55 protein-coding genes and 1 pseudogene (2 of these 56 cut by a window edge) are annotated in these 55,931 nt (G+C 61.9%); 23 read left to right on the top strand and 33 right to left on the bottom strand.

The window, feature by feature from the left end; genetic code table 11:
* From ACNO8S_RS18095 to ACNO8S_RS18110, 4 genes are all read right to left on the bottom strand, one after another.
* On the bottom strand, window positions 1-885 hold the 5' portion of the coding sequence (locus ACNO8S_RS18095; protein WP_191907495.1) for an alcohol dehydrogenase. Its footprint begins 120 nt before the window's first position; 885 of the gene's 1,005 nt are visible here — the first part of the coding sequence; it begins with the start codon at window positions 883-885; its stop codon lies beyond the left edge, outside the window.
* A 199-nt stretch (window positions 886-1,084) separates the two neighbouring features.
* Window positions 1,085-1,909 carry a M48 family metallopeptidase gene (locus tag ACNO8S_RS18100; RefSeq protein ID WP_008312162.1) on the bottom strand — a complete coding sequence of 275 codons (825 nt, stop codon included), beginning with the start codon at window positions 1,907-1,909 and terminating at the stop codon, window positions 1,085-1,087.
* A gap of 130 nt (window positions 1,910-2,039) precedes the next feature.
* Complete coding sequence (locus ACNO8S_RS18105) at window positions 2,040-2,294, bottom strand: hypothetical protein (RefSeq protein ID WP_014031250.1); 255 nt, start codon at window positions 2,292-2,294, stop codon at window positions 2,040-2,042.
* Window positions 2,284-2,622 carry a hypothetical protein gene (locus ACNO8S_RS18110; protein ID WP_252718743.1) on the bottom strand — a complete coding sequence of 113 codons (339 nt, stop codon included), beginning with the start codon at window positions 2,620-2,622 and terminating at the stop codon, window positions 2,284-2,286. The genes ACNO8S_RS18105 and ACNO8S_RS18110 overlap by 11 nt, the downstream gene beginning before the upstream one ends.
* A gap of 185 nt (window positions 2,623-2,807) precedes the next feature.
* Between ACNO8S_RS18110 and ACNO8S_RS18115 the strand changes: the two genes are divergently transcribed.
* From ACNO8S_RS18115 to ACNO8S_RS18135, 5 genes are all read left to right on the top strand, one after another.
* Complete coding sequence (locus ACNO8S_RS18115) at window positions 2,808-3,428, top strand: hypothetical protein (protein ID WP_420182916.1); 621 nt, start codon at window positions 2,808-2,810, stop codon at window positions 3,426-3,428.
* A gap of 156 nt (window positions 3,429-3,584) precedes the next feature.
* Window positions 3,585-4,376: an aldo/keto reductase gene (locus ACNO8S_RS18120; protein WP_080510111.1), complete on the top strand. Its 792-nt coding sequence runs from the start codon at window positions 3,585-3,587 to the stop codon at window positions 4,374-4,376.
* A gap of 146 nt (window positions 4,377-4,522) precedes the next feature.
* Complete coding sequence (locus tag ACNO8S_RS18125) at window positions 4,523-5,521, top strand: DMT family transporter (RefSeq protein WP_064289122.1); 999 nt, start codon at window positions 4,523-4,525, stop codon at window positions 5,519-5,521.
* An 86-nt stretch (window positions 5,522-5,607) separates the two neighbouring features.
* Window positions 5,608-6,354, top strand: a complete 747-nt coding sequence (locus ACNO8S_RS18130; protein ID WP_420182917.1) for an NAD(P)-binding oxidoreductase — start codon at window positions 5,608-5,610, stop codon at window positions 6,352-6,354.
* Between the two features lie 49 nt (window positions 6,355-6,403).
* The gene (locus ACNO8S_RS18135) at window positions 6,404-7,327 is read left to right on the top strand and encodes an LLM class oxidoreductase (RefSeq protein ID WP_064289012.1); all 924 of its coding nucleotides are present in this window, start codon (window positions 6,404-6,406) and stop codon (window positions 7,325-7,327) included.
* Window positions 7,328-7,444: 117 nt separating this feature from the next.
* Here the strand turns inward: ACNO8S_RS18135 and ACNO8S_RS18140 are convergent, their stop codons facing one another.
* On the bottom strand, window positions 7,445-7,816 hold the full coding sequence (locus ACNO8S_RS18140; RefSeq protein WP_014031243.1) for a cupin domain-containing protein: 372 nt from the start codon (window positions 7,814-7,816) through the stop codon (window positions 7,445-7,447).
* 315 nt (window positions 7,817-8,131) lie between these two features.
* On the opposite strand from ACNO8S_RS18140, the gene ACNO8S_RS18145 reads away from it, so the two are divergent.
* From ACNO8S_RS18145 to ACNO8S_RS18155, 3 genes are all read left to right on the top strand, one after another.
* Entirely contained in the window at window positions 8,132-9,838 is a 1,707-nt protein-coding gene (locus ACNO8S_RS18145) for a cbb3-type cytochrome c oxidase subunit I (protein ID WP_420182918.1), read from the top strand.
* Between the two features lie 227 nt (window positions 9,839-10,065).
* On the top strand, window positions 10,066-10,332 hold the full coding sequence (locus tag ACNO8S_RS18150) for an AbrB/MazE/SpoVT family DNA-binding domain-containing protein (protein WP_420182919.1): 267 nt from the start codon (window positions 10,066-10,068) through the stop codon (window positions 10,330-10,332).
* Between the two features lie 3 nt (window positions 10,333-10,335).
* Complete coding sequence (locus tag ACNO8S_RS18155) at window positions 10,336-10,737, top strand: PIN domain-containing protein (protein ID WP_420182920.1); 402 nt, start codon at window positions 10,336-10,338, stop codon at window positions 10,735-10,737.
* A gap of 103 nt (window positions 10,738-10,840) precedes the next feature.
* On the opposite strand, the gene ACNO8S_RS18160 is transcribed toward ACNO8S_RS18155, so the two are convergent.
* Window positions 10,841-11,443 (bottom strand): class I SAM-dependent methyltransferase, encoded by a 603-nt coding sequence (locus ACNO8S_RS18160; RefSeq protein ID WP_420182921.1) that lies wholly within the window; start codon window positions 11,441-11,443, stop codon window positions 10,841-10,843.
* Window positions 11,444-11,577: 134 nt separating this feature from the next.
* Between ACNO8S_RS18160 and ACNO8S_RS18165 the strand changes: the two genes are divergently transcribed.
* The 5 genes from ACNO8S_RS18165 to ACNO8S_RS18185 all read left to right on the top strand — a co-directional run bounded on the left by ACNO8S_RS18165 (window position 11,578) and on the right by ACNO8S_RS18185 (window position 17,484).
* Window positions 11,578-12,423: a DUF726 domain-containing protein gene (locus ACNO8S_RS18165; RefSeq protein WP_420182922.1), complete on the top strand. Its 846-nt coding sequence runs from the start codon at window positions 11,578-11,580 to the stop codon at window positions 12,421-12,423.
* Between the two features lie 106 nt (window positions 12,424-12,529).
* Complete coding sequence (locus tag ACNO8S_RS18170; RefSeq protein ID WP_050038431.1) at window positions 12,530-12,775, top strand: hypothetical protein; 246 nt, start codon at window positions 12,530-12,532, stop codon at window positions 12,773-12,775.
* Window positions 12,776-13,443: 668 nt separating this feature from the next.
* Window positions 13,444-14,154, top strand: coding sequence for a metallophosphoesterase family protein (locus ACNO8S_RS18175; RefSeq protein ID WP_014031236.1), 711 nt, complete (start codon window positions 13,444-13,446; stop codon window positions 14,152-14,154).
* Between the two features lie 4 nt (window positions 14,155-14,158).
* Window positions 14,159-16,672 (top strand): polyphosphate kinase 1, encoded by a 2,514-nt coding sequence (ppk1, locus tag ACNO8S_RS18180; RefSeq protein ID WP_050038433.1) that lies wholly within the window; start codon window positions 14,159-14,161, stop codon window positions 16,670-16,672.
* Between the two features lie 140 nt (window positions 16,673-16,812).
* The gene (locus tag ACNO8S_RS18185) at window positions 16,813-17,484 is read left to right on the top strand and encodes an AIM24 family protein (RefSeq protein WP_014031234.1); all 672 of its coding nucleotides are present in this window, start codon (window positions 16,813-16,815) and stop codon (window positions 17,482-17,484) included.
* An 11-nt stretch (window positions 17,485-17,495) separates the two neighbouring features.
* Here the strand turns inward: ACNO8S_RS18185 and ACNO8S_RS18190 are convergent, their stop codons facing one another.
* The 3 genes from ACNO8S_RS18190 to ACNO8S_RS18200 all read right to left on the bottom strand — a co-directional run bounded on the left by ACNO8S_RS18190 (window position 17,496) and on the right by ACNO8S_RS18200 (window position 20,306).
* Window positions 17,496-18,164 carry a class I SAM-dependent methyltransferase gene (locus ACNO8S_RS18190; RefSeq protein ID WP_191906077.1) on the bottom strand — a complete coding sequence of 223 codons (669 nt, stop codon included), beginning with the start codon at window positions 18,162-18,164 and terminating at the stop codon, window positions 17,496-17,498.
* 73 nt (window positions 18,165-18,237) lie between these two features.
* On the bottom strand, window positions 18,238-19,707 hold the full coding sequence (locus ACNO8S_RS18195; protein WP_014031232.1) for an MATE family efflux transporter: 1,470 nt from the start codon (window positions 19,705-19,707) through the stop codon (window positions 18,238-18,240).
* The gene (locus tag ACNO8S_RS18200) at window positions 19,707-20,306 is read right to left on the bottom strand and encodes a TetR/AcrR family transcriptional regulator (protein WP_064289004.1); all 600 of its coding nucleotides are present in this window, start codon (window positions 20,304-20,306) and stop codon (window positions 19,707-19,709) included. The genes ACNO8S_RS18195 and ACNO8S_RS18200 overlap by 1 nt, the downstream gene beginning before the upstream one ends.
* Before the next feature lie 178 nt (window positions 20,307-20,484).
* On the opposite strand from ACNO8S_RS18200, the gene ACNO8S_RS18205 reads away from it, so the two are divergent.
* The gene (locus ACNO8S_RS18205) at window positions 20,485-21,075 is read left to right on the top strand and encodes a TetR/AcrR family transcriptional regulator (protein ID WP_008312200.1); all 591 of its coding nucleotides are present in this window, start codon (window positions 20,485-20,487) and stop codon (window positions 21,073-21,075) included.
* Between the two features lie 541 nt (window positions 21,076-21,616).
* Here the strand turns inward: ACNO8S_RS18205 and ric are convergent.
* The 3 genes from ric to ACNO8S_RS18220 form a co-directional block, all read right to left on the bottom strand.
* Window positions 21,617-22,327 (bottom strand): iron-sulfur cluster repair di-iron protein, encoded by a 711-nt coding sequence (gene ric, locus ACNO8S_RS18210; RefSeq protein ID WP_014031229.1) that lies wholly within the window; start codon window positions 22,325-22,327, stop codon window positions 21,617-21,619.
* A gap of 76 nt (window positions 22,328-22,403) precedes the next feature.
* Window positions 22,404-23,468: a DUF2249 domain-containing protein gene (locus ACNO8S_RS18215; RefSeq protein WP_420182923.1), complete on the bottom strand. Its 1,065-nt coding sequence runs from the start codon at window positions 23,466-23,468 to the stop codon at window positions 22,404-22,406.
* A 263-nt stretch (window positions 23,469-23,731) separates the two neighbouring features.
* Window positions 23,732-24,199 (bottom strand): metal-dependent transcriptional regulator, encoded by a 468-nt coding sequence (locus ACNO8S_RS18220; RefSeq protein ID WP_420182924.1) that lies wholly within the window; start codon window positions 24,197-24,199, stop codon window positions 23,732-23,734.
* Between the two features lie 128 nt (window positions 24,200-24,327).
* On the opposite strand from ACNO8S_RS18220, the gene ACNO8S_RS18225 reads away from it, so the two are divergent.
* Window positions 24,328-24,822, top strand: coding sequence for a hypothetical protein (locus ACNO8S_RS18225; RefSeq protein ID WP_079980861.1), 495 nt, complete (start codon window positions 24,328-24,330; stop codon window positions 24,820-24,822).
* Window positions 24,823-24,880: 58 nt separating this feature from the next.
* Here the strand turns inward: ACNO8S_RS18225 and ACNO8S_RS18230 are convergent, their stop codons facing one another.
* On the bottom strand, window positions 24,881-25,060 hold the full coding sequence (locus tag ACNO8S_RS18230) for a hypothetical protein (RefSeq protein WP_050038436.1): 180 nt from the start codon (window positions 25,058-25,060) through the stop codon (window positions 24,881-24,883).
* Between the two features lie 355 nt (window positions 25,061-25,415).
* Window positions 25,416-25,694, bottom strand: a complete 279-nt coding sequence (locus tag ACNO8S_RS18235; RefSeq protein ID WP_050006946.1) for a PRC-barrel domain-containing protein — start codon at window positions 25,692-25,694, stop codon at window positions 25,416-25,418.
* Between the two features lie 348 nt (window positions 25,695-26,042).
* Here ACNO8S_RS18235 and ACNO8S_RS18240 point away from each other — a divergent pair, with 348 nt between their 5' ends.
* Window positions 26,043-27,398 (top strand): BGTF surface domain-containing protein, encoded by a 1,356-nt coding sequence (locus tag ACNO8S_RS18240; RefSeq protein ID WP_420182925.1) that lies wholly within the window; start codon window positions 26,043-26,045, stop codon window positions 27,396-27,398.
* Between the two features lie 187 nt (window positions 27,399-27,585).
* On the opposite strand, the gene ACNO8S_RS18245 is transcribed toward ACNO8S_RS18240, so the two are convergent.
* Entirely contained in the window at window positions 27,586-28,203 is a 618-nt protein-coding gene (locus tag ACNO8S_RS18245) for an ArsR/SmtB family transcription factor (RefSeq protein ID WP_014031224.1), read from the bottom strand.
* Window positions 28,204-28,266: 63 nt separating this feature from the next.
* Window positions 28,267-29,568 carry a S8 family serine peptidase gene (locus tag ACNO8S_RS18250; RefSeq protein ID WP_064289001.1) on the bottom strand — a complete coding sequence of 434 codons (1,302 nt, stop codon included), beginning with the start codon at window positions 29,566-29,568 and terminating at the stop codon, window positions 28,267-28,269.
* Window positions 29,569-30,126: 558 nt separating this feature from the next.
* Here ACNO8S_RS18250 and ACNO8S_RS18255 point away from each other — a divergent pair.
* A complete protein-coding gene (locus tag ACNO8S_RS18255; RefSeq protein ID WP_129756307.1) occupies window positions 30,127-30,978 on the top strand; it encodes a type II CAAX prenyl endopeptidase Rce1 family protein in 852 nt (283 codons plus the stop codon).
* Window positions 30,979-31,182: 204 nt separating this feature from the next.
* Window positions 31,183-31,914 carry a creatininase family protein gene (locus ACNO8S_RS18260; RefSeq protein ID WP_146417890.1) on the top strand — a complete coding sequence of 244 codons (732 nt, stop codon included), beginning with the start codon at window positions 31,183-31,185 and terminating at the stop codon, window positions 31,912-31,914.
* Window positions 31,915-32,147: 233 nt separating this feature from the next.
* On the opposite strand, the gene fdhF is transcribed toward ACNO8S_RS18260, so the two are convergent.
* Both fdhF and ACNO8S_RS18270 read right to left on the bottom strand, forming a co-directional pair.
* The gene (gene fdhF, locus ACNO8S_RS18265; protein ID WP_420182926.1) at window positions 32,148-35,459 is read right to left on the bottom strand and encodes a formate dehydrogenase subunit alpha; all 3,312 of its coding nucleotides are present in this window, start codon (window positions 35,457-35,459) and stop codon (window positions 32,148-32,150) included.
* Window positions 35,456-36,979 (bottom strand): NADH-ubiquinone oxidoreductase-F iron-sulfur binding region domain-containing protein, encoded by a 1,524-nt coding sequence (locus ACNO8S_RS18270; protein WP_420182927.1) that lies wholly within the window; start codon window positions 36,977-36,979, stop codon window positions 35,456-35,458. Before ACNO8S_RS18270 ends, fdhF begins: the two co-directional genes overlap by 4 nt.
* 178 nt (window positions 36,980-37,157) lie before the next feature.
* On the opposite strand from ACNO8S_RS18270, the gene ACNO8S_RS18275 reads away from it, so the two are divergent.
* Entirely contained in the window at window positions 37,158-37,427 is a 270-nt protein-coding gene (locus tag ACNO8S_RS18275) for a hypothetical protein (protein WP_011222717.1), read from the top strand.
* Between the two features lie 21 nt (window positions 37,428-37,448).
* Here the strand turns inward: ACNO8S_RS18275 and ACNO8S_RS18280 are convergent, their stop codons facing one another.
* Both ACNO8S_RS18280 and ACNO8S_RS18285 read right to left on the bottom strand, forming a co-directional pair.
* On the bottom strand, window positions 37,449-37,829 hold the full coding sequence (locus ACNO8S_RS18280; RefSeq protein WP_151104123.1) for a Rid family detoxifying hydrolase: 381 nt from the start codon (window positions 37,827-37,829) through the stop codon (window positions 37,449-37,451).
* A gap of 90 nt (window positions 37,830-37,919) precedes the next feature.
* Window positions 37,920-38,330 carry an EamA family transporter gene (locus ACNO8S_RS18285; RefSeq protein WP_004966000.1) on the bottom strand — a complete coding sequence of 137 codons (411 nt, stop codon included), beginning with the start codon at window positions 38,328-38,330 and terminating at the stop codon, window positions 37,920-37,922.
* Window positions 38,331-38,502: 172 nt separating this feature from the next.
* Between ACNO8S_RS18285 and ACNO8S_RS18290 the strand changes: the two genes are divergently transcribed.
* Both ACNO8S_RS18290 and ACNO8S_RS18295 read left to right on the top strand, forming a co-directional pair.
* Entirely contained in the window at window positions 38,503-39,753 is a 1,251-nt protein-coding gene (locus tag ACNO8S_RS18290) for an NAD-binding protein (protein WP_014031216.1), read from the top strand.
* Window positions 39,754-39,855: 102 nt separating this feature from the next.
* On the top strand, window positions 39,856-41,712 hold the full coding sequence (locus ACNO8S_RS18295) for a BCCT family transporter (RefSeq protein WP_420182928.1): 1,857 nt from the start codon (window positions 39,856-39,858) through the stop codon (window positions 41,710-41,712).
* Window positions 41,713-41,730: 18 nt separating this feature from the next.
* On the opposite strand, the gene ACNO8S_RS18300 is transcribed toward ACNO8S_RS18295, so the two are convergent.
* A complete protein-coding gene (locus ACNO8S_RS18300; protein WP_420182929.1) occupies window positions 41,731-42,303 on the bottom strand; it encodes an anthranilate synthase component II in 573 nt (190 codons plus the stop codon).
* On the bottom strand, window positions 42,300-43,811 hold the full coding sequence (pabB, locus tag ACNO8S_RS18305; protein ID WP_420182930.1) for an aminodeoxychorismate synthase, component I: 1,512 nt from the start codon (window positions 43,809-43,811) through the stop codon (window positions 42,300-42,302). The genes ACNO8S_RS18300 and pabB overlap by 4 nt, the downstream gene beginning before the upstream one ends.
* A gap of 317 nt (window positions 43,812-44,128) precedes the next feature.
* Between pabB and ACNO8S_RS18310 the strand changes: the two genes are divergently transcribed.
* Complete coding sequence (locus ACNO8S_RS18310; protein WP_064288995.1) at window positions 44,129-45,022, top strand: bifunctional methylenetetrahydrofolate dehydrogenase/methenyltetrahydrofolate cyclohydrolase; 894 nt, start codon at window positions 44,129-44,131, stop codon at window positions 45,020-45,022.
* Between the two features lie 42 nt (window positions 45,023-45,064).
* Here ACNO8S_RS18310 and ACNO8S_RS18315 read toward each other — a convergent pair whose 3' ends face one another.
* Window positions 45,065-45,265, bottom strand: coding sequence for a hypothetical protein (locus ACNO8S_RS18315; RefSeq protein ID WP_050006944.1), 201 nt, complete (start codon window positions 45,263-45,265; stop codon window positions 45,065-45,067).
* Window positions 45,266-45,416: 151 nt separating this feature from the next.
* Here ACNO8S_RS18315 and epsC point away from each other — a divergent pair.
* Window positions 45,417-46,279, top strand: a pseudogene (epsC, locus tag ACNO8S_RS18320) (serine O-acetyltransferase EpsC).
* A 202-nt stretch (window positions 46,280-46,481) separates the two neighbouring features.
* Here epsC and ACNO8S_RS18325 read toward each other — a convergent pair.
* The 10 genes from ACNO8S_RS18325 to ACNO8S_RS18370 form a co-directional block, all read right to left on the bottom strand.
* Window positions 46,482-47,786, bottom strand: coding sequence for a dicarboxylate/amino acid:cation symporter (locus ACNO8S_RS18325; RefSeq protein WP_146417895.1), 1,305 nt, complete (start codon window positions 47,784-47,786; stop codon window positions 46,482-46,484).
* 332 nt (window positions 47,787-48,118) lie between these two features.
* Window positions 48,119-49,051: a DMT family transporter gene (locus ACNO8S_RS18330; protein WP_014031209.1), complete on the bottom strand. Its 933-nt coding sequence runs from the start codon at window positions 49,049-49,051 to the stop codon at window positions 48,119-48,121.
* 323 nt (window positions 49,052-49,374) lie between these two features.
* Entirely contained in the window at window positions 49,375-50,013 is a 639-nt protein-coding gene (locus ACNO8S_RS18335) for an HAD family hydrolase (RefSeq protein ID WP_146417896.1), read from the bottom strand.
* Between the two features lies 1 nt (window position 50,014).
* Window positions 50,015-50,389, bottom strand: a complete 375-nt coding sequence (locus ACNO8S_RS18340) for a Rid family detoxifying hydrolase (RefSeq protein ID WP_014031207.1) — start codon at window positions 50,387-50,389, stop codon at window positions 50,015-50,017.
* Window positions 50,390-50,399: 10 nt separating this feature from the next.
* Window positions 50,400-51,242, bottom strand: a complete 843-nt coding sequence (locus ACNO8S_RS18345; RefSeq protein ID WP_050038446.1) for an SDR family NAD(P)-dependent oxidoreductase — start codon at window positions 51,240-51,242, stop codon at window positions 50,400-50,402.
* A 49-nt stretch (window positions 51,243-51,291) separates the two neighbouring features.
* On the bottom strand, window positions 51,292-52,461 hold the full coding sequence (locus ACNO8S_RS18350) for a mandelate racemase/muconate lactonizing enzyme family protein (RefSeq protein WP_014031205.1): 1,170 nt from the start codon (window positions 52,459-52,461) through the stop codon (window positions 51,292-51,294).
* Between the two features lie 44 nt (window positions 52,462-52,505).
* On the bottom strand, window positions 52,506-53,657 hold the full coding sequence (locus ACNO8S_RS18355; protein ID WP_420182931.1) for a hypothetical protein: 1,152 nt from the start codon (window positions 53,655-53,657) through the stop codon (window positions 52,506-52,508).
* A gap of 40 nt (window positions 53,658-53,697) precedes the next feature.
* Window positions 53,698-54,543, bottom strand: a complete 846-nt coding sequence (locus ACNO8S_RS18360; RefSeq protein WP_008312256.1) for a carbohydrate ABC transporter permease — start codon at window positions 54,541-54,543, stop codon at window positions 53,698-53,700.
* A complete protein-coding gene (locus ACNO8S_RS18365; RefSeq protein WP_014031202.1) occupies window positions 54,540-55,478 on the bottom strand; it encodes a carbohydrate ABC transporter permease in 939 nt (312 codons plus the stop codon). Before ACNO8S_RS18365 ends, ACNO8S_RS18360 begins: the two co-directional genes overlap by 4 nt.
* Window positions 55,479-55,487: 9 nt before the next feature.
* On the bottom strand, window positions 55,488-55,931 hold the final stretch of the coding sequence (locus ACNO8S_RS18370; protein ID WP_064289118.1) for an ABC transporter substrate-binding protein. It continues 915 nt past the right edge of the window; 444 of the gene's 1,359 nt are visible here — the last part of the coding sequence; its start codon lies off the right edge, out of view; it ends in the stop codon at window positions 55,488-55,490.

Genomic DNA, 55,931 nt, shown 5'->3' on the forward strand with positions numbered 1-55,931 from the left:
CTCCAGCGTGTCCTGTGAGTCGCGTGCGTGTCCGGAGGCCCAGCCTTCGACACCGCCCCGGCTCTGGACGAGCTGCTGTGCGCTCACTTCCACTGGCTCGCCGGGAACGCCGACGACTACGACTGAGCCATCGACGCCGATTCCGCTGACGATAGAACTGATGGCGTCACTCGACGGTGCCGTCGCCAGCACGACGTCGGCCCCACCGAGTTCCTGTAGCCGCTGGCCGGCATCCACGTCCGCCGCGTTGATGAAGTGGTCGGCTCCCAGCTCTTTCGCCAGCGATTCCTTCTCCGGCGTTCGGGAAATGGCGGCCGTCTCGAAGCCGGCCGCGTGAGCATACTGGACCCCGAGGTGACCGAGTCCGCCGACGCCCTGCACCGCGACCAGATCTCCGACGTTCGCATCGCTGTTCCGCAGCGCGTTGAACGTCGTCACGCCCGCACAGAGCAACGGCGCTGCGGCCGCCGCGTCCAGCGCCTCCGGAATCTTGGCGAGCGCTTCCGACGGTGCAGTCATGTACTCGGCGTAGCCGCCGTCGTAGCTCAGCCCAGTGATCTCGCCGTTCTCACACTGGAGGAAGTTCCCCTGTCGACACTGCTCACACGTCGAACAGTGGCCGCCGTGCCAGCCGACGCCGACCCTGTCGCCCACGTCCCAGGCGTCGACAGCGTCGCCGACGGCATCGACGTGTCCAGCCACCTCGTGGCCGGGAACCCGCGGATAGGAGACGACCGGGTTGGTCCCCTCTTTCGTGAACACGTCGCTGTGACAGATGCCACAGGCGTCGACCGAGACCCGTACCTCGCCCGGGTCGGGTTCGGGCACGTCCCGTTCGACGACCTCGAAGTCTGCCCCTGCCTCAGGCACGACCGCCGCTCGCATTGTGTCTGACATAGCGATACTTCCGGCTCGACGCGGATAAGCGGCCAGTTACCAGAGAGTTGTACGAGAGCGTCGGCTGCGATACAGCCGTGCCAATCGGTTCAGTCCGCCTCCCGATTCATACTGCCAGCTGTACGTCTGTGAAGAATCTCGCCACCTCGGGGTGGCAAATACCTTGAAATAGTTACAGCCGGCAGTATCAGGACCGGAGCCGCTGAATGCGCTTCTCAGTCGGGGGATGGGTCGAGAACAGTTTCTCGAACAGCCCCTTGTCGGCGTTGAAGATACAGAGGGCGTTCATGCTGTCCTCGACTTTCGATTCGCGTCCTTCAGCACCGCGAGAGATTTTTTCGAGCGCACGGGCCAGCGGCTCGCCGGTGCCGATGGCGCGGCGCGCGTCCGCGTCGGCGACGTACTCCCGATACCGTGAGATAGCCAGCACGAACACCATGACCAGCGCGTTCGCGAGCGAGGAGGCGATCATCGCCATGATCCAGGAGCCAACGTTTCGCTCGCCGCCGAACAGTACCGCGAAGTAGGCGACGTAGCCGACGAGCATCCCGATAGACTGGCCGACGACCATCGTGATGACGTCCCGGTTCTTGATGTGGGCCAGTTCGTGTGCGATCACGCCCTCCAGTTCGTCGTCGTCGAGGAGTTGCATCAGTTCGCTCGACACGACGACGACACCCGCACCTTTCCGTCCGACCGCGAAGGCGTTGGGCACGCCCATGTCCATCACCATCAGCCGGGGCTCCTCGATATTCATATCTCTGCAGAGCCGCCGGACCATCTGGTGGACGTAGCCGAACCGCTGGTCGTCCGGCATATCCTCCGCGCCACGGAGTGCCAGCCACTTCCCGAGTTTGTACTGGATCGCCGGCACCACGAGGATTCCGACGAGGAGCACCGGGACGAGCGGCAGGCCCAACAGCACCGACAGTGCCGTGCCGGCGAAAACGTAGAACGCGAACAGAATCGCACCGACGACGAGCATCCGCACCTGTAATCCGAAGTCTGCCATACAGGGTCAAGTCCGTCCGGCCGTATAAACCGTCTGGCCGACGATGCCGCTCGTGTCACTGGGTTTTAGCCACAGGTACGGTGACGATTCCGGGGAAATTCGTCGATTCAGTCCACACAGCGGTCGGTCATTATGCTTTGCGGAGTGCGTAACTCCGACGGCCGTGCGTTTCGAGCGTGAGAGACGCCAGCCGCCAGTCGGTCTCCGCACAGAACTGGTGGACGGCAGGGATGACGCCGTTCACGATTTTGTAGTCGTCGCCCGCGATTAGCCGTCCGCTGTGACGGCCCGCTGGCTCTCTGAGTTCGGCCAGCGTCGCCTCATACTCGTGGGAGCTGTTGATATACACCCAGTCGAGCGAGTCGGTGTCGGCATCACGGAGCACGGAGATGGGCCCAGCGTCCCGCAGACGGACAGCACCCCGTGCTCGCTACAGCGCCGCTCAACAGCCTGGCGCTCCTCGTCGCTTTCCCACTCATCGACCAGAGAGAGCGTCTCCGGCCGCGTGACCCGGACGATTGATTCGGCGAACCGTCTCCGGTCCCGAACTCGGCGGCGGTCGCGCTGGTCGGCATGTATTCGAGGAGGTCCGTCCGGTGGGGGAGGAGTTGCACGTTTTCAAGCTCTGCCGCCGGGAGCGACTCCGGGACAGCTTCCTCTCGGTTCAGGATGGTCGCTGCTGCGACTCCCTCGGACGTTTCGGGTGGGAACACGGTCTGGCAAAGTCCGGCGACCACCGGGTAGAGTCAGGCCGGGACAGGACTCAGTGATAGCGCGGTTCACCCGCGATAGTGACGTTCTGCTGTCACGATACCGCAACGGAGCGTAAAAGTATGCTGACTCCGACTCTCACTGGAGAGCCGAAAACCTATGCGCTTGGGTTCGAAACGACCCTGGCATGTCTCTCTCCCGTTTTGTCGGGCGGTTCCGGCCTTACTCCGTCCCGCTCTGTCTGTTTGCCCTGGTGGCGATCGCTGTGCTGTTCGTCCCGACCCTGGTTCTCGGGGGCGCGACCGGACGCACGTATGCCCTGACCATGGCAGTTCTCATCGTCGCGATCTCGTCGGTCCTTCCGTATGCCGTCGCCGTCGGTGTGCTGACCGTCCCGTTCCTCTACACTGGAATCGGTAGTTACGCGGCCCCGGAGGTGTTGCCGACCGACGCAGAGCCGTTCGGGCTGGCTGCAGCACTCCGGCACGTCATCGCTGGCATCTCGTACGTCGTCGCGGCCACCGCCGTCGGCGCTGTCGGCATCGGTCTCGATTTCGCGGCTTCGAGTGGTTCGGACCCGTTTCCGGCGATGGGCTTCCCGCCGTTTCCGTCACTCGGGTTTCCGCCGTTTTTGCTGCTCGGCGGGGTGGTCACCGCCGGTGTCTACGTTGCGGTCCAACTGTGGCGGTACGAGCGACCGGTTCGGGGCCTGGGGTGGGAGACGGTTCTCGGGACGGTCGTTCTTGGCACGTTCCTCGCCGCATCGCCCGTCGTCGCGCTCTGGATTTTCGGGTCCTATGGCTTCTGAACGACCGTACACTACCTGTAGTAGCCAGTCAATCTGCTGTCCGTCCGATAGTCGGCGCTACCCGCCGGCTTCCAAACGGCTTAAAGTCGCAAGCTCCGGTATCCGATAATGACTCAGCAACAGTCCTCGACAGACGGCGGTCCACGAGCGAGCGGCATGCCGATGCTCGGTCTCGGAACGTGGCAGAACGACGACGCAGAACAGTGTGCGGAAAGCGTCCGGACGGCGCTGGAGGCCGGCTACCGCCATATCGACACCGCACAGGCCTACGACAACGAAAGCGCCGTCGGCGACGGTCTCGCTGCGGCTGACGTGGACCGCGACGATATCTTCCTGGCGACGAAGGTCTGGATCTCGAACCTCTCGCACGACGACGTGATCGAGACGACCGAGGAGAGCCTCGACAAACTCGGCGTCGATTCGGTGGATCTGCTGTACGTCCACTGGGCGGCGGGCGAGTACGAACCCGAGGAGACGCTTCCGGCGTTCGACGAACTCGTCGACCGCGGCTTGATCGACAACGTCGGCGTCTCGAACTTCGAACCGCACCACGTCGAGACGGCGATGGACGTGCTCGATGCTCCGGTGTTTGCGAACCAGGTCGAGACGCACCCGTTCCTCCAGCAGTCGGAACTCCGCGAGCACGCGGCGGAACAGGACTACGAACTGGTGGCGTACTCCCCGCTGGCACGCGGTGAAGTGTTCGGTCACGACGTCATCGAAGCCATCGCCGACGACCACGACGCGAGCGAAGCGCAGGTCAGCCTCGCGTGGCTCCGCGAGAAGGGCGTGACGGCGATCCCGAAAGCCACGAGCGAAGCCCACATCACCGATAACCTGGCGAGCCTCGACCTGTCCCTGACGGACGCCGAAATCGACCGTATCGACAGCATTGACACGGTCGACCGACGCGTCGATCCGGACTGGTCGCCCGCCGCCTGGGACTGAATCGATTTCGATCTTTCCCGGTGGGAGTTGCCGATACGACTGTCGGTCCGTGACACCACGTCTCCCACAGCCCTCTTCACATTTCGACCCGTTACACAGGTAATGAGATATCTTCGCTCTAACGGGTGGTCCAACTGACCTGGCCGATGCTGCGGTCCACGTTTTCTGATCGTCCCTCACTCCCGGCCCGCTACCGTGACACCGCGCTTTTCGTCCTACTCGCGGTATTGTTCGGTGGCTCGTTCGTCGCGATCAAAACCGGGCTCCGTGAGCTGCCACCGGTGCTGTTTGCCGGTCTCCGGTTCGACCTGGCAGCGGTGACGCTGCTTGGCTACATCGTCCTTACCCGGCCCCGGTCGACGTGGCTGCCACGGACGCGCGCGGACTTCGTTGGAATCGGGATGGCGGCGCTGTTCCTGATCGCACTCAACAACGGGCTGTTGTTCCTCGGTCAGGGCGCGACCACGCCCGCAGCGGCGTCCGTGATGTACGGCCTGAACCCGATACTCGCCCCCGTGTTCGCCTGGTGGCTGCTGGGTGACCGACTATCGTGGCTCGGTGCGCTCGGTATCGGTATCGCGCTGAGCGGCGTTATCCTCATCGTGCAGCCGTCGCCGTCGACGTTCACCGATGCGAGCGCCATCGGGCAACTTCTGGTCCTCGGCGCGGCAGCGGCCGTTGCACTCGGTAGCGTGCTCCTCCAGCGTGTCGGCCCCCAGATGGACAGTACACCGCTGACTGCGTGGGCGATGGCTGTCGGCGCGGTGTTGCTCCACATCGCGAGCCTGCTGGCCGGGGAGCCACCTACGGCCGTCATCGGCATCGGCCCCGAAACGATTGCGAGCATCGTGGCCGTGGGCATCCCCTCGACGGCAGTCGCGTACGCCATCTACTTCGGCCTCATCAAGCGTATCGGCCCGGTCCGTGCGAATCTGGTCGCGTACGTCGTGCCGATTTTCGCCGCGCTCATGGGCTGGGTACTGCTGGGCTCGTCGGTGTCACTGTGGACGTTCGTCGGCTTCCTGGTCGTCGTTGCGGGCTTCGCTCTCATCGAGCGTGTGACCATCCGCATGGAACTGCGCCGGCTCTATCACCGCTTCGAGGAGACATCCTCGTCCCAGCAGACACCGCCGTGTGACGACTGACGTCTGCGGTTGCAGTAGAGCGATCACGATCTGGATGTGACGAAACAGGCCCAGCCAATCATGTACCGGCAGCCCCAAGCCACGATATGGACCCTTCCGACGTGGAGACGGTGTTCGTCGCCGGAGCCAGCGGCGGGACCGGGCGCGCGACGCTCCGACTGCTCAGTTCGCGCGTGCCGACGGTCCGAGCACTGACCAGCACACCGTCGAAAACAGACGACCTGCAGGCGGCCGGCGCTGACGAGGTCGTCGTCGACGACTTGCTGAACCCGACTGCGTTGGCCGAGGCGCTGTCGGACGTTGATGTCGTCCTGAGCGCCGTCGGCTCGAACATCACGGACGTCTGGGCCAGAGAGGAGTACGTCGACGGTGCGGGGACGATCAATCTCCTCGATGCGGCCGTCGACGCTGGCGTCGATGCGTTCGTCATGGAATCCGCTATCGGCGTGGGCGACGAGCCGGCCAGTCCGCTCGCGACGGCCTTCGACGTCGTCATCCAGCCGATACAACGTGCGAAAGCGGAGGCCGAGGCCGCGATTCGCGACGCTCCGGTTCGACACACGATCCTCCGCCCGGGCGTGCTCACGAACGGACCGCGAACTGACACCGTCTCCGTCGCCGAGCCCGGAGCGAAGCTCTGGGGCAGCGTTTCGCGGGCCGACGTGGCCCGACTGATGGTTGCGTCACCCGTCACGCCGGCGGCTGAGGACCGGACGCTGGAAGTCGTTGCCAAGCCGTCGTTCCCGGACCGTGCGCTGGATATCGAGTGGCGGCTTCCCCGGAGTGGGGCGTCGGAGACCGTGGCAGTTGATACCCCGGACGACGGCCCGTAGTGGGCAATCCACCCGTGTGCAAATACGCCTCCAGCGTGAAAGGCGGCTGATGACTGACGTGGACCACGCGAACGCTGGCTATCGGCGGCTGTTCGAGGGGGACGACCTCTCGTTCGGCCTCGGGTTCCCGCTCACGGGCGAAACGGAGTCGACGCCGGATATCGACGCCGAACTCCGGCTCGCAAGCCACGCCGAAGCCGTCGGCTTCGACGCGCTCTGGGCGCGAGACGTGCCGACGTACTGGCCGCGGTTCGGGGACGCCGGCGGGGCCTTCGACCCGTGGTCCCTGCTGTCCCACGTCGCCGCCCACACCGAGTCGGTGGCGCTTGGCACCGCGAGTATCGTTCTCCCGCTGCGCCATCCCCTCCACATGGCGAAATCGGCTGCGACCGTCGACCGGCTTTCCGACGGCCGTCTCGTGCTGGGCGTCGCCTCGGGCGACCGCGACCCGGAGTATCCGGCGTTCGGCGTCGACCCCGAGAACCGGGGCCAACTCGTCCGCGAAAGCGTCGAGGCGCTTCGCGTGCTCTGGCGCGAGGAATACCCGACGCTCGATGGCTCCTGGGGCTACCTCGACGGAGAACTCGATGTCCTCCCGAAACCGACAACGGACACGCTCCCGCTCTTCCCGACCGGCAACGCCAGACAGTCCACGGAGTGGATCGCCGAGAACGGCGACGGCTGGATATTTTACCACCTTCCCGAGTCGACCCTGGAGTCGTATCTCGACACATGGCGGAGCCACGCGTCAGAGAAGCCGTTCACGATTGCCGTTCAGGTCGAGTTCGCTGCTGATCCGACGGCGGAGCCCGAACCGCTCCACCTGGGCTATCGTGCCGGCGTCGAGTGGTTCAGAGAGTACTTCCGACGGCTCGAAGAGCACGGCCTCGACCACGTTATCGTCGGGCTTCGAGCGGCGGAGCCAGAGGCGGCGATGACGACCTTCGCAAGCGAAATCATCGACGAACTGTGACTCCAGCTGTCGATACCGTTCCTGCGAAACTCGCGGCGGATGACGCTTCCGTCGATCCAATCGACTGCCTGCCGTATTCCGGTTTGGACTTCCCAGCAACAGCCCTCTGAGCTGGGCTTACGGATCGAACTCGTTCTGCTTGAGCCCTTTCCGGACCGGTTCGTGTTCGGCGTCGGTCGGCGGCGGTGCCGTCACCAGTAACGCCTCCAGCCGACCATCCTCGTCCGCTTTGACACCGCGGTCGGTGTCGGCCTCGACGACAACTACGTCGCCCGGCTCGACCGCCCGCTCCGTGTCTCCATCACGGACGATACCGCTCCCGGACTGGACGTGTATCGCGACGTCGCTCGCGGGCGCGTGCACCGGAATAAACTGGCCGGGTTCGAAGTAGCCACAGACGACTTTCATCCGGTCGCTGCGGAACACTTCGACAGCCGAGAACTGGTCGTCGTCGTATTCCCGGACGGCGTCGAAATCGGTCGCTGTCATCGCGCGTCCTCCTCGTCACTGCGGTCTCGAAGAACTACAGGGCCGAAGTCGCGGCTGGTCGATGCGGACTGGCTCGAACGCCGGCCAGTGCGCACACTCGCTCGCTGTCGGTTTCGGTGCTGTGGGTGCATCGCGAGGAGTTCCGACCGCACGACGGAAAACCTCGGTCCCGAACCGCTTCGTCTGTAGACGCGCCGCTTCGTACTCTGGATGCATATAAACTGTCTCCGAACATCTTCCCGATAAGAACCACGGGCAGTCCGTATAAAGACCCTCCAAATGGTGTCTGTAGGCGCATTGGCGACGACAGTACTGATGGCGATACTGCTCGTCGGTATCGCTGGGATACTCGCACGGATCGAAGACTGGCGGTCGTATACGATTGCGATCGGTGGCGGCCACGGGGCGCACGAACGCACCCACGCGGAGAAGCCGAGCGGGATTCTCCGGTGGCTGACGACGGTCGACCACAAGGATATCGGGATTCTCTACGGCGTGTTCGCCGTCGTCGCGTTCGCGTGGGGCGGTATCGCCGTGGTTCTGATGCGGTTCGAACTGATGTACCCCGCTGAGGACTTCCTCAGTGCCAGTGCCTACAACGGCCTCCTGACGACCCACGGCATCACGATGCTGTTCCTGTTTGGGACGCCAATGCTGGCGGCGTTCTCGAACTACCTGATCCCGCTGCTCATCGGGGCCGACGACATGGCGTTTCCGCGAATCAACGCCATCGCGTTCTGGTTGTTGCCGCCGGCGGCGCTGCTCATCTGGGGTGGCGTCCTCGGCGGGCCGTTCCTCGAAAACATCGAACCGGCACAGACCGCCTGGACGATGTACACGCCGCTGTCGATCGAACAGCAGAACCCCGGCGTGGACCTGATGCTGCTCGGCCTCCACCTCTCGGGCGTCGCGGCGACGATGGGGGCGATCAACTTCATCGCGACTATCTTCACCGAGCGGAGCGAGGACGTGACATGGGCCACCCTCGATATCTTCTCCTGGACTGTCCTGGTGCAGTCCGCACAGATCCTGTTTGCCTTCCCCTTGCTGGGCAGTGCGCTTGTCATGCTCCTGCTTGACCGCAATCTCGGGACGACGTTCTTCACGCTCGACGGCGGCGGCCCGCTGCTGTGGCAGCACCTGTTCTGGTTCTTCGGCCACCCCGAGGTGTACATCCTCGTCCTGCCGCCGATGGGACTCGTGAGCTACATCCTGCCGAAGTTCTGTGGCCGGAAGCTGTTCGGATTCAAGTTCGTCGTCTACTCGACGCTGGCGCTCGGAGTTCTCTCCTTTGGCGTCTGGGCGCATCACATGTTCGCGACGGGTATGGACCCTCGACTACGGGCCTCGTTCATGGCGGTCTCTATCGCCATCGCCATCCCGAGCGCGGTGAAGACCTTCAACTGGATGGCGACCATGTGGAACGGCGCGTTGCGGACGACCGCGCCGTTCCTCTTCTGTGTCGGGTTCGTCGGGAACTTCATCATCGGCGGCGTCACCGGCGTCTTCGAGGCCGCCATCCCCGTCGACCTCATCTTACACGACACATACCACGTCGTCGCTCACTTCCACTACGTCATCATGGGCGGGATCGCCTTCGCTGTTTTTGCGGGCATTTACTACTGGTTCCCGCTCTACACAGGTCGGTGGTACCAGCGCTCGCTGGCGAAGTGGCACTTCTGGCTGACCCTCGTCGGCACGAACGTCACGTTCTTCCCGATGGTCCTGCTCGGCTACGCCGGGATGCCCCGCCGGTACGCCACGTACGCTCTGACCGCTGGCCCGGTGGACCTGTTTACGCTCCTGCACCAGCTGGCGACGCTGGGTGTCGTCCTGCTGGTCATCGGCCAGCTCATCTTCGTCTGGAACCTCGTGACTTCATGGCTGGAGGGGCCACTGGTCACGGACGGCGACCCCTGGGACCTAGCGGCGACGGACCAGTTCCCCCGGGAGTTCGCGTGGTTCGAGCGCGAGCGGCTCCCGACGCTGGCCGACGGCGGCGAAGAACCGGCCGGGGATTGATCTCCGAGTTCTTCTGGTTTCCCGTTCGCGGTACCCGTCTTGGTGGTTCTACGGTCACCTCTAGAGTAGTATAGAACCGTTATCACACCCACTTTGAAACGGTCAATACAACTCAAGCAGTAAATGAGCTTGAAAATTGGTCGGACTGGACGACTCAATATGGACGGGAAATCTACTATATTTACGGGAATATTTTTATTCTTTCCCACACTAAGGCTGAATACGTCATGTCGAAGACGACAGACGAACGAGGACGGATCTACCTCCCGAAGGATGTCCGCGACCGGTTCGGTGACCAGTATCGTATCGTTGAACTCCCGAGCCACGTCGCACTCTTCCCAGTTGACGAGGACCCGCTAGAGGGCCTCCGAGCGGCCGTTGGCGATGCTTTTGCAGGGACAGAGGCCGACAAGCTGAAAACTGAATCGCGGAAGGCGATCTCACGAGAGGTTCAAGAGGAAGCGAAAGATCGGACACAGGATGGCGAGGCGTAAGTCGTGTACGTTGAAACTGACTTTCTCACCGCACTGTTGAAGGACGACGACTGGCTTCAGGACGCTGCAATCCGCGCCCTCGAAGAGCACGATGACATACATACCTCGATACTCGCGTACGCCGAGGTTCTGGTACTGTTCTACGACCGTGAGGCCGCCGAGTACGAGATCGATGCGCCGCGGGCAATTACCAACCTGCTTGAACTGGTCCCAATTGTGCCGGAAGAGCACGAGGACGCGGTTCTGGCCGCCGCAGCGTTCCTCGACGAGTACGATCTCACCCCGTTCGATGCACTCCACGCTGGACTCGTCACAACCGGCGAAGAGCGAGTCCTTTCGACCGAGCAGGACTACGACACTGTCGGCCTCGACCGCACATCGTTGGAACCTGCGCCCTCTGAGTGAAGATGGTAGATACGCAGACCGACTGTGCAGCTTGTTCAGTCTACACTGCCTGAAATCAATAGCCTGTGACGAGTTGTCTGACACCCTGTCTCCGTCTGCTACCCTACTCCGAGATGTCCGGATACGACTGCCGACCGCCCTGTGACTTCCTGGCGACCAGTTGGGCGGTGGCTGCGGTCGTCCCGTCCCTCGTTGCAGTGCGCTCGTCGTAGTGCAACACCGTCAGGCCGAGTCCGGCCCTGAGCAGTTCGTTCGAGGCGAACCGGTACCGCTCCCCGGAGGGGCCGCCGTCCACGTCGTCGGTCGTCCGGAGGTGGTGCTGGATGAACAGACAGCCGCCGTCGGCCAGCGCCTCGATAATGTCGGGGAGGCGGTCGACGGGGCGATAGAAGCTAACCGTAATGACGTCGTACGTCGACGCCGGGTATCCGAACGAGTCGAGGTCCGCCTGTATCCACTCGATATCGTCTTCGACGCCCACTTCGCGTGCGTTCTCGCGGGCAATGTGCAGCCCCGCTCGCGATTGGTCGACCGCATCGACGCGGTACTCGGCCGTTGCGACCGGGAGCGCGTTCCGTCCGGTCCCGGTTGCGACGTCAAGCGCCCGACCCGGTGGAAAGGTCGGCAGGTATCGTTCTAACACCGGATGTGGGTCCGGGCGCTGTGGGTATGTGCCCGCTCGGTATCGCTCGTCCCAGGTCGTCATGGCTCCGTCAACCGCCCGCCGAAACATGAAGCCTGCGGGCTGTGACACAGCTCTTGCGTTGCTTCCCGTTTCCGGACGCGACAATCTCAACTGACTTATCGGTACACCTGTGACCTATCCACAAGCTACTAGCCATGGACAGTCAAACGGGTGTGACCAGACGGCGGCTGCTCATCGCTCTCGGAAGCGGACTCGGTCTGCTCGGGGGCGGCGGTGCCTACGTGTACTGGTCGCTACAAGGCGACTCGGGCGGGTACACTGCGCCGGACTCACAGCCGGTCGTCACTACGCGCGGGCTCCTCGACGCGGCGGAGGGGCCAGCCTTCGAGACTGGTGGCATGTGGTCGTTCGACGACGCGTCGGAGGTGTTCCTGTTCGTCCACGGATTCAGTACCGACGCCGAGAGGGCGCGCGACAATGCCTATACGGCGCAGGTAGCACTCGACGGAACACGGCCCACACCGGTTATCGCGTACAGTTGGGATTCCGATGTCGAGTGGGAGCAGGCGAAGGACAACGCCGAGGCGAACAGTACCCACCTCGCTCAGTGGCTAGTCGAGTGGGCCGAAACCGACGGGCGGCCCGTCCATTTGCTTGCACATTCGCTTGGCGCGCGAGTGACCGGTGAGACACTTTGCGCGTTAGCTGCGCGGGGGGCGACGGATGCGCTTGCCTCGGTATCACTGCTTGGCGGCGCTATCCCCTACGATAGCGTGGTGCAGGGTGGCCGATACGGCGACGCCATAGCGGCCGTTGACGCACCGGTGTCGAACTTCTACAGCCACAACGATAAGGTCCTTTCGTGGGTGTACCGGGCATCGGATCGGACCCACGCCGTAGGCCACGCTGGCACTCGTGACGCGGGGCCGCTTCCCGACGGCTACCAGGAGGTGAACGTCACTGACCTCGTTGCCGACCACTACTCGTACTTCGAACCGGGCGAGGGGTGTCTGCCGCGTGTCGTTGCCGGGATCGAGTGACGTAGCTCTATTTTCCTGCTGCTAGTAGAACTAAATATGGCGGAAGTGTTGTTCATCCTATGGAAGCCACTGTCAGACCAACGGCTGTTACACGCTGGAGCGAGACATGAGCCTCTTCACTGCTGTTGTCGTCTTTGTGGTGGGACTGCTCTCCGGTATCGTCATCCGATGGGTCGCTGGACTCGCTGCTGCTCTCGCGCTCGTCTTAGTGCTGTTGGGCGCGACCACTCCGGATATCGGCCTCATCACTTTTGTAATGGAACAGTACTATCACGGCAACGAACTGCTGTTTCTCGCCGGATTGCTGTTCGGGCTGGACGCCGAACACACCAGAGATGCTGTCGAGGGGTGACTCACAATCCTCGAACTCGCTGAGCCTGTTGGACTGGCGTTTCGGGGGAAATGTCCATCAATGACGAGCGCTTGAGTGCGCTGTCACAGTGTTGCTGGTCCAGATAAACCGTGGTTACGCTTCAGGACAGAAAATATACGAATGGCGGATATCGCTGTCATACGTGAGTGACCCCGCGGGCGTTCTGAGTAGCGTTGCAACTGAGTAGAGGTCGCCGGCCGCTCCCGCTGACCAGTCCAGACGCGAGCGTGAACGTGATGCCTGTGGCGGTTTCGTCGACCGAAAAAAACGGCGTCGAGCGCGGTTCCCTGGGCGTACCAGAGTATGCCGCCGAACACCACCGCAGCGACCGGTACCAGCACACTCACGAGACCGAGTATCACGAGCGGCGGGTATCGAAACGGCTGGGGTGACTGATAGCCCGCCGGCGTTGCAGGGCGCAACGTGTCGGCGGGAGTGTAATCGCTTGTCGGCATACCCGTGATTCAGCCGGAGGACTGAAAAATCAGGATGTCACTTCCGCCCTGTTGTAACTGAGAAGCAACCAGTCACTGCCGGTTGGTTCGACAGCAGGCGGCGAGCATATATTCGCTCTCATACAGCTATATAGAACTCATATAAAGCACCTATACCAGATTCACCGATGTTTCACAAACGACCTTACATAGATGGCTTCACCACCGACGTTTCATCCGGACCTCGGCGCACCACACCAGCGAATCCGCGGTCACAGATGGGAGGAAATCTACGTTGTCGGCGACGTCCACGGGTGTCGTCCGACCCTCGAACGCCTCCTGAACCGGTTAGACCCCACCCCGGACGAACTCGTGGTCTTCGTTGGTGACCTCGTCCGAAAAGGTCCGGACAGCGCTGGTGTCGTCGACATGGTCCGGCATACGCCGAACTTCCTCACCGTCCGTGGCAACAACGAGCAGAAACTCATCGACGGCCGCAAATCGATTCCGTCGTTGACCGACGACGACCTCTCGTGGATGGCGTCGCTTCCGGTGGCAATCTCGTGGGACGATTCGCTGGTCGTCCACGGTGGCGTCGACCACCGCAAGTCAATCGCGGAGCACGAACTGACTGAACTGCTGAACATGCGCTCACTTGTTCCGGACGGAAGCTACGACCGCCCGTACTGGTTCGAAACGCGCCGTGCTGACCCTCGCATCTTCTTCGGTCACACGGTGCTTTCCGAGCCATTCGAGACACCTACTGCGGTTGGTCTAGACACCGGGTGCGTCTACGGCGGGCAGTTGACGGCGTACCAGTGCTCGACGCAGGAGTTCGTCACGGTGGACCCGGAGACGACCCACGAAGCCCGGTCGTCCGATAGCATCGTCGACCCGGAGCGTGCCCCGCCGACATCAACGTAACCCGATGGACCACGATTCAGAACCCGCCATCCCCGCGTACGAGCCAGCGGATGTCGACCTGACCGACTCGTCGCTGTATCTCAACCGTGAATTGAGTGCGCTCGCGTTCCAGCGGCGCGTGCTCCACGAGGCGCTGGACGAACGGAATCCGCTGTTGGAACGGGTCCGGTTCCTCGCTATCGTCACTCGCAATCTCGACGAGTTCACGATGAAACGCATCGGCGGCCTCAAACAGCAGATAGAAGCCGACGTGACCGAGACGGCCCCAGACGGTCGAACGCCCGAGGAGCAGTTGGCGGCGGTCCACGAGACCCTGCGGCCGATGCTAGCGACGCAGGCCCGCTGTTACCGCGACGCGATTCGTCCCGCGCTTGCTGCGGAAGGTATCGAGATTCTCGACTACGACGACGCTGCTGCCGCGGAACAGTCTGAACTGCGAACCTACTTTGAGGAGTCTGTGTTGCCGACCCTGACACCGCTTTCGTTCGACCCGGCACATCCGTTCCCGTTTATTTCTAATCGGTCGCTCTCGCTCGCTGTTCTCACCCGGCATCCGAACGCCGAGGACCCGACGTTCACCCGAATCAAGATTCCGCCGAACAGGCCGCGGTTGGTCCAACTCGGGGACGATACTCGATACGTACTGCTTGAGGAGGTCATCCGTGCGAACCTTGATCTACTGTTACCGAACGTCGAAATCGTCGACACGGCCCTGTTCCGACTGACCCGCAACGCGGAGGTCCGACGTAATCAGGAGATTGCCGAGGACCTCATTGACATGGTCGAAGACGTCCTCGAACAGCGGCGATTCGCGTCGGTCGTCAGAATGGAACTCTCCCCCGACGCCGACTCCCGTATTCGCTCGACGCTCGCGACACAGCTCGGTCTCGATGAGCGCGAGATATACGACCTCCCGGGTCCGCTGGATTACCGGGATTTCGCGGAGTTGACCGACCTTGACCGACCGGACCTCTCGCTGGATGAGTGGACGCCACAGCCACACCCCCGTCTCAACGGTCACCGACAGCAGTCGTTTGGGAGGCCGGATACGACGGACCCGAGTGTCTTCCGGCGCATTCAGGACGGAGACATCTTGCTGCATCACCCGTACCACGACTTCACGGACACCGTCCAGCGGTTTCTCTCAGCAGCAGCCGAAGACCCGGACGTTCTGGCGGTGAAAGCAGCTATCTACCGGACCGCAAGCGACTCACAGATCATCCAGTCGCTGATAACGGCCGCTGAAAACGGGAAACAGGTGGCGGTGATGGTCGAACTGAAGGCCCGCTTCGACGAGCAGAACAACCTCGAATGGGTTCGCAAACTGGAGGAAAACGGTATCCACGTCGCCTACGGAACGGTGGGGCTGAAGACCCACACGAAGACGGCGCTGGTCGTTCGGGAGGAAGACGACGGCGTCGAACTGTACTCCCACATCGGCACGGGGAACTATCACTCCGAGACGGCGAAGGGATACGTCGACCTCGGACTGTTGACCGCCGACCGTGACATCGGCCGCGACCTGACCAAGGTGTTCAATTTCTTCACCGGGCCGTCGCTGGACGAGGAGTTCCGCGAACTCCTCATCGCACCGGTGACCATGCGCAAGGAGTTCACCCGGTGCATCCGTCGGGAAGCACAGCACGCACAGGCCGGTCGGCCTGCCCGTATTGTCGCAAAAATCAACGGACTCGAAGACCCCGGTATCGTCGCCGAACTGTACCGCGCATCGATGGCAGGCGTCGACATCGACCTCATCGTCCGCGATATCTGTCGCCTCCGACCCGGACTGGAAGGCATCAGCGAAAACATCTCGGTGTACTCGCTCGTCGGCCGCTTTCTAGAGCATTCCCGTATCTTCTACTTCGAGAACGGCGCACGGGGCGACCCCGCTACCGAAGACGACTGGGGCGACCCCGAGTACTACATCGGTAGCGCTGACTGGATGACCCGCAACCTTGATTACCGGGTCGAAGCAGTCACACCCGTGACAAGCCCCAAAATCCAGCGCCAACTCCGTTTCACCCTCGACCTCCTCCTCTCGGACAACCGCAAGCTCTGGGAGATGGACAGCGACGGCGAGTACCACCAGCGGTATCCGGACGACGGCGAGCGCGTGATCAGCGCACAGGACATCCTGATGCGAGAAGCGCTAAAAGCCGGTCGCTCTGAGAACCTCATTACAGGTATTCCCGGTGACTATCCGATAGCCGGTGACCTCTGTATCACAGGTGATGGCACTGAACAGCCAACTGAGACAGGTGCCGAGTCGAAACCACTGACTGAATCCGAGGGTGAGTGTACGGCTTCTGATGCCGATACAACTGACGAACCTTTTGAAGTCACGGACGGTGGAAACCCTGACGAAGTTCTGGCCACATACAGCGACCGGTGGTACGTCCCGGACAGCGTCGTGTACAACTACGCTGTTCGAACACCCGATGGAGAGCGGCGCTACCTCAAAACCAAAGCTGGCGTCACTGATCTCCTCGAACGACTGTATAGCGATACGGAATAGCTATTCGGCTATACTATTCCTCAGTTTCTTTTCGGCTCAGTAACTGCGTTGCCCATCAATATGGGACCGCTTCACACAAAATGCGTTTTAATCCTTCACGAGGCCTATGAGCATGGCCTATCGAGTGTCCCGATGTAACTATGGACTTACAGGAATTCGTCCGCTCCAACGCCCCCGCAGACGGTGGCGATGGGTTCCAGAAAGAGAACAACAGGCTACTTGACATCCCACTCGATGGGACTGTGATGGTCAAAGCCGGGTCGATGGTCGCGTACACCGGCGAGGTCACGTTCACTGGCAAATCCTCGGCGGAAGGCGGTATCACGGGCTTCGTCAAGGAGGCCGTGAGCGGCGAAGGGACGCCAGTCATGGAGGCCGAAGGGAGCGGCCACCTCTACGTGGCCGAGAACGGCAAGAAGGTACAGGTGCTGGCCCTCGATGACGGAGAATCGATATCGGTCAACGGCACTGACGTGCTCGCGTTCGAATCAACTATCGACTACGAAATCAACACTGTCGGCAGTCTCTCTGGCATGGCTGCTGGCGGCCTGACGAACGTCTACCTCACCGGCCCCGGCGAAGTCGCGCTGACGACACACGGCGACCCGCTGGTGATGACGCCGCCGGTGTTCACCGACCCGGACGCGACCGTTGCGTGGAGCTCGAATCTCTCGCCGTCTATCGAGATGAACAAGACCTTCGAAATCGGCCAGACCTCTGGGGAATCGATCCAGATGGAGTTTACCGGTGACGACGGCTTTGTCGTCATCCAGCCAAACGAGGAGGAGTCTGTCACGCAGAGTCAGAGCTAATCGCCGCCGAGTTACCGCGTCGAAGACACCGAGCGCTTGCGGAGCCGTCCCCGAACGAACGGCCGGATTGGCGTTATGCCCAGATTGAGTCGCTCGATTTCGACGACGTCGAACGACTGTTCAGCGACGAGCTGCGTCCCCGTCTGTCGGGTGAGGTGGCAACCGCCGGCGAGACGCCTCCAGAGCGGTGCGAGGGCTGACTGTACCCGGGCGCGCCACCCGTCGTCGATGACGTGCTCGAAGAAACGCAGTTCGCCGCCGGGTTTGAGTACGCGGACGATTTCACTTATCGCGGACTCGACCTCTGGAATCGTACAGAAAACCATGGAGGCGATGACGACGTCGAACGTGTCCTCGTCGTACGGGAGAGCTTCCGCCGGTGCCGACTCGATATGAATCGGCGTGGCCTGCGCGTTTGCCTTCTCCTCTGCCTGACGCCGCATATGCGGGTCTGGCTCGATAGCGTGAACCTCCGTCGACGCGTTCGCAACGCTGTTGAAATACGGAAACATCGCGCCGGTTCCAGCGCCGAGGTCCAGCACTGTGCCATCCAGATTCGCCACCAGGTACTCACGATGTGGCCGTAAGAGCGTCCGCTCAACGAGTGCCGTAGCCGGATCGTAGATAGCTGCAAACAGCGGCGACGCGGGCTTCTGACTGGCGTTCGGTTCTGCGGGCATAGCAGCAGTAACGGCGGCTCCCCTGAAAGCATTGGTTCACTCGAAGGGTGTCACACGCGCTCGCACCCTGCTGTCAGTCTCCGTCAGCCGACATCTCGACGCCCGCTTCGTCGATATCGACCTTGGCTTCGGTGAGGTTGCTGTCTCGCCACGTCCCGCGTCGATACCAGCCGTAGGCGATGAGCGCCCCTGCGACGTTCGAGACGGCGAACGACAGCCAGATGCCGGTCTCGCCGAGCGGCACAGCGGCGAACCACGCAATCGGGAAGCGGATGATTCCGAGCATCAGCACGGAGATGGCCGCGGCGGTGAGCGTCTTCCCGGCACCGCGGAAGCTCCCGGTGTAGGCCCGCATGATACCGATGAAGCCGAAGGACAACGCAACGTAACGGAGGAACTGCGTCGTGATTTCGACGACTTCGGGGTCCGTCGTGAACAGGTCGGCTATCGGTGCGGCGGTGAACCAGACGAGGACCCCAGCAAGGGTGAGCACGCCGAAAAGCACCGTCGCCGCGAGGCCGGCCGCTTTCGCTGCCCGATCCGGTTTGTCGGCCCCCATGTTCTGGCCGGTCATCGTCTCGACGCCGCGAGCGACCGCGATAGCCGGCAGGAAGACGACCGAGAACACGCGCGTTCCGATGCCGTAGGCGGCGACGACCGTGTCCGGGAACATCGCGACGATGACCAACAGCAGGTTCATCGACAGCGCACGCCCCGTCCCCTCGACGGAGGCGGGTAGGCCAATGCGAACGAGACGGCGGAGATACGAGAGGTCCGGTGCCATATCGCGGAGGTGAATCTGGACGCCGCGGTTCCCCCGGAACATGATCGCCAGCCCGACGACCAGCGCCAGCGCCCGGGAAAAGACGGTCGCGATGGCGGCCCCTTCGATGCCGAGTTCGGGGAACGAGACAGTTCCCACGAGCGGCGCGTTCTCGACGACTGTCCAGCCAAATATCAGGAACGGGTCGATGATGATGTTGAGCACAACTGAGCCGAACATGACGAGCATCGGCGTTATCGTGTCGCCGTAGCCCCGCATGAGCGCGACGAAGACGAAGAAGCCGAACATGAACAGCAGGCCGAGTGAGATGACCTCCATGTAACTAGTCGCCATGGGGAGGACGTCTTCGGACGCGCCCATCAGGCTCAGAAACGTATCGACGCCGAGATAGCCCGCGATGCCGAGAACGAACGAGACGATGACGGCGAACGTGACCGTCTGTGAGGCGGCGTACTCGGCGTCGCGCTCCTCGCCTGCGCCGGTAAACTGCGCGACGAGGACGCTGCCGGCGACGGATATCCCCATCCCGAGCGAGATGAGGAGGAACACCATCGGGAACGCGAAGCTGATTGCAGCCAGCGCGTCCGTGCTGTACTGGCCGAGCCAGAACGTGTCCGCGAGGTTGTACGCGGTCTGGAAGAGATTCGTGATGACGATCGGCATCGAGAGGAAAAACAGCGGCTTCCCGATGCCACCCGACGTGAGGTCGAACTCCTCGGGCCCCTTGAACAGCGCACTAACGCGACTTCGAATCCCCATCAGCGGGTCGCCTCCGCTGGCGTGTCCGTCAGGAGATGGGTCTCAGCGTATCGCGTAATCGTCTCTTTGAATCTGTCTATCGAACGGTCTGTGGCGACGTGTCGGGTATGGGCACCTGTAATCGCCGTCACGAGAAACTCCGCTGCGACGGCCGGCTCGACCCTGCTATCGAACTCCCCGGTTTCGACGCCGGCCGCGATGATTTCCCGCAGCCGGTCGAAGAGCACGGCATCGAACCTGGCCAGCTGTGTCCGGAAGGCGTCGTTGTACGGGGCCTGTGCCTTTATTTCGAGTATTGCCGTTCTGAACTCCTGACCGGGCGTCTGTCGCCCATCAGTGAGAACGGTGTCCAACAGCGAATCGAGTTCTTCCCGCGGTGTACTCCCGTCGACGCCCGTTATCTTTGCAGTGTATCGTTCGTACAAGAAGTCCAGAAACTCGGTAAAGAGGTTCTCTTTGCTGTCGTAGTAGTAGTGAATAGACGCTTTGCTCCGGTCTGCCTCGGCAGCGATGTCTTTGACCGTGAGCGCGGCGTACCCGTGCTGGCAGAGGGCGCGGAACGTCGCGTCGAGAATCTCGGTAGCTGTATCGTCATCCATGGCGGCTGTGACGGAACTTACTAACTAGTTAGTCAAAAACGCTTTGAAATCCACAAAGTGATCGATTGGCATTGATTACGTCTATTCTGGCGGATAAAAACTTACTAACTAATAATTTATGTACTCAATGTTATGCGGGTCACAACGGTTATCCAACCGTAGGTGAAACCGTTACTCAATGGCTGGACCATCGGACCGCACCTTCTCGGACCAGACCGAGGAGATAATGCAGGCGACCTACCGGGCGCTGCGCGAGCACGGGTACGCCGATCTCACGATAAAACGGATCGCGGACGAGTACGGCAAATCGACGGCTGCAGTGCATTACTACTACGACACGAAAGACGACCTTCTTGCGGCCTTTCTCGATTATCTGCTGGAGCGGTTCGTCGATTCGATTCACGACGTCGAGACGACGGACCCCGAAGCCAGACTGGAAATCTTGCTCGATGAACTGCTCGTCAAACCCCAGGAAAACCCCGATCTCTCGGTCGCCCTGTTAGAGATGCGGAGTCAAGCACCGTACAAGGAGGCGTTCAGCGACCGGTTCCGACAGAACGACGAGTACATTCGGTACATGCTCAAGGCGGTCATCAATCACGGGATCGACGAGGGTGTGTTCAGCGACGTCGACGCGGATCACGTTACCCGTTCGCTGCTGACGATCATCGACGGTGCCCGGACCCGCGCCGTGATGCTGGATGACACCGAGGAACTCGAAACAGCCCGACAGACGGCGAGTGAGTACGCCGACGCGATGTTACGGTAACCAGCCACCTTGTACCGCCACCGCTCAGCCACCGTGTGTCTGCATCACAGAGTCCTGACGACACCGGCTATCGTTACCTTGAAGCCTCGGTTCCACAGACGTCACAGCTTATCGACCAGAGGGCGATTAGCGCGATAACGGCCGGCACATGCGCGAGGACTAGCAACGGAACGACGAGTCGACCGAGGCCGAGGGAACTGCCCAGGGTGCGGACACCAGTTCCGAATATCGGGAGCGAGAGCAACGCTCCGAGTGTTATCACGCCTCGTATGGACAGCGACTGTTCGTCGATGACGTGACGGAGATGCCGAATATGGTCACGTATCACGAACACTGCACCTCCTCTGTGACGGCTGAGGGCGGGTTCTGGGCTGTGTCTGTCCTCCATTTTTAGGCTTACCTAAACACATTCAGGCCCGACTGCGACCAGGTACACGAAAATGCTTTGTACGAACGTGTTCGACACCTCGGAATGATTAGTTGACAAATCCTGGGTGGAGATGAGCAGGACTCTAAAGGCTGCCAATCGGCCTTTTGACCGTCAGACTTGGCCCGCAAGTCGTGATTCGACCTGCGGGAACAGGACGTTGTTCTCCTTGTGGACGTGCATATGTGTGTCCTGTTCCAGTGTTTCGAGTCGTTCGAGCAGGCTCTGATAGCTCGGACAGGCGTCGTCCGGAACCGCGTACCCGTCGCTCAGCTCTGCGATCCGTTCGAGGTGCTCGGCCGTCGCTTCGTGGTCCGATTCGAGGTCCGCGAGCGCCTCGTCCAGACGCGCTCTTTCCTTGCCTGTGAGTTCGTCTCCGCTGTCGAGCTTCTCGATGACGGGGAACACGTCCTGTTCCTCCTCTGTCGTGTGCTGACGCATCTCCTCGGCCAGTTCGAGGACTTCCCGCTCGATGTCCGCCAGCTCTGGATGCTCTTCCGCGTGGACGCTCCGAACTTTCTCAGCGAGTTGTTCCAGGGCTGGCAGCTCCTCGCGGAGGTACTGATGGTGGCTGTCGACGACGTGTTCGATGAGGGCAGTCATCGATTCCCATTCGTCCCCGCGCTCCTCCCTTTTTCGACGCGCCTCGTCCAGTTGCTCCCGGACGGCATCGAGATCGAGGTCCGCTTCGGTACAGGCTGTCCGGAGCATCTGGTCACCGCCACAGCAGAAATCGAGCCCGACTGCTTCGAAGACGCGAGCGAACGCCGGGTTCTCTCTGACGAGTGCGCCGAGCGGTCGGTCCGGATCGATTGGTTCAGTCATTGGTAGCTGTTACTTGCGTTCGTTGTAGGGAGCGCTCTGTTCCCCTGTTCTCGGCGTTTGGGCCCGTAGTCCATGGTCAGAACGGGACCTCCGTCTCTTCGTCGGCTGACTCGTCGACGGTCGTCTCGGCCTTTCCGATCAGGACTCTGAACTCACCGGGGTCCTGCTGGCGGTAGGTCCAGCGGAACTCCGGGCCCGCCTCGGCCTCGAACTGGTGGTACAGCGGCTTGGGGTCGTGGTCGTTCACCAGCACGAATCCGCTCCCGGTGTCCAGTTCGGCGTACGCCTCGAAGATCTGCTCGTGTCGCTGTGCCGGCGGGAGATCTCTGACATCGAGTTCGTCGGTAATCTCGACTGACTCGTCGTCAGATGGGGCTTCCGACACGTCATCGGCAGCGGTATCCGATTCACCGGACTCCCCCGTACTCTCAGTTTTCGTGATCTGGACGCGACAGCGGCCGGGCTCAGATTCGACGACCTCCCAGGCGAACGCGTCGCCGTACTGCTGTCTGAACTCCCGTTGCAGGGGCCGCGGCTCGTGTGGGGCGATGAGTTCCATCGTCCCGCCCTCGGGTATCATTCCGTATCGGTGATGGATCGTCGGATGCCGCTCCTGTTTGGGGATTTCGCGGACGTCGTACCGCGTAACGATGTCTTCATCGGTGGCCTCGGAATCGTCGGTCTTGACGATCTCGACCCGCCATTCGCCCCCGCCCTGACTCGCGTAGTCCCACTCGATTACGTCCCCATGCATCGATTTGAGCTCGTGGTACAGCGGCTTGGGATCGTGGTCGTTGACGAGGACGAACCCGTCACCCGCCGCCAGACCATCGAAGATATCCAGAAGCGCCTCGTGTCGCCGTTGTGGCTTCAGGTCACGGACGTCGATTGTGGGGAGCGACTCGTCCCCGAGCGGTTCGCCGACGGTCACCTGCAGCTCTCGCGGCTCTGCGTCGGGATGTGCGTATTCCCACTCCAGCGACCGGCCTTGTTCCAGCTGGTAGCGCACCAGCTGGGGATCGATATCCCTGTCGGCCACGACTTCGATGGTATCACCGACCTCGGCTCCCGACAGTACGTCGAAGAGCTGTTCACGGCGTTGTCCTTCCGACTGGTCTCGCAACTGAATCTCTCTTGGCATCTCTATACTTGATGGTACACAAGTGGACTGATGTCACCTGTCCCGAAGGGGTTCGGCAGCATCCAGATCACTCCACCGATTACACGGCACCCAGTCAGTGTATCCCGTCACTGTCGTACCCATTTCGAGACTGAGAACGGGCCAAGGATCCGCTCGCTAATACGTTCGCCGTCACGTTCATCTGCTGACTTGTTAGACGACGTGGAACGGGCGGTTCCGAACCGGTGAGGGGTTCGATAGCGGGTGCTGACGCCACCCCCCGTCTATGGAGCGCACTGTTCGCCACCGCCGTCTACCTCTGGACAGAGGGCCAGACACGCCCCGTCCACCTGGCTTCGGAGACGAAACACACCGTTTTTCGGGAGGAGGAAGCCGATATCGAACGCCGTCTCTTCGTCGAGGGTCGTATCTAACACCGATTCGAAGAAGGTGGAAACGACGCAGAAACGCCACCCAACCTCCGTCGCGAGAGCGTCCCCGCGATCCGTGAGCGTCACTCCCTGATATTTTTCGTAGTCCACCAGTCCCCGCTCGTCGAGTTTCGACACCATCTCCGTGACGCTGGCCGGGGTCACGTTCAAGAACTCCTGCAGTTCCCCGGTCGAAACCCGCTCCGTGGGAGACTCCGAGAGGACAGAGACGGCGAAGAGATATCGGCCTGCGCTCCGCTCGATATCGGAAACCGACGGCGTGAGCGACGAAGCGGACCCTGTTTGCGATTCTGAGGACATATCTCTTGGTCTCTCAGCTATTGCGGAAAGTGTAGTCCCGAACCCCTTCGCTCTGTCTCGGGTACGAAATCGACCGAACATCTCCGGCCCCAGGGTTTTGATTAGGTGTGCCTAAAACTGGGTTGCTCATGGGTACGGGAGAAGGTGAAAACGGGGCGATCTCGTTGCTCGGTATCAGACGTATTGCTGACGGCTCGCCGACTCGCCGGGCGGTGTCGGTTCGGTCCACGCTGCTCCTCGCCAGCCTCGTTTCGCTTACTGGATTCGCTTGGGTGGAAACGGGGACGACACTCGTGGACTGGGGGGTCCGGCTCGCTCACGTCGGCGCGTTCTCGCTGTGGTTCGGCGGCGCGATGTGGCACAACTTCGTCGTCTTGCCGACAGTACGGTCCCGACCCGACGCTGGCGAGGCGCTGAAACCACAGGCACACGCGTTCCGCCGCCACCTCCCCGTCGTTATCTCGGTCGTATTCGTGACCGGCGTCTACCAGACTGCCGGCCTCATCGGGTTGTCCGCTCTAGCGCTGCTCGCTTCACCGATTGGGCACCTTGTCGCTGTCAAACTGCTCGTCCTCGCCGTCTTGACCGCAATGGTTGCCGCCAGCTTCAAGCGAAACGGGTAGTCGGCTTTACGGACCGCCACCACGGCCGAGTCGGCATCTCGCGCCGACTGTCTTCGGGTCACGAGGTCCGTTCGCCGGTAATCGTCCACAGCGTACTCTGTATCGATTTGCCCACAAAGTACCCGATAAGACCCCATAGAACGCTACTTTCGACGCCCTGCAACACGGCTCCGACACCAGCACAGAGGACACCGAGGACAACGCCGGGATAGTTCTGTGTAGGCGATAGTACTTCCATAGACCCTTTCAGCTATTTGTAAAAAAGAGCATTTGTCCGAACCTGTTCGTGTCTGCATTGACAGACCGCTACCGAATTATAGTAACAATTGAAACGATTTCCAACGGCTACTATAGCTGTGGCTGGTCGGGGATACCCTCTTGATGGTGATTCGGGTCCCGCCGACTGGGGCGGAGCCCTCGTATTGTCGACTGACGCCGACGGAAGCACGCTTTTGAACTACAGAACGGGCGTTCTAAACTCGCAAAATGCACCTTGTAACCGTCGCCGCTCGTCCCCATCAGCCAGCGACAATCGGATACACTCAACTACCAACCGCATTCGTTTCGGCCCGTTTGAACAGCCGACGGGTCGCCTACGAGTCCACAGTATCGCCGCCGCCGACACTTTGTTCTGTCGGCGGCTGAATGGTCAGGTGATCCCGCTTCGATTCGATGAGGGACGCCGGCAATCGAATGTCGCCGTCGGAATCCCGCTCAACGCCGAATATCTCCTGCACTTCGCTGTTGATGACAATTGTCTGAAGTTCTCCCGTAGCTGTATCGAGCGTAATGTTTTGCAGTGTGCCGACTTCGCGGCCATCGGTACTCACGACCCGGACGTTGGAGAGCTGGTTTGCGAGGACCGTTCGCATACTAGTCACTCATCCCGAAATTACCATAAAAATACTGATCTCCCCCAACTTCCCACGCCCTGTCGTCTCTTATTGCAAAACGACTGAATATGTTGATGGCATGAACATCGCCGACGCCGAAACGGCATAACAGAGATGACCGTTTGCAGCAGAGCGCCCTCGCCGGCCCTCCAAGCTGATTAGTACTGCCGAGTTCAACGTGGTTTTAAGCTATCGCAGACGGTTTTTCAGTCCCACCGTAACTGCTAATCGTATGCCAGTGAATTGCCCTCCATCTGCAGTCCAGTACTGTCTGCAGTATCGCCCGCAAATATACGCACAGTTGCCCGCTCTGCGGGAGGTGGTTCTGTGAGGGTTCGGTCGGTGGCGCTGGCCGCGGTGCTTATCGCCGCAACGGCGACGGCTCCGGGGCTGGCCGCTGCGGAGCAGCAGGCCACGGTCTCAGAGGACAGTTTTCCACTGCACTCAGACGAACAGCAGGTGATCACCGGGGAGACCACGCTGGAATCCGGGACGGAGATGACGGTCAGAATCCAGTCAGCTGATGCGTCGAACCCATTCCTTCAGCAAAGACAGGTCAGCGTGCAGCCCAATGGGACGTTCGTCGCCCAGTTCGACATGTCCGCGGTGCCGGCGAACACGTCCTACGAACTATCCGCTCATGTCGACGGTGACACGCTGTTTGAACGTACTGGAACCGTCGCTGAGTGCGACAGCAACTGTACTGACCCAGTACCGGATATCCAGACTCCGACAGAGACTGACGAGGACGAAAACGTCGTCACGGTCTCTCAGGGAGAAACCGCTGAAATTCCGGTCTCGATGACTGATGGCGGGAACAAAACGCTCTCCGTCGGCAGCGAGGCAGTCAATTATCAGATCAACGCGACTGTCAGCGACGACGACGAGGACGGTGAGGTGCTGGTCCTCTTCGACACCGCGGCTGCCGGCACCGACGCGGAGACCCTCAGTGTCGCGGACGACGGCGACTCGCTCACCGTGACTGCGACAGAGCCGGAACTCCCGTCGACGCTTGCCCCCGCCGCGTACACCTACCGCGTGTTCGACGGCACGACCGACGATTCGCCGACTGTCGGGACGCTCGTTATCGAAGCAAACGAGACGGCAAACGAGGAGTTCGAGGTCGAGGAGACTGCCGAATTCGGCTTCGAGGAGTCGGTGACCCGGGCTCAACAGGGCGACACTGGCCGGATTCCAATCGTCCTCGCAACCGCTGACGCGGCCACTGTCTCTATCGGGAGCCCGGCCACCAACTACGAGATCAATGCGACCGTCCGCGACGGGAACGGCGATGATCGTGTCGTCCTCCTGTTCGACACCACGGCGGCCGGCCACGACGAACCCACCCTCGAAACCGCGGCGGACGCCGACGCCGTCGCAGTCGAGTCCGGTTCGGAGGTCGCCCTCGATTCGCAACTCGCCGCGGCGAGCTATGAATTGTCGCTGTTTCGCGGGACCGAGGCGGCCGACGAACCCGATGCGGTCGGCACGCTACTGATCACTGATGGCACCAACTCGTCTGCGGATGCGTCCTCCGACGGCGTCGATTCAGTTACCGGCGAAACGCCGGCCCCAGGGCAGTCACAGGACGGTGATTTCGGAATCGGTACCGGCGCTCTCGCCGTCGGTGGCATCCTCGCCATCGCTGGTGTGGGGATCTGCCTGCGGTCTCTTATGAACTGACGCTTCGCCTGACGTCCGCAGGCCGCTTTTCGAAGCAGTATCGGGGCACAGCAAGTCGGCTTTTCTATCAGGGTGATCGTCCCTATTGACCAAACTATACTGTTATCGTTGGGGCTAGATCAGTGAGCGATGCTTTCCTGCCCGCAGATCGCCGCAGCGGAAGTGTCGGCTCGGCTACGGAACTCGCTCAGGCTTGCCCGTCAACCAGTAGGGCGGCTATACCAAGCACCGTGAGACAGAGGCAGAAAAACAGCAGGCCCGGTTCGATGACCTCGAAAACGAATCTAGCGACAGCGTTCGTCCCACTGACCGGCCCTGCGTTCGGACTCGCCGGAGCCAAAACCCCGTCGCCTGCGGTCGCGGTCGCCAGTTTCTCCGCGCCCCATTGGACGAAGAGGCTCGCGAAGCCGATGAGTCCCAGCCCAGTGACGACATCAGCCATCGACTGCTGGAGACGCGGCTCCAGGTCGCGATCGCCGACGAGCACAATCGGATCGCTTGCGGGACCGTACACGGTCATCTCGTTACCCTTCGAGGAGTAGACCGTCTCGACCGGTTCGATGAGCTCTGCGTCTTCGAGATTCGAGACGTGGTAGTGGACGTTCTGGACCGACGTGTCACACCGGTCCGCTATCTCGGACGGCGTTCCAGGCTCGTCGTACAGCGTGCGGAACAGCGACCGGCTGGTGTCCGATGCGAGAGCGTCGAGAACGTCGTCGGTTTCGTTCTCCGCAACACCGAGTACCCGCGGTGATTCGTCTGCTGTCCCGGTCCGCTCCTGTAACGTTTCGATAGGGCTCGACATGGGTCACTGTCGGATATATGATACGGCACTCTTCAAAGGTCTGTGGCTGGGTTAAAACGAGTTTTAACCATCAGTACGATTCTGTGCAGCCCGGACCGCGCGGACTGGCTCGACCGCCCCGTGGCCGGTTCCGTTGTCGAGTCCCGGTCGTCCCACGTCTCTCGTGGTCCGTTCCAGCAGGTGTTCGGTTTCGCGGGGGGACAGCGACTCGTTTGCATCCAGCAGCAAGGCTGCGGTGCCACCGACGTAGGGGACTGCGGCCGAAGAGCCGACGAAGCCGTCAGGTGCTGCGGCGGCGAACTGTCTATCCGGGGCCACGACGTCGACGCCGACCCGGTTATCGACTGTCGGGCCTCGTGAACTGAACGGTTCGAGCTGGTCGATACGGCTGTTGTACGCCCCGACAGTGATGGCTTTCCGGGCCGTGCCCGGAGCCACAATGCTGTTCCGAGTCGTCGTGTGCTGGAGGTCGTGCGTCGGTGACACGAGCCGGAGCCGCGCGCCAGTCGGCGATGCTGGCCCTCGAACGACGAGATAGTAGTCGCCGGGTCTGACGTCGGCAACGATACGCTCGTTTGGTACATCGTCACCGCGGTAGGGCTGTGAGCGGGCGACGAGACGGGAGTCGGTTCCGTTCGTCCGGTACAGTTCGACTGTGTACTCCTCGTCTGCGTGGCCCCGGTCCCACGAGAGCCAGACCGTGATTTCGGTCCCGCCTCGAACGTAATTCTCCCGACTCCCGTTGGTAAACGTGACCGTCCGATTCTTTACGTCCTCGGACGTGTACTGCCCCGACCAGTGGGATTGCGCGAGATTACCGGCTGGGGCGATGAACACTGACCCACTCTCCGTCGCTCGCGTCGCACTCCGGGCGACCGGTCCGGTTCCATCGCCTGGCTGCCCGTAGAACGAAACGGGTGCGACAATCACGTCGACATCCGCTTGAACGAGCCAGTTGACTGCCTGTCGGTAACTGTCGACGCTATCGACCCGGGCGAGATAGAGGTCGGCGTCCGGTGCGGTCCGCGACACGACGGCGGCCGTCGCGGTTCCGTGTGCCTCCCGTGTGTCGTCTACGGACCCACCGCCGAAGCTCCGTGTTTCGGTGACCTGTCCGGCAATCGTTTCTGACTCCGTATCGAATCCGGTCGGATCGACGATGCCGACCGAGACGTTCGAACCTGTGACCCCGGCCGTGTGGAGACGTGCGAACCGGCCGGCTGCTCCGTCCGACACCGATACTGATGCGGCATCGGCCCTATCCGGACGGGGGTCTGTTGGCCCTGCCACTGCGAGCATTGCGATGCTACCAGTGAGTGATACGATTGCGACGACGGCCAGTAGCAGCACAGTCCGATCACGCACTGCTGACCACCTGCCGCGATACGCCCGTCGGTATGTGGGGCGCCGGCCTCTCAGCGAACACTGCCCGGGAATCGAGTGCCGTACCGAGATGTCCGGCCACTCGGTGATACATATCGCAGAACACGTCGCCTGTGAAAACCGACGCACGTACATTCACATAGCAACAGTATAACCGGCATACACGTCGTTTCATCGTTACTTTCGGTCTGTGGTGTGGGTCTCAACTGTAGTGCCAACGCACTGTTAATTGAGCAGTCGACAACGGGGGCGGGGTGTGCCCGTTGCCGTGTGGACACCCGGACTGGGATGGATTCCGATTCGTGGAAACCGGCGGCATATGGGGAGGGCGCTGGCGGCCGGGAACCGTCTCAGGCGGTCGCCGGCGTTTGCCCCGTCGGTCGGGAGCATACTAAAGCTACCAGAGACTAAAAACTGGTTTTAAACGTCGAGAGCTGTGGGTTGTGGCCGATTCACACACCTTGGTACTCGTCGTCGACGGATTTGCACCGGACTGCGAGATGGAAGATAATTTTGGGTCGGCCATCGGATTCCGACTGGATGTTGTGCCCTGATATTGGCCTGCCGAGATTCAGCAGCGGGCCGTTGGTTCCCGTTGTAGCGTACCTCCTGGTAATTGTCGTCCTCTCCGGACTGGTGATCATCTCCCCCGGCGCATCGCCGCCGCCCGTCTTGGGAATGCTCTGGGGTGTCTTCCTCGTCGCACTCACCGTTGGTGCGCTCAGAATTGAGACCGTCTCACCGCGCTCTCTGCTCCCGCCTGTTCGCACACTGATACCCGTGATCGGGGTGGTCATCGCGTTCTGGGGACTGTACAACCTTGTTGCGGTCGCCCTCGCGGTGGGTGGGATCTCCGGGTTCGACGCCTCGCTGTCGAGAACCGCTGCCCACCCGCTGCTGTATCTCGCGGCGCTTTTCAGTTCGCTTCTGTTCACTGCGATCCCGGAAGAACTCCTCTTTCGCACGTACCTGCAGGAGAAATTCACGAGGCTGGCCGGCGGGACGACTCGGTGTGCGGTGCTGGCTGGTATCGGCCTCGTCGCAGTCCTATTTGCCCTGTTTCATCTCCCGCAGTGGTTTCTCGCATCGGGGCACGGCGTCGGTTCCGCGCTGGCAGCCAGACTCCTCGGACTGACGCTCATGGGACTCGCTTACGGGAGCGTATACGCACTGACGGGCAACCTCTGGCTCGTCGCCCTGTTCCATGCATCGATGAATCAGCCGCCGGTAATCGTATCGGTGCATATCCCGACCGAGCTACATCTGGTAGCGAGTGTGATCGAGTATGCCGCCATCGTCTCGCTTGTCTATCTGACTGTTCGGGTGGTCGAATCCGGCGGGACACCGCTGATCTGGTCACGGCGGAACAACCCTGCCTCGACCGGGGACTGATACTGCCGGCTGTACGTCTGTGAAGAATCTCGCCACTTCGGGGTGGCGAATCTCTTGAAATAGTTACAGCCGGCAGTATGAGCAGTCGCTCCGCAGTTGAGGTGTGGTCCGGGCCGTACGTGTTCCACTTTGTGTAGATGGCAACCAACCGTAACAGGCGGAGAGAGACTGGGCTTTATTTCCGCTTCGTACAGAGACGTGACCATGGATCTACAGACGGAAACCTGGACAGATATGGCGGCTGTCGAGACGAGCCTGGCGCTGCTTCCCGTCGGGAGCACGGAGCAACACGGACCACACGCGCCGCTCGGGACGGACACGCTCGACGCCGAGGCAGTTGCTGAACACGGTGCCGAGCAGTACGACGACCACGTCGTTGTCGCACCGGCAGTCCCCGTCGGCGTCGCCGAGGAGCACCGGGCGTTCACCGGCACGCTGTGGACCTCCGAATCGACGTTTCGGTCCTACGTCCGTGACATCGTCCGGAGCCTCGCCAGCCACGGCTGGGACCATGTGGTGCTGGTCAACGGCCACGGCGGCAACATCGACGCCTTGCGGGAAGTGTCCGGCAAGATAACCCGCCACGACGAGGCCTTCGCCGTTCCGTTCACATGGTTCAACGCGGTCGGCGACCACAGCACCGATATGGGCCACGGTGGGCCGCTGGAAACCTCGCTCCTCCAGCACACGAATACCGAAACAGTCCACGAGGACCGACTGGACGAGGCGGCGGCCGGTGGCAGCGACGGCTGGGGGGAGTGGCAAAGCGGCGTCAACCTCGCGTTCGATTCAGACGAGTTCACCGAAAACGGTGTCGTCGGTGACCCGCGCGAGGGGAGCGCCGAACGCGGGGAGACGCTGCTGGAGCTGGCGACCGAGTCTCTCGTCGACCTCCTCGATGAGATCGCGGACCGACCGGCCGGACCGCGCGAGTGAGAGCTGAGCCAAGAGCAGACAGCTTATATTAAAATCACACTATTTGGTCAGTCTTCAACAGAGTTCACACACGTTTCCCAGTCAAAAGTCTATGATGTCGTTAGTATGGCTAAATATATATTCAAATCTAGTATTTATAGTTAGATCATAATCAGATATGGTTGTATATGCAAAATATGTTGGTGTATCTTGTGGGACAGCTCATGATTCCACGTATTAGCGGACGCCCCGGTTCAGTCGTCGCCCGCCCCTCGCTTCCGGATCTGTTTCCCACCGGCGTCTGGCGTCCGGAGCACCGCTTCGTCCGTTTCCGGTCCCAGGACTTCCACGCGGACGCTCGACACTTTGTACTCGGGGATGCCGGCGGTCGGGTCGAACGTCTCGCCGGTAAGCTTGTTGACCGCGCCAGCTGCGAAGTGCATCGGGATGAACAGCGTCCCCGGGCCGACGCGGTCGGTGACCTGTGCCTTGACGACGATATCGCCCCGCCGGGACTCGACGCGGACGTACTCGCCGTCGGCGATGCCGAGCTTCTCGGCCGTCTCGGGATGTACTTCGACGAAGCTCTCGCCGACGTGGCTCATCAGCCCCTCGACGCGGCGGGTGATCTGGCCCGTGTGCCAGTGATACAGCACCCGACCCGAAGTGAGCGTCAGCGGGTACTCCTCGTCGGGAATTTCGCCGGGGTGCCCGCCGTCGGCCGGAACGAAGCGGGCTTTGCCGTCCTCGAAATTGAAATTGCCGTCCTCGTAATCATAGAGATACGGCGTGCCCTCGTGGCCCTCGTCCCAGCAGGGCCACTGCAGGCCGTGTTCCTCGCCGGATTCGAGCCGGTCGTAGGTGACACCGCCGTAGATTGGCGCGAGCGAGTTGATCTCGTCCATGACCTCCCGCGGGTGGTCGTAGTCCCAGTCGTAGCCCAGCCGTCGAGCCAGCGCCTGCGTGATTTCCCAGTCCTGGCGGGCCTCGCCCGGCGGCTCAGACGTGGGCCGGACCCGCTGGATGCGTCGCTCAGTGTTGGTGAACGTGCCGTGTTTCTCCGGCGAGGTGGCTGCGGGCAGCACCACATCGGCGTAGTCCGCCGTCTCGGTCATGAAGATGTCCTGGACGACGAGGAACTCCATGTCTTCCAGGGCCTCGGCGGCGTGCTGGATGTCTGGCTCCGAGAGCGCCGGGTTCTCGCCGACCACGTACATACCGCGGAGGTTCCCCGCGTGGGCCTCGGCGAGCATCTCCGGCACTTTGAGCCCGGGTTCCTCGGGCGGTCGCTCGCCCCACGCGTCGGCGAACTTCTCGCCGACCTCGTCGTCCGCCGGGTTCTGATAGCCCGGCAGACTCCCCGGCAGGGTTCCCATGTCGCCGCCCCCGCCCTGGACGTTGTTCTGGCCGCGGAACGGCGAGAGGCCGGCGCCCGGCTTGCCGACCTGCCCCAGCACGAGCGCGAGGTCGGCCATCGCGATGAGGTTCTCCGTGCCGTGGCTCTGCTGGGTCATCCCCATCGCCCAGCCGAAGACGACGCTGTCGGCCTCGGCGAGTGTCTCGGCCGCCGAGGCGAGTTCTTCCGGCGACACGCCCGCCAGGTCTTCGACTTTCTCGGGCGTGAACGCCTGGACTTTCTCCCTGACTTCCTCGAAGTTCCTCGTGTTGCGTTCGATGAAGTCCGCGTCGTGGAGGTCGTGTTCGATGATGTACCGAATCAGGCCGTTGAGCCAGGCCACGTCGTAGCCGGGGTTGGTCCGGGTGTACTGGTCGGCGTGTTCGGCGATGCCGATTTTCCGCGGGTCGAACACGACGAGGTCGGCCCCCTCCCGGACGTTCTGCTTGATGCGCGTGGCGAGCACCGGATGGGATTCCGTGGTGTTGGAGCCGCTGATGAGGTAGGCGTCGGCCTCGCCGATATCCTCGTTGATGCGGTTGGTCATCGCGCCGTAGCCGAGCGTCTGCTGGAGCGCGGCGACTGTCGAGGAGTGACACAGCCGGGCGCAGTTGTCGATGTTCTTCGTGCCAAGGACCTGCCGGGCGAACTTCTGGACGAGGTACGCCTCCTCGTTGCTGCCCTTCGAGGAGGCCAGACAGCCCAGCGAGTCGATGCCGTGCTGGTCCTGAATCTCGGTGAAGCGCTCGGCCACATAATCGAGCGCCTCCTCCCAGGTCGTCGGTTCGAGTTCGCCGTCGTCGTTGCGGAGCAGCGGCTCGGTGACCCGCTGTTTGCTGTTGGCGAACTCGTGGCCGAACTTCCCTTTCACGCAGGTCGAGAAGTTGTTCGCGGGCGCGTTGTCAGGGTCATCTACCGGGACGACGCCGAGCGAGTCGCCGTCCTTGCCCCACATCTCGAACCGGCAGCCGACGGCGCAGAACCCGCAGGTCGTTTCCTGCTTGTCGATTTTCGAGAGGCGGTAGTCGCTGACCGCGCTGGCGATGTCGAACAGTCGGCCCTCGGGCATCGTGTTCGCCGCGATGCTCTCGGCGGTGTGTTCGCCGGCGAGGAACGCCTTCTTCCCGTAGTCCTTGGCGATGTCGCCGGCCCGCCGTTTCGCCGCAGACGCGAATCTGGCGAGGCCTTGCTTCCCCTTCGCCGCTCTCGGGTCGTCGGGTTCGAATCCGCGATTCGGTGCTGTGGTGTCGTCGATTGTCTCGACGTCCTCGTGCTCGATGACTTTCCCGATGGAGTTTCGTTGGGTAAAGCCGGGCAACGGGAGCGTCGCCGCGCCGTCGATGCCCTTCTCTGTCAGCGATCCAGTGGGGCAGACGGTGGCGCAGTGGCCACATGAGACACACTCCGAGTCGTGCATGGTTTCGGCGTCGGACTGGAAGCCGATACGGGTGTCCTCGCCGTGGCCCTCGATACGGAGGACGCCCTCGACCTGCACGTCGTTGCAGGCGTCGACACAGCGGTTACAGAGGATGCACTTGTTACGGTCGATCTGGATGAACGAGGAGGTGTCGTCGATGGGTTCGTACTGGTCGCGCTCGTCGAAGACGCCGTAGCGGGGGTGATCGACGCTCTCGCTGATGGCGGCGTCCTGCAGTTCACAGCGGCCGTTGCCGTTGCAGGTGGTACACCGGAGGTTGTGGTTCGACAGCACGAGGTCGAGATTGACGCTACGGGCCTCCTCGGCGTCAGGGGTGTCTGTCGAGACGGTGAGGCCGTCCTCGGCGGGGAACGAACACGACGGGACGAGGCCGTGTTCGTCGGTCTCGACCATGCAGGTGCGACACTCGCTGCGCGGGCCGATCTCGTCGCTGCAGTCCCCATCGCGGTCGTAGTAACACAGCGCTGGCACGTCGGCGTCGTCTTCGACGCCCTCCGCGCCGGGGTCGACGCTGACGATATCGTCGTCGAGGTCCTGTAGCGCGTCGATGATAGTCGAACCCGGGGCGACGGTCACCGGCTCGCCGTCGACAGTGAGCGTCGTCGGGTCGTCCGTATCGGTACCCACGTCGGGGTCGTTGGCGGTTCCGGTCTCGAACTCTTTGGTGACTGGCGTCTCAGGCTGTGGGTCGTGCAGGTCGGGAACTCGTGGAATCGATTTATCTGTGCTCATAGTTTCTCCGTACAGGTGCCGCTGGGACAGTGGCCGTCGGTGTGAGCGCGGAACTCGGGTTCGAACTCGTCGATGGCTGTGGTCACTGGCCGCGGCGCGTGCGCGCCGGTCTGGCAGTTACTCGACTGACGCATCACGCGACCGAGTTCACGTATCTTGTCGCTCTCGAACGAGCCATCGTATATGTCGCGCAGGAGTTCGGCGAGCTGTTTCGTCCCCTCGCGGCCGGGGACGCACCGACCGCTGTTCTCCATCGACGCGAACCGTGCCCGTTTTCCGACCGTCTCGACGGTGCATCGATCGCTGTCGAACAGTTCGACGACGCCGTTGGTGCCGAGCCCGGCAGCCCGGAGCGACTGTGCGGTCGGTGCCATATCAAGACTGCGCGTGACACCGCCGAGGACGCCGCCAACACAGGCCATCTTGAACGACCCGTCCATCTCGACCGCCTCGCGAACCGCTGCGAGGCTTGCGCTCGACCTGAGTTCGACTGTCGCCGAGTCCGCAACGTCGCCGGCGACCGCTACGATTCGCGTCCCGGGGTCCGCCGCGTCAGCGTCGACGCTACCGGGGTCGGCGACGGCCTGCTGGACTTGCGCAAACGTCCGCGGTGTGTGGACGACTGTTGGGCGGCCGTACAGGCCCCGTTTGGCCGGTGATGGCGGCTGGAGCCGCGGCTCGATGCGGTCGGCCCCTTCCAGTGCTTCGAGCGCCGCCGTGGGCTCGCCGGCGCGGAATTCGTCCGGGCCGGCTACCAACTGTGGAACGACAGGGAGGGTGTCGGCGGCTGCGTCGATTGCCTCGCGGAGGTCTGCTTGCACGTCCGTCTGCGACTCGTTTACATAGACGACAGCGTCGCCAGCGTCCACGTACTCAGCGACCGCCGCAATCCCGTCGAGGACTGCCATCGGTGTGCCGGACAGGAGCGTGTCGTCGCCCGTCGGGAGGTCGCTGGCGTCGTTGGCGTTACAGACGACCACTGGGTCACCGTCGGTTTCGCTGGCTGTTTCCCACGTATCGGCGACCGGTTCGTCAGCGGCGGCGTCCCCGCGACCGCGGCCCAGCAGCCCGGCTCCCGCTGCAACGTCGGCGGTCCGTTGGGTTGAGACGAACGACCAGTCGGCCGGCGAAAGCGGGGCGACCCAGCCACAGGGGCCCAGTACGTTGCGGCGGCCGACTGAGAGCGGGCCACGCTCCGGGGCGGGGAGCGACGCCGTTTCGGGGTCGTGCTCGACGACAGCGTCCGCATCGGCTGTCGGTACTGTCCCCGCTTCCAGTTCGTCGATGAGGTCACGGACGGTCGCCGGTGACGGGTCGCTGTAGAAGGCTGTCCGTTCGCTACGTGTAACCATCACTAGCGGTGTGGCTGCTGTGATGCCCGTCGGTCCCGTCCTGACGACCGGTGTCGAGTCCGCCGTCGTCCGCGCCGCGGAGAGGACCCGGTCCCCGTTCTGTGACCGGCCGTCCGTCGACACCCGGACGGCGGTCGAATGAGCGAGGGCCGTGGTTTCCCGTGTCATACTCTGTGCCTCGTGTTGAACGATTAAAAACCCCAGCCGAGCGGTCCCGGGACCACTGGTTGCAGTGGCGTCATCGACCCACACAACATATCACTTGCTTACACACTGATGGGACAGCGCTGGCCGAGTCGTTCCGCTGAAACAATGAGGCAGCGGGACGTTACCCCCGATTGAAATCATGAACCCACGGTTCGAGGAAGTCAAGACGGAGGCGTCAGCCGCGATAACCGAGGCCGACCTGCGCTCGGTGTACACCGGCATTATCCACGAGGACGGCCGCCACGAGTACTATTTCGGTAACGACACCGAGGAGGCGGCCGAACTCCGCGAGGCAGCGGCCATACAGCTCGGAATGTTGCTTCGCGTCCTTGCGGACCGCTCGGACAGTAGCGTCGACGAACTGACGACGCTCGCCGCAGAGCGAGCAGAACAGATGGAGTTGCGATAAGATACGGAACGGCCGCGCTCGCTACTCGGTGGTCGCGATAGCTTCGATTTCGACCGCTGCACCTTTCGGGACCGCACCAACGCCGACGGCGCTCCGCGCCGGTGGCTCCGATTCGAAAAACTCGCTGTAGGCCTCGTTGAACGAGTCGAAGTCGTCGATGTCGTCGAGATAGACGGTTGTCTTGAGTACGTCGTCCAGCGAGAGGTCTTCTGACTCCAGAATCGCCGCGACATTGTGAAGACACTGCCGCGTCTGGTCGGCGACTGGCTCGTCGTCGAGGAGTTCGCCGTCTGTCGTTAGCGGGAGCTGTCCGGCGGTGATGAGGAGGTCGCCGTTCGTCGTTGCCTGACTGTACGCGCCGACCGCGGCCGGTGCCTCGTCGGTGCTGACTACGCGCTTCATATCCGGCCGTACCTGCCCCCATCTCATAAACCCCTGCTGTGACGGGGGACACTCACACAACGTTCTCGAAAGCCAACCAGTTGTGTCCAGTCACTGATTGATGACGACAATCGCTATCAGCGCCAGACCGATGCCGGCGGCTTTCGTCAACGTCATGGACTCCCCGAAGGCGATAACGCCGATGACTGCGGCAGTGATGAAGTACATCCCACCGATGGTGGACACGATCGACGTGGGCCCCACAGTCACGCCGACGAACGTCGAGACCACGCCGACGGCCGCCGCGACGCCCGCTGCGCCGGCAAACATCATCCCCCGGTTCGTGACGACGAACGATGCGTCTGAGACAACGACGTATATCCCGGTGACGACCGTTGCAGCGGCGTAGGACACGAACGCCGCGGTCTCCGGGTCCATTGTACTTGACGCGACGTTGCCAAACGCTATCCAGAACCCCCAGGCTATCATCGTCCCGAGCCCGAACAGGACGGCGGCGTTCATCTGTCCGCTCTCCAGATGAGTCGGCTCCAACTCTCTCTAAGCGTCCTTGGCGAACGGCGACACCCATGCTCGTGCAATCGACGCATTGATTCGGTCGTATGTGGCCCGCTGACTTGAGTTCGGTGCCCGCTCGCCGCGTGTTTTTTATATTGACTCCGACAAAAGTATGCTAATGGCTAACGTCCCAGAAGACTCGTCGGACCGGACGCTGGAGGACGTGTTCTATCCGGCTGACAGAGTCCCGTTCGTCGAGTGGGACGAGCTATCCGGCGCAAAACCGACGGTCGTCCTGACCGGGACGGTCGCGTTGCTGGCGTTCGTGACCGGCCTTTCGAATCTGAGTCAGGCGTCGCTTGCACTTAATGGCCCGCTGACCGCCGTCGTCGACCTTCCGCTACCGTTCGTCAGGTTCGGTGGGGTGTTGTTCGCGTTCGTCCTCGGCATCGTGACGGTCGGGCTCCAGCGGCGCAAACAACTCGCGTGGCGCGTGGCGGCCGTCGTGCTTCTCGGTCTGGTAGTACTGCCGCTTACCACGTTTCAGCCAACTGATATCCCGTTGTTGTTGCTGACGCTGGTCACGTACCCGCTGCTGGTCCGCAACCGTCACCGGTTCGACCAGTCTCTTGACCTCTCGCCGATTCAGATCGCATCGCTGTCGGCGATTTTTGGCGTCGTTCTCTACGGGACCGTGGGTGCCTACGGGCTGCGAGGCCAGTTCCTCGAACTCGACAGTTGGGGCGACGCCGTGTACTACGTCGTCGTCACAATCGCGACGGTTGGTTACGGCGATATCACACCTGTGACAGCGGAAGCACGGTGGTTCTCGCTCTCTATCATCCTGTTCGGAACCGGCGCGTTCACCGTCGCCGTAGGCGCGCTCATTGGCCCCGCTATCGAATCCAGAATGGCGACAGCGTTCGGAGTCATGACAGCATCAGAACTCACACTTCTCGAGGACCACATCGTGGTTCTGGGGTACGGAGACGTTACGGCATCGCTGCTCGAGGAGCTGGGCGACGAGACGGAGGTCGTCGTCGTCACGCCCGACGAGGAAACCGTCGCGTCGCTGCAGAGCGAGGACGTGAACCTGCTCACCGGCGACCCAACCGACGAGGACGTTCTCCGGGATGCACGCGTCGGGACTGCGAGTGGCGTTGTGGTGGGGAGTAACGACGACGCACGCGACGTGCTCGCGGTCATCGCAACGAAAAACGTCAATCCGGACATCAGAACAGTCGCGGCGGCGACCGCCGAGAAACACGTCGAAAAGTTCCGCGCTGTCGGGGCGGACGAAGTTATCAATCCCCGCTCTATCGGCGGGCGGCTCCTGGGCCAGTCGGTGCTGGGCCGCGGGTCGAGCGAAGCACTGCTGGACGGAATCGAGACGGACGGCGACGGACCCGAAGCCGACGCCCCCGAGTAAACTGTCTTGCAGCCTGCTACCGACAGGATCGAGACGCCCTGACTCCAGTTTGAAGCGCGCTCTGGGATAGTAATATATGTATTCGATACTGAATATCAACGTATGGCCACCTCGGACGCCAGTGGCATTTCGGAGATTGTCGGCCGGCTACTCGTGCCACTGTGTGCCGCGTCCGGGGCGCTCGTGCTCGCGGGGTTCTTCTTTCCGACGCTCGTCGGCGAAGCCGTGACCGGCCCGGCGTGGCTGACTATCGCTCTCGTGTTTTTCAGCTCGGGACTCTGTTACATAGCGCTCCTTCCCTACTCCGAAGACGCCACTGCGCCGGCCGCGGCCGATGTCCTGCTCCGTGTCCGCCGGACCAGTATCAGGCGGGCCGTCCGCGAGTTCCTCACACAGCACGAGCCAGCCATCCTCGCGTTCCCGGTGCTCGTGTTCGCCGCGTTCTTCGGGCTCCAGATCGCATTCCCTGCACGGACGACGGGTGCCGTCGACGCCGCTGCTGCCACAGTCCTTCGCGGCGGCGGCCCGCTGTTTCTCGCCGCGGTCTTCCTCTCGGTCTGTTACTGTCTGTTTCTGTTGCTTGGGCCCTGGGGCGAAATCAAACTCGGCGGGCCGGACACGGAGCCAAGCTACACGTATCCGACATACTTTACGCTCGTTTTCACCGCCGGCATCGCGGCCGGACTGGTGTTCTGGGGCCCCACTGAGGCTCTGTTTCACTACGATCAGCCGCCGCCGTACATCGGGGCTGCTGCCGGGTCGCCGGGCGCCGTCAACGGCGCGCTTGTGTACACCCTCTTTCACTGGGGCGTCTCGGCCTGGAGCGCCTACGCTGTCATCGGCGTCCCGATAGCGTACTTCGCGTTCACGCGGGGCGCTCCGCTCCGGGTCTCGACAGTGCTGGCCCCCTTGCTCGGTGTCGATGAGCTCGATTCGGCCTGGGCCACACTGGTCGATACGCTGGCCGTTTTTGCCACTATCGGGGGCATCGCAACCTCGGTCGCACTCGTGAGCGAGCAGTTCCTCGCCGGGATCAATTACCAGTGGGACGTGGCGGCCGGTGAAGTCGGACCGGTCCTGTTCGTCGGCGGATTGACGCTGATATTCGTGGTCTCCAGCGCGACCGGGATTCACCGCGGCATCCGTCGCATCGCCGGTCTCAACGTCGTCCTGTTCGGACTGTTCGCGCTCCTCATCGTTGCCGTCGGTCCGCGGTCGTTCATCCTCCAGCGCGGGACGCAGGCACTCGGGACCTACGTGGTGGCGTTCGTGCCGTTGAGTCTCCACACGGGCGGGCAGTGGGTCGCGGCGTGGACCGTCTGGAACTGGTCGTGGTGGTTTTCGTGGGCACCCTTCGCAGGGCTGTTCATCGCCGCACTCTCCCGCGGTCGCCGGGTCAGAACCGTCGTGTTCACGAGCGTCGTCGCGACCTCGACAGCGACGATGGTCTGGTTCCTGCTGCTCGGTGGCACGTCGCTGTTCATCCAGCAGACGGGTCGGGCCGATATCCTCGCCGCTATCGCACAACGCGGTGGTTCGGAAGCCATTGCCGGGTTCCCGCTGTTCGCGTCGTTGCCGCTTGGACAGCTCCTGATGTTCCTGTTTCTCGCACTCATCATCGTGTTCATGGCCACATCGGCGGACACCTCGACGCTCGTCGTTTCAGTGCTGGCGACGCGACGGGGGATGGCACCGTCGGCGACGCATATCGTCTTCTGGGGCGTTTTTCAGGGTGCGGTCGCCGTCTCGGTGTTGCTTCTCGGGGGCGCTGAGACGCTACAGGCGCTGGCCGTTCTGACCGGCGGCCCGTTCGCCGTGATATCGCTCGTGGCGGTCGGTGGGCTGACCGTGACATGGTATCGGGACGAACAGGACCACACATCCCTCGTCAGACGTGCGGTCAGGAAACTGCCGGACATTCAGACGCATCACGATGTGGACCCACCAGAAAAGAAATAAACCGCGGGCGCTGCGGTTTCAGGCCTCGGCGATTCCGGTACAGAAGTTCTCGACGATCTGTTTCCCGGCGTCAGTGAGGATGCTCTCCGGATGGAACTGGACGCCGATGTGTGGTTTCTCGGCGTGCTGGACGCCCATCACGACGCCCTGCTCGTCGTTGGTGTAGGCCGTCTCCTCCAGCTCGTCCGGGAGCGCTGCCGCCTCGACGGCCAACGAGTGATACCGCCCGACCTCGAACGGGTCGTTGATCCCGTCGTACAGCCGCGTCCCGTCGTGTCGGACTTCAGAGGGCTTCCCGTGGACCACACTCGGTGCGTGGCCGACGGGGGTTCCGTGGGCCGCACAGAGTGCCTGATGGCCCAGACAGACGCCGAGCGCCGGGTACTCCGTCTCGGCGAAAACGTCGATGGACACGCCGGCGTCGGCCGGCGTCCCGGGGCCCGGTGAGACGACGATGCCGTCCGGGTTGAGTTCGTGGATGCCCTCAACATCGATAGCGTCGTTCCGGCGGACCGTGACATCGTCGAACTCGCCGACGTACTGGACCAGATTGTAGGCGAAGGAATCGTAGTTGTCGATAATGAGTATCATCGCATCCCCTCCATCGGTTCGGTCTCGGATTCGACGGCGAACGACCCCTGTTCGCCGAGCGCCTCGTCGACGGCAGTAACGAGCGCCCGGGCCTTGTCCAGTGTCTCCCTGTACTCCGCCTCTGGAACGGAGTCGTGTACGATGCCGCTCCCAACGCGGAGGCGGTACTCGCCGTCGTAGTGAACCAGCGTCCTGATCGTGATGTTCAGCGTCGCTCGATCGTCGAAACCAAACATCCCGATACTGCCGGTGTAGGGCCCTCGTCGGGTCCGCTCCACCTCGTCGATAATCTCCATCGTCCGCGGCTTCGGCGCGCCGGTGATGGTTCCGCCGGGGAACACGGCTGCGACCGCGTCGGCAATGCTCACGTCGTCGCGTAATTCCCCTTCGATGAGAGACACGAGGTGCATCACCTCGGAATACCGGTCGACGCGGCGGTACTCGGCGACGTCGACGGACCCATACTCGCTGACCTTGCCGAGGTCATTGCGTTCGAGGTCGACCAGCATGGCGTGTTCAGCCCGCTCCTTCTCGTCGCTACAGAGGTCTGCCTCAAGGTCCTCGTCTTCGGACGGCGTCGCGCCTCGCGGGCGCGTCCCGGCAATCGGCTCCGTGAGCAACTGGTCGCCATCGACGTCCAGCAACAGTTCCGGGCTGGCGCTGACGAGGTCGACGCCGGGGAACTCGAGCAGGGCCGAATACGGGGCCGGGTTCACCCGGCGGACGGCGTCGAAGGTGTCGACTGGGTGGACGGCCGCCGGGGCGGTCAGCCGGTGTGAGACGTTTGTCTGGAACGTGTCGCCGTCCCTGACGTACTGTTTTATTTGCCGGACGCGGTCGGCGAACGCTGCTTCGCCGCACTCGCTCTCGAACGTGGCCTGACTCGCAGCGGTTGGCTGGGACTGGACGTGTTTCTCGCCGTGGATGGCGTCCTGTGCTAGCTCTCGGGCCATCGTCCGGCCACGCTCGAATGCCGATTCAGGCGACCCGTTGACGGTGGGACAGGCCGTTACATGTATCTCGACGTCGCCGTCGTGTGGCTCCTCCCACGCGGCGATGCAGTCGAACACGCCAAACTGAAGCCGTGGGAGGCCGTCCGAAACGGTAGTCTCTGGGATATCTTCCAGTTCCCGTGCCACGTCGTAGGAAAGCCAGCCGAACGCGCCACACGGGTACGGAACCGTACAGTCGCCGCGCTCTAGGTGTTCGCGGTCGAGTAGCTCGTCGATGGTCTCGATACTCGGACTCCCGCCGTCCTGTGCGGGCGTCGCGCTCGCAGAGACTTCGATTTGCTCGACCGGATCGACGCCGAAGTACCCCCAGCCGGATTGCCCGCCGGTCGTCTCGAGGTAGAAGCCGTCTGTGTTCCCGTCCCGGGCGCGGCGATACGCCTCGAACGGGTCAGGGACTGTGACGCGCGCTTCGACCGGCACGCGAGCGCCGTCCGCTGCGGTCCTCGCGGTTTCGATGAACGATTCTCTGTCGGTGCTGAACCGAATCTCACTCATAGTGCAGTTGCTCCCGGATGAGAGGGCGATGCCTCCCGGTATGGTTGTGTAGACCAACCACGGGTTCGGACAAAAACCTTCGGTACCTCGCCCCTTTACCCGAAATACTGTCGAATTGTCGACCGCTTGTGGTTGCACGCTGGACGAATAGCCGATGTCACTTCAAAGGCTGGATTATTCCCCATCGCCGACTATTCCGGCGGGGGTTGAGACGAGTATCGAACGCTTGCCCAGCCCCGACAGCCGACCGTCCAGCAGCGGTTCCCACTCCGGACGCCTGACCGGGGACTCCCGGGCCGATAGCGAACACAGCAATAATGACTACAATAATCGACGGCAACGAAATCGGCGACCAGATCACAGCGGGCGTCGCGGCGTGCACGGACACACTCGTCAGCGAGGGTGTCACACCAGGGCTGGCGACGGTGTTGATGAGCGACGACGGCGCGAGTGAAACGTACGTCTCGATGAAACAACAGGCCTGTGAGGAGATCGGCATCGAGGGGTTCCATTACGAAATTAGCGCGGACGAACCGGCTGAGACGCTGTTTTCGACCATCGACGAGCTGAACGCGGACCCGGCCGTCCACGGAATTCTCGTCCAGATGCCGGTCCCCGACCACGTTCCCAAGCGCGACGTCTTGGAGCGGATCGATCCAATGAAAGACGTCGACGGGTTCCATCCCGAAAACGTCGGCCGGCTCGTCGCCGGCAATGCTCGATACAAGCCCTGTACGCCCCACGGAATACAGAAGATACTGGCCGAAACTGGTGTGGAGACGGAGGGGAAAGACGCCGTTGTCGTCGGTCGCTCGGACATCGTCGGCAAGCCGATGGCGAACCTGCTCATTCAGTACGGCCCGGGCGGAAACGCGACGACAACTGTGTGTCACTCCCGAACTGACGACCTGGCCGAAAAGACTCGCAACGCCGACATCGTGATCGCCGCCGCCGGGGTTCCGGAAATGATAGACGGATCGATGCTCTCGGCGGGTACGACAGTTATTGATGTGGGCATCAACCGGGTTGATGCTGACACGGAGAAGGGGTACGAACTCGTCGGGGACGTGGACTTCGAGAGCGCCAAAGCGAAGGCAGACGCCATCACGCCGGTCCCGGGCGGCGTCGGCCCGCTCACCATCGCGATGCTGATGTACAACACCGTGAAAGCCGCCAGCCTGCAGTCCGGCGTCGATATTTCACTCCCGTAGGATGGGCGCGCTGGCAGTCCGCCGGGCTACCTGCGTGGATTGCTACACGGTTTCGACTTCGCCACATTCCGGGCACGTAATCAGGAGTTCACCGGCCGGATTCTGTCCCTCTTCGATGACGTTGTGGCCGCTAGCACACTGTTCGTGCATATACACCTCGTGGCTGTCGTGCTCACGCAGCCAGATGTGGCCCTCCTCCGGTGGGGAGACGATGCCGTGACAGAAGTAGCACTCGCCGTTCATACAGACTCGATGACAAGCCAGTATCAAATAGCTACCTCTCAGTGTGGGATGCTGCTCGTTTTCAATTCTACAGCGTCAGCGAGAACACAACATATAGCGGAAAAGACAACTATTGTTTCAAAACTAAGATGCTTCAGCCCAACCATCCGATATGGACTACTGTTACACGGGCGACACACACGAGAAACTCTTCGCGGCGTACCGGGCCGATGAAGAGCCGTTCCCGACCCAGACGCAGATGGAGTTCCCGCGGCGGGAACACCGACGGCCGGAAGTCGACATCCTCAAGCGATGTTCTTCCCGACCTGCTGGAACGCCGCTGAACTGGTCCGGGACGAACTCGCCGTGCTGGACCGTCTCGACACCCTTGGTGGCCTCTTCTTTGCCGGTATCAGACCGTACGCCGGATCTGACCCCGCCGAGACAGTCGACGCCGTCATCGATCAGCTCCCAGCGGTTCGCGCGCGACTCAAAAAAGACGTCGAGGCCGCGTTCAAAGGCGATCCGGCGGCGAAGACGTACATGGAGATAATCCGGTCCTATCCGGGCTTCATGGCGATACTCGTACAGCGGGTCGCACACACACTCTACGAGGCCGGGGCCTCCGAGTACGCTCGCGAACTCACCGAATACGCCAAGACTGAGACCGGTATCGACATCCACCCCGGCGCTGAAATCGGCGACTACTTCTTCATCGACCATGGAACCGGTGTCGTCATCGGTGAAACCACGACCGTCGGCGAGTGGGTACGCCTCTATCAGGACGTAACGCTCGGCGCGCTCCACTTCGAGGCCGACGAGAGCGACGAACACAGACTGAAAAAGGGGTACAAACGACACCCCGACATCGGCGACCACGTCGTCATCGGCGCGGGCACGAAAGTTCTGGGCGCTATCACCGTCGGCGACCACGTCAGCATCGGGGCGAACTCCTGGGTCACCGACGACGTTCCGGACGAGACGAAAGTGTACGTCACTGACCACCCGACACAGGAACGGAAACGAACCAAATAACACTGCGATGGTACCGCACGGTTTCTGAAACCGCAAAACTACACTACTCGTCGGACAAACGGGCCTGACTGGTGTCACCGGCCCGGAAATCGCTCACACTGCTGTTGTCAGTTCAGCCGCCAGAAGTATTTCGGCTCTTATAGGTTAAGATAACAACTGTACCAGCATTAGTTTCTGTTTCAATCTCTACCGCCGTGGTCCTCTAGTCGTCACCGGGAACGAACTCGGCGACGCCGCTCAGATTTCGTGACCAGACGCCCTCATTTAGGTCGAGTCCGTCGTTCCACTTCCCGACGACGGTCGAAACCGCGAGGTCGCCGGTGACGTTGTTCATCGTTGCAATCCGCCCGAGGATCGGGTCGACGCCAGCGACGAACCCGACGACCTCCAGCGGGAGGCCGACCTGTGTGAGAATCACGGTGAGCATGACGATGCCCGCTCCCGGAACGCCGGCGGTTCCGATGCTGATGAGGACGGCCACTATCAAGACGAAGACCTGTTCAGTGAGCACCAGTGGCTGTCCGACGACGTTCGCGGCGAACATCACGGTGACTGCCTGCCGGATGGCGGCCCCGTCCATGTTCGCCGTCGCACCGACTGGGAGGGTGAACGAATACACCCGCTCGGCGATCTGCAGGTCTTCGTCCGCATTGCGCATCGTGACAGGGAGCGTTCCGCTCGAGGACCGAGTCGCGAACGCGGTCACCATCGCGTCTTTCGCCCCGCTGAGGAACGCAATCGGCGACACGTCGGCAACCACGCCCATCAAGAGAACGAGATAGGTGAAGCCGATGTGAATGACGATTGCGATAGTGACTGCCAACACGAGTTCGCCCAGTGAGGAGAACAGGCCGATCCCTTCAGTGCCGATTCCGGACGCCATCAGCGCGAACACGCCGAGCACACCGAATTCGAGGACTCCCCGAACGATGACAAACATCGCTTCAGCACCAACCTCAAACGCTTCGAACACCGAATCGACGCTATCCGCGAGCGCGTCTTGCTGGGAGCGGACGTACGTCAGCGCGATTCCGAATACGATGACGAAGAAAACCGTCGCCAGCAGATTCCCCTCCGCGAGCGCCGCGACCGGATTGTTCGGCACGATTCCGAGAACGACATCCAGCAACGACGGCGGTGCTTTCGATTGCGCTTCACCGCCGCCGAATTCGAGGCCACGGCCCGGCTGAAGCACGTTCGCAACCGCAAGGCCAATGATGCCTGCGAGGGTCGTCGTCAGGGCGTAGAGCCCGACTGTCGCACCGCCGATCCTCCCAAGCTTCGCGGGGGAGAGCTGTCGAATCCCGGTCAGCAGTGTGAAGACGATGATCGGGATGACCAGCATATTGAGCAGCCGAAGGAAGAGGTCGCCCACTGGTCTGACCACGGCCATCTGCTCCCCGAACGCGATACCGGCACCTGCACCCAGTATGAAGGCGACGAAGATACGCCAGATGAGTGGGATAGATCGATACCGGCTCCATAGCGTGTGAATGGGTTGTATCATAGTATACAGCAACGGGTAGTCTTATAAAAACCCGTCAGCCCCGCCAGTATGTGCACGCGGCTATGATGCGGGCTTCGCTTACAAGATCCCGTTTGCAGACGGATTTGTCGGTACATAACAAGTCCTGTCGCCGATCCACTGAAAAGATAACAAAATAGCGGCTGTAGTCCGCTTGTTTTCAGAAACCCGAGGCCGCTGTCACTCCTGCCTGACGGTCATTATTGCCGTTTCCAGCTTCGCTGTTTATTTTCTCGAACCCATCAGGGTGGCCCACTCAGTGACTGCCTTCGGACTCTTTTCAAGCAGTGACTGCCTGCGACCCCTGATCCTATTCAGTCCGCTGGGGGACTGGTTTTCGGTTCGACGACCCGACGCAGTTCCGCTCGCAACGTCGCCCACTTCGCTGCGATGAATCCCATGAGGATGCACGCGAACCCACCAACGGTCGCGAGTGTGACCTGCTGGTCAAGCACGAGCCAGCCGGCGAGCGCGGCGAACAGCGGAATCACGTACTCGATGAAGCTCATCTCGATAGGACCCAGCTGGTCAAGTAGCCGGAAGTACAGCAGGAAACCGCCGATACCGGCGACGACGGCCAAATACAGTAGCGCCGCAAACGCGGACAGCGTCCACGATGCGTCTGCAAACGACTGTCCGGGGAGCGCGAGCACGGTGACATGGAGGACAACGGCCCCGATAGCCATCAACCACGCCTGTGTGGCCAGAAACGACATCGACGGACTGGTGTCGTGCGTGACGACGGCCGGGATAGCAAACGCCAGCGCCGACGCGAACACGAGCGCGATCCCGATAGTGCTGCTGAGGAGATTCGCCGGGTCGGGGTCAGCGATGACGATGACGCCGACGAACCCGAGTACTACGCCGACACCGGTATTCGCGGTGAACGTGTCATCGCTGGACGCGAGCTTCGTCAGCGCGGGCGTCACGACGGGGACGAGACCGAGCAGGACGGCGGCGACAGCCCCGGTGACGTACTGCTGCCCGGTGAACAAGAATACGTGGTGGACTCCGATCATAAGCGCACCGCCGACGACGACGTACACGTAGTCATCGCGCGTTTGCGGTCGTTCTAGCGACCCTGTAACGGCTAACGCGGCGAACAGGAGGACGGAGGCGATGTCGAAGCGGGCGGCGGCGAACGGTACCGGCGGCAGGTCGGCGAGGCCGACGTCTGTCGCCATGAAGGCAGTACCCCAGATTGCAGCCAGGAGGAGAAAGCAACCGGTCGTTCGATAGCGACTCATTCAGTTGTCGGTCACCTCCCGACGGTAAAAGGGCCGTCGAAGCCCGTTGCAAATTGCTAGATGTTGCCACTGCGCCAGCGAACACTTGACGCAGAGCTGACGGCTACATCGGATCTGCCTGGATAATACCGGCCGGAGTCAGTACGTTACTTCGACAGTGGGCCAACTCTCACACCGAACGCTACGTCTCTTTGAGGACGGGTGTCTGGATATACTCTCTACTATCTGAACAAGGAAAAGATAGTTTTGCAAGCATATATTGTAAAGACACTGGGACAATACACTCACTTGGAAATATACACCCTCATTTGGAGATTACGAGGCTAAATCCTCGGGATGAGGTTTTGAACCTCTCGTATGTCCGCACTCTCTACGATTGTATCCGCTTCGTCGATTGCTGTCTCGGGAATGCGTTCGTCCGGGTCGAACAACACCGCGGTATCTGCCTTGACGAACGCCTCCGTATCAGTGTGTGAATCGCCGATATAGGTGATTGACGAAGGGTTCTGCTTGATTCGGATCTCTCTCAGTAGTTCTCCTTTCTGGTCGGGCCCGACACCGACATCGATACCCGAAATCCGGCCATCTTCGAACCGAAGCCAGTTTCCGCGAACGAACGCTGGCTCGTACTGCTCGAACTGCGTCGCGAGGTTTGCAACGCCGGCGCTGAGAATGCCGAATCGGATATCCGTATGCTGGAGGTGGTCGAGGAGGTCGACGGCACCCGCTTTCGGCTTGACGGCCCGGGTCGCACGGGTGATATCTGCTCTGGTGATATCGTTCGCACGCCACACGTCGACCGCGCCTCGACACCACTCCGCGAACGTAATCTGACCGGCCTCGAACCGCTCCATCAGTGTATCGGCCGCGGGTGTCGTTCCGTAGAGTGTGTGCAACAGCTCGAACCCACCCCGCTGTCGAGTGAGTGTCCCATCGAGGTCGAACACTACTAGATGCGACATACTACCGTTCCGCGATAACTTCTATCTCGACGTCGATGTCCACTGGTAGTTTAACTACCTCCACAGCGCTGCGAGCGGGATAGGGGGGTGACATGAGCTCACCGTACACTTCGTTCACCTCGTCGTAGTACCGCATATCCTTCACGAAAACCGTCGCTTTCACCACATCGTCGAGCGAAGCGTCACCGGCATCCAGAACAGCCGCTACGTTCCGGAGTGTGCGCCGAGTCTGTTCGGCGGGCGTGCCCTGGATTACCTCGCCGGTATCCGGGTCGACCGGTCCCTGACCGGAAACGTAAATGCGGTCACCGCTAGCGATTCCTTGTGAGTACGGGCCGATACTATCGGGGGCGTCGTCAGTTGTTAGTTCTTCCATGGGTCGTGAGTCAATTGGTTGTCGGCTGGTCGTCCGCGTCGTAGACTTCGTTGATGAACGATGTCGGCAGGCTCGTCGTCAATCCGCCGTCGAGCACCAGATTCTCACCGGTAACGAAACTCGACAGGTCGGAGGCAAGGAACAGGGTCGTATCTGCGACTTCCCGCGGTGTGCCGAACCGACCGAGTGGGTACTGGTCGAGCCAGCGCTCCCGTGCGCTCGTCTCACCGGTCCGTTCCTCCGTGTTTTCCATCTCTGCCCGCCTGTTCGCTGTTTCGATGGTCGCCGCCGAAATAACGTTCGAGCGGATTCCGTGCTGACCGTAGTGGGCGGCAATGTTCCGGGAGAGGGCCAGCAGTCCACTTTTCGCCTCGGAGTAGCCGGAGAGCCCGATACCGAACAGGCCGTTGACTGAGCCCATATGGATTATCGACCCACCGCCAGCGGCGACCATCGCTGGCAGTACCTCTTTGCTCAGGAGGAACTGGCTTTTCAGGTTCAGGTCGAGCATCGACTCGAAGGTGTCCTCGTCACACCGGTGCAACAGATTGGCGGACTCGTCTGCGCCGCCAGCGTTGTTCACGAGCACCCGAACGTCCCCGAACTCCTCGATGGTCGTGTCGACGAGGTCCTGTACCGCCGCCCGGTCTGTGACGTCACATTCGACCGGAACAACGCGGCCATCGTGTGTGTCGGTCAACTCCGTCGCAACCGCTTCGACGTCCTCGTAAGTGCGCGAGCAGACGACGACGTCGCCACCCGCTTCGGCGAACCGGGCCGCGATCTCGCGCCCGATACCTCGCGACGCTCCAGTCACAATGGCTGGCCGGTCCGCTAATGATAACTCTACCATGACACCGACACCCACGTAAGCTGCCCTCTTGAAAGTTGCTCTCCGCCGCTCATGTGATTCGATACTCCTCGACGGTGTCCACGTCGATACTGATGCCCAGACCGGGTCCCTCCGGGGCGGGGAGGCAGCCGTCGCTGACTTCGAACGGAGCCTCGATGACGTCTGCCTCCCAGCCGTAGTACGTCGAATCCGGGGGCAACGAAAAGCCCGGGATGCCGGTGAACGCGTGGAGGATCGCCGCGGTTCGAATCCCCAGATCGAACGCACAGTGGTGCGTAAAGGGAACACCGGCGTCTTCGAGGATGGCGGCCTGCTGTCGAATACCACTGATGCCGCCGGCCGGAGTCAGGTCGATAACGCCGACGTCCATCGCGCCGGCTTCGACGAGCGATTGCAGATTATGCGAGATGTACGTATCCTCGTTCGGCGCGATAGGCTGGCGGAGTCGTTGCCGGAGTCGGGCAAGCGACCTGTGTGAGTCGACTCGAATCGGCTGCTCCATGTACTGCAGGTAGATTCCAGCGTCTTCGAGCATCGCGCCGACCCGAACTGCCTGGTCGAGCGTCCAGCCCTGGTTCGGGTCGAGCCGGAACTCTAGCTGGCCGTCGACTTCATCGTGCATCGCTTTGATTCGCTCGACGTCCTGTCGCCAGTCCCGACCCGCCTTCGTTTTGAGGACAGTGAAGCCGGCTTCGAGCGCTTCTCGGGCCTTGATACGGGACTCCTCGGGCGAGAGGATACCAAGACAGAACGCAACGGGGACAGCTGTCGGTGCAGTACTGTTGCCATCGACGGTTTGCCGGTGTTGCTGAGTGCCCTGTGTCGGTGCCGTCCACCCGCCGAGAAGTTCGTATACCGGTCTGTCGAGGGCTTTGCCGACGATGTCCCAGCAGGCTGTTTCGACCGCCGCAAAGAACATATCTACGTTCGTGTACTCGACGAACACCTGTCGTCGGAGCCGCTCGATTTCGAACGGCGACTGGCCCTCGATCATCGGGCCAACGCCGTCTTCGATAATGGATTCAGTGGCCGCCGGTGACAGGAAGACGCGCATCTCTCCCCAACCGCTAATCCCCTCATCTGTGTCGACACGGACGAGCACGCGTTCCATCGAGTGTAGTTTCCCGTGATTTGTCACGTACGGCCCGATACCGAGATGTTCATCCAAGTCGGCCAACGGTACATCTACAGTGACCGCTGACACGCCGGTTATCTCCATGCATCCCTGTCGTTCGGGAACCGATATCAAAGTACCGCTTGCCCCTATCCGCGCACCGCGTCGACGGCGGTTCCGACCCACTCCAGTGACTGCTCCGGGAGCAGTCCGTAATTATAGAACGAGAGCCGCGGCACTCCCTTCGAGTTGAGGGTCTGTACGATATCGACAACGGTCGCCTCGTCGTGGATGGCTGGATGGCCCGGCAGGAGACCGACGTGGAGTGGCACGTCATCGACAACTGTCTCGACGGCGTCGTACGCCTCTATGACCGCTTCGCTCGTCGACTCGTAAGCCGGAAGGCAGTAGTAATCGACATGGTTCGAGAGTGCCTGCAGGTCGGCCCCGACGACCCATTCGCGGCCGGGTTCCGGTGCGCCGACGTAGTAGCCAAGCGGCGTCGTTCCAGCGGCGTCAGCCAGTCTGGCGTACAGTGACGACAGCGTCTGTTCGCGGACATCGACGTATGCGGCGACGGTTTCGTGCTCCGCGAGCCAGCCTTCCGGCGAACGGTCGTGTGCCACGTCCCCGGCGACGATATCGTCCAGCGCGCCGGCTACCGTTTCGCGTGCCCGTTCAGCATCGACGCCCGCGGCCTTCGCATTCTCGCGACAGTGCGGGCAGAAGCACAGCCCAAGCAAGAATTCGCCGAGTGTGCCCAACTGCGCGTGGATCTTCTGATGATGCCATCCAAAGCCCGTCCCGTAGAAGTAATCGAACGTTTCCAGTTCGATACGAGAGAACTCATCGCGGGCCGCCAGATCTGAGACCAGCGCCGAGAGATACGTCTGGACCGCGGGCTGGGAGGGACACAGGCCGAAGATCAGGTCGTCACCGTGTGCCGATTCCAGCGTGTATTCGGGGTTGGCCATCCCGAGCCGGGAGTTGTGGCAGCCGACTGTCCAGGAATTGAGTGAAAGCTCCGACAGGTCGGCGGCGATGTCGGCGACCCAGTCGCTGTCCATCTTCTCGTACGGAACTGGTTCGAGGTCGCCGTACTCCGGACCGGGCTCGAAATACGAACTCGCGCGGGCAAACAGCGTCCGTCGCTCCGGACTGTGCGGCGTGAACGCCTGCACAGTGTGATAGTTCGTCGCGAGGTTCAGCTCGTCGATGCCGATGTCACGCAGTCGCCGTTCCACCTCCGCTGGCCCTTCGTCCAGAAGGTCCCACGGGTACGCCCACATCGCGAATTCCATACGCGACCAACTATCGCGGCGATAATAAAAGTAGAGGCAGCTACTCTTTGACCGCGCCAGCCGTCATCCCTGCGACGATATACTCCTCCAAGAAGGCGAACAAAATCAAGAGTGGGATAATGCCGATAACAGACACAGTGAGCATCATCCGCCAGTCGGTCTGCAGCGCGCCGACCATCGAGAAGACCCCGCGCGGGATGTTGTACTTCGCACTGTCAGTGAGGAAGGTGAGCACGAACAGCAGCCGGTTCCAGGCGTAGAGGAAGGTGTAGGTGACACTGGCGACCAGCGCTGGCTTCGTGAGCGGGAGTACAATCTTCGTGAGGATTTGCAGTTGGCTCGCCCCGTCGATACGCGCAGATTCTTCGAGCGCGACGGGTATCGTCTTGAAATACCCGTACAGCATCCAGACGTTGAACGGGAGCGTGAACGCCGCCGCCGGGACGATCACAGCGAGATAGGTGTTGAACAGCCCCATCTGGGTGATAACGTCGAAGAGGCCGACGATCAACACGACCGGTGCGAACATCTGGACGACCAGCACGGAGAGGAGGAAGGTCCGTTTCCCCACGAAGTCGTTCCGAGCACACGAGTACGCGGCCGGTATCGCTAACAGGAGCGTCAACACGACCGTCCCAACTGAGATGATGAAGCTGTTCCCGACCCAGAGCAACACGTCGGTCTGTGTCCAGACCTGCAGATACGCCTGGATGCTGGGGTCGCTGGGAACCAGCGTCGCTGGCGCAGCGAATATCTCCGACTCTGGCTTGAGAGTGCTTGAGAACATCGCGTAGAACGGCAACATCATGAGCCCGAGCAGTCCGATCAGCACGCCGTAGAGCCGGACTTTGCGGAGATTGCTCCGGTCGTGGCCTGCCATCGTCATAGCTCGTCACCCCCTCGCGTGTAGATGCGCAGGTAGATGATAGCGAAGACAAACAGGAACAGGAACCCGATGACACTGTAGGCGGCTCCGCGTCCGAGGTTCCCGTTCTGGAGCCCCACCTGATAGATGTGGATGACGAGCGTCGCCGTCGAACTGATCGGGCCGCCGCCGGTCATCGTCCAGATGACGTCGAAACTGACGAACGTCCATATCGTCGACAGTAGCGTGGCAATCAGGACGACGCTCTTCAGCTGTGGGAGCGTGATGTACCGGAACTGATGCCACTTCTCGGCACCGTCGATGGCGGCTGCTTCGTACAGTTCCTGGGGTATCGACTGCAGGCCCGCGAGGAAGATAATCGCCATGAACGGTGTTCCGATCCAGATATCGGCTACGACGACGCCGAGCCACGCGATACTCGGGTTTCCGAGGATACCGATTCCCTGCTCGATGATGCCGAGTTTCAGCAGGATCGCGTTGAGATAGCCGAACTGCGGGTGCTCTATCCACCGGAACACCACAGCGGAGATAGCGTATGGAATCCCCCACGGAATGAGAAACGCCGTACGGAAGAACTTCCGACCGCGGATGTCTCCCTTGAGGTGAACGGCTATCAGCAGTCCAAGCAGTGTCTTGCCCGCGACGCCGGCGACGACCCAGCGACCGGTCTGCCAGAGCAGGCGGTAGAAGATGTCGCTGTTGAATATCTCGACGTAGTGCTGGAGCCCGACGAACGTCTCGATGTTCGAGTCGGCGGGTGACTGGTACAGTGACAGCCGAAACGTCTCGATAATCGGGTACCCGACGACGGCCAGCAGGAACACCGCTGCGGGGGCGATGAGAAGGTACGCCCGGCTGTTGCGCTGGACGTACGCCAATCCTCGTTCGAGACGTGAGTCGTCGGACGTCTCGGTGTATTCCTCTGCCAGACTCATCCCTGTCTGTCACTCCATGGCATCTTCGAGATCACTCTGGGCATCGTTGAGCGCTTTCTGCGGTGACTTCCGGTCCGCCAGTGCCTCCTGAATGGCCTGGACCATCCGGTCGTTGAACTCGCTGAAGTTACTGAGCTTCGGCCGGGCACGAGCGTACTGTCCCGCCTCGACGAACGGTCCCCAGTTCTCCGAATCCGAGAAGTACGAGCGCTCACCGACGGCTTCGACGACGGGGAGGAACCCTTTCTGCTTCGAGTACTGGAACCGCCGCTCCTCGTCGAAGTAGAACCGGATCAGGTCCCGGGCGAGGTCCTTGTGCTCGCTCTGACTCAGGACGGCGAGCGTGTCGATAGTGAACAGGCTGTACCGGCCCTCAGGGCCACGCGGCACCTGTACGATGCCGTAGTCGAAGTCGACCTCGCCGTTTTCTTTTGCGGTGGTGATGTTGAGTCC

The sequence above is a fragment of the Haloarcula sp. KBTZ06 genome, assembly GCF_048595605.1.
In the GTDB taxonomy this organism is placed as follows: domain Archaea; phylum Halobacteriota; class Halobacteria; order Halobacteriales; family Haloarculaceae; genus Haloarcula; species Haloarcula hispanica.

Coding starts and splice junctions, on each gene's coding strand:
- ACNO8S_RS18100 (WP_008312162.1), bottom strand. CDS start 1,909: ATGGCAGACTTCGGATTACAGGTGCGGATGCTCGTCGTCGGTGCGATT.
- ACNO8S_RS18115 (WP_420182916.1), top strand. CDS start 2,808: ATGTCTCTCTCCCGTTTTGTCGGGCGGTTCCGGCCTTACTCCGTCCCG.
- ACNO8S_RS18120 (WP_080510111.1), top strand. CDS start 3,585: ATGCCGATGCTCGGTCTCGGAACGTGGCAGAACGACGACGCAGAACAG.
- ACNO8S_RS18125 (WP_064289122.1), top strand. CDS start 4,523: ATGCTGCGGTCCACGTTTTCTGATCGTCCCTCACTCCCGGCCCGCTAC.
- ACNO8S_RS18130 (WP_420182917.1), top strand. CDS start 5,608: ATGGACCCTTCCGACGTGGAGACGGTGTTCGTCGCCGGAGCCAGCGGC.
- ACNO8S_RS18135 (WP_064289012.1), top strand. CDS start 6,404: ATGACTGACGTGGACCACGCGAACGCTGGCTATCGGCGGCTGTTCGAG.
- ACNO8S_RS18140 (WP_014031243.1), bottom strand. CDS start 7,816: ATGACAGCGACCGATTTCGACGCCGTCCGGGAATACGACGACGACCAG.
- ACNO8S_RS18145 (WP_420182918.1), top strand. CDS start 8,132: ATGGCGATACTGCTCGTCGGTATCGCTGGGATACTCGCACGGATCGAA.
- ACNO8S_RS18150 (WP_420182919.1), top strand. CDS start 10,066: ATGTCGAAGACGACAGACGAACGAGGACGGATCTACCTCCCGAAGGAT.
- ACNO8S_RS18160 (WP_420182921.1), bottom strand. CDS start 11,443: ATGACGACCTGGGACGAGCGATACCGAGCGGGCACATACCCACAGCGC.
- ACNO8S_RS18165 (WP_420182922.1), top strand. CDS start 11,578: ATGGACAGTCAAACGGGTGTGACCAGACGGCGGCTGCTCATCGCTCTC.
- ACNO8S_RS18170 (WP_050038431.1), top strand. CDS start 12,530: ATGAGCCTCTTCACTGCTGTTGTCGTCTTTGTGGTGGGACTGCTCTCC.
- ACNO8S_RS18175 (WP_014031236.1), top strand. CDS start 13,444: ATGGCTTCACCACCGACGTTTCATCCGGACCTCGGCGCACCACACCAG.
- ppk1 (WP_050038433.1), top strand. CDS start 14,159: ATGGACCACGATTCAGAACCCGCCATCCCCGCGTACGAGCCAGCGGAT.
- ACNO8S_RS18185 (WP_014031234.1), top strand. CDS start 16,813: ATGGACTTACAGGAATTCGTCCGCTCCAACGCCCCCGCAGACGGTGGC.
- ACNO8S_RS18190 (WP_191906077.1), bottom strand. CDS start 18,164: ATGCCCGCAGAACCGAACGCCAGTCAGAAGCCCGCGTCGCCGCTGTTT.
- ACNO8S_RS18195 (WP_014031232.1), bottom strand. CDS start 19,707: ATGGGGATTCGAAGTCGCGTTAGTGCGCTGTTCAAGGGGCCCGAGGAG.
- ACNO8S_RS18200 (WP_064289004.1), bottom strand. CDS start 20,306: ATGGATGACGATACAGCTACCGAGATTCTCGACGCGACGTTCCGCGCC.
- ACNO8S_RS18205 (WP_008312200.1), top strand. CDS start 20,485: ATGGCTGGACCATCGGACCGCACCTTCTCGGACCAGACCGAGGAGATA.
- ric (WP_014031229.1), bottom strand. CDS start 22,327: ATGACTGAACCAATCGATCCGGACCGACCGCTCGGCGCACTCGTCAGA.
- ACNO8S_RS18215 (WP_420182923.1), bottom strand. CDS start 23,468: ATGCCAAGAGAGATTCAGTTGCGAGACCAGTCGGAAGGACAACGCCGT.
- ACNO8S_RS18220 (WP_420182924.1), bottom strand. CDS start 24,199: ATGTCCTCAGAATCGCAAACAGGGTCCGCTTCGTCGCTCACGCCGTCG.
- ACNO8S_RS18225 (WP_079980861.1), top strand. CDS start 24,328: ATGGGTACGGGAGAAGGTGAAAACGGGGCGATCTCGTTGCTCGGTATC.
- ACNO8S_RS18230 (WP_050038436.1), bottom strand. CDS start 25,060: ATGGAAGTACTATCGCCTACACAGAACTATCCCGGCGTTGTCCTCGGT.
- ACNO8S_RS18235 (WP_050006946.1), bottom strand. CDS start 25,694: ATGCGAACGGTCCTCGCAAACCAGCTCTCCAACGTCCGGGTCGTGAGT.
- ACNO8S_RS18245 (WP_014031224.1), bottom strand. CDS start 28,203: ATGTCGAGCCCTATCGAAACGTTACAGGAGCGGACCGGGACAGCAGAC.
- ACNO8S_RS18255 (WP_129756307.1), top strand. CDS start 30,127: ATGTTGTGCCCTGATATTGGCCTGCCGAGATTCAGCAGCGGGCCGTTG.
- ACNO8S_RS18260 (WP_146417890.1), top strand. CDS start 31,183: ATGGATCTACAGACGGAAACCTGGACAGATATGGCGGCTGTCGAGACG.
- fdhF (WP_420182926.1), bottom strand. CDS start 35,459: ATGAGCACAGATAAATCGATTCCACGAGTTCCCGACCTGCACGACCCA.
- ACNO8S_RS18270 (WP_420182927.1), bottom strand. CDS start 36,979: ATGACACGGGAAACCACGGCCCTCGCTCATTCGACCGCCGTCCGGGTG.
- ACNO8S_RS18275 (WP_011222717.1), top strand. CDS start 37,158: ATGAACCCACGGTTCGAGGAAGTCAAGACGGAGGCGTCAGCCGCGATA.
- ACNO8S_RS18280 (WP_151104123.1), bottom strand. CDS start 37,829: ATGAAGCGCGTAGTCAGCACCGACGAGGCACCGGCCGCGGTCGGCGCG.
- ACNO8S_RS18285 (WP_004966000.1), bottom strand. CDS start 38,330: ATGAACGCCGCCGTCCTGTTCGGGCTCGGGACGATGATAGCCTGGGGG.
- ACNO8S_RS18290 (WP_014031216.1), top strand. CDS start 38,503: ATGGCTAACGTCCCAGAAGACTCGTCGGACCGGACGCTGGAGGACGTG.
- ACNO8S_RS18295 (WP_420182928.1), top strand. CDS start 39,856: ATGGCCACCTCGGACGCCAGTGGCATTTCGGAGATTGTCGGCCGGCTA.
- ACNO8S_RS18300 (WP_420182929.1), bottom strand. CDS start 42,303: ATGATACTCATTATCGACAACTACGATTCCTTCGCCTACAATCTGGTC.
- pabB (WP_420182930.1), bottom strand. CDS start 43,811: ATGAGTGAGATTCGGTTCAGCACCGACAGAGAATCGTTCATCGAAACC.
- ACNO8S_RS18310 (WP_064288995.1), top strand. CDS start 44,129: ATGACTACAATAATCGACGGCAACGAAATCGGCGACCAGATCACAGCG.
- ACNO8S_RS18315 (WP_050006944.1), bottom strand. CDS start 45,265: ATGAACGGCGAGTGCTACTTCTGTCACGGCATCGTCTCCCCACCGGAG.
- ACNO8S_RS18325 (WP_146417895.1), bottom strand. CDS start 47,786: ATGATACAACCCATTCACACGCTATGGAGCCGGTATCGATCTATCCCA.
- ACNO8S_RS18330 (WP_014031209.1), bottom strand. CDS start 49,051: ATGAGTCGCTATCGAACGACCGGTTGCTTTCTCCTCCTGGCTGCAATC.
- ACNO8S_RS18335 (WP_146417896.1), bottom strand. CDS start 50,013: ATGTCGCATCTAGTAGTGTTCGACCTCGATGGGACACTCACTCGACAG.
- ACNO8S_RS18340 (WP_014031207.1), bottom strand. CDS start 50,389: ATGGAAGAACTAACAACTGACGACGCCCCCGATAGTATCGGCCCGTAC.
- ACNO8S_RS18345 (WP_050038446.1), bottom strand. CDS start 51,242: ATGGTAGAGTTATCATTAGCGGACCGGCCAGCCATTGTGACTGGAGCG.
- ACNO8S_RS18350 (WP_014031205.1), bottom strand. CDS start 52,461: ATGGAGATAACCGGCGTGTCAGCGGTCACTGTAGATGTACCGTTGGCC.
- ACNO8S_RS18355 (WP_420182931.1), bottom strand. CDS start 53,657: ATGGAATTCGCGATGTGGGCGTACCCGTGGGACCTTCTGGACGAAGGG.
- ACNO8S_RS18360 (WP_008312256.1), bottom strand. CDS start 54,543: ATGACGATGGCAGGCCACGACCGGAGCAATCTCCGCAAAGTCCGGCTC.
- ACNO8S_RS18365 (WP_014031202.1), bottom strand. CDS start 55,478: ATGAGTCTGGCAGAGGAATACACCGAGACGTCCGACGACTCACGTCTC.